Origin of the sequence: Streptococcus sp. HMSC076C09, assembly GCF_001837905.1 — a bacterium.
GTDB classification, from domain to species: domain Bacteria; phylum Bacillota; class Bacilli; order Lactobacillales; family Streptococcaceae; genus Streptococcus; species Streptococcus parasanguinis_I.
The window spans coordinates 1-57,671 of record NZ_KV834647.1 but is presented as its reverse complement, the minus strand read 5'-3'; the positions used below and the strand labels follow the sequence as shown (position 1 = coordinate 57,671).

The 57,671-nt window shown below is 37.3% G+C and carries 54 protein-coding genes, 4 tRNA genes and 1 riboswitch (1 of these 59 running past the window's edge); of the genes, 27 read left to right on the top strand and 31 right to left on the bottom strand.

Annotated features, from left to right (window positions below; genetic code table 11):
* A protein-coding gene (locus HMPREF2704_RS07220) for a carbohydrate-binding domain-containing protein (RefSeq protein ID WP_070846093.1) crosses the window boundary here: on the top strand, nucleotides 1-1,140 show its 3' portion. 108 nt of this gene lie to the left of the window's left edge; the window shows 1,140 of its 1,248 coding nt (coding positions 109-1,248); the start codon falls outside the window, past its left edge; it ends in the stop codon at nucleotides 1,138-1,140.
* Between the two features lie 89 nt (nucleotides 1,141-1,229).
* Nucleotides 1,230-1,913: a DUF4947 domain-containing protein gene (locus tag HMPREF2704_RS07215; protein ID WP_083324087.1), complete on the top strand. Its 684-nt coding sequence runs from the start codon at nucleotides 1,230-1,232 to the stop codon at nucleotides 1,911-1,913.
* 86 nt (nucleotides 1,914-1,999) lie between these two features.
* On the opposite strand, the gene HMPREF2704_RS07210 is transcribed toward HMPREF2704_RS07215, so the two are convergent.
* A complete protein-coding gene (locus HMPREF2704_RS07210; protein ID WP_024055447.1) occupies nucleotides 2,000-4,795 on the bottom strand; it encodes a YhgE/Pip domain-containing protein in 2,796 nt (931 codons plus the stop codon).
* Between the two features lie 134 nt (nucleotides 4,796-4,929).
* Between HMPREF2704_RS07210 and HMPREF2704_RS07205 the strand changes: the two genes are divergently transcribed.
* Entirely contained in the window at nucleotides 4,930-5,463 is a 534-nt protein-coding gene (locus tag HMPREF2704_RS07205) for a TetR/AcrR family transcriptional regulator (protein WP_003001962.1), read from the top strand.
* A gap of 151 nt (nucleotides 5,464-5,614) precedes the next feature.
* On the opposite strand, the gene rpsD is transcribed toward HMPREF2704_RS07205, so the two are convergent.
* The 13 genes from rpsD to HMPREF2704_RS07140 all read right to left on the bottom strand — a co-directional run bounded on the left by rpsD (nucleotide 5,615) and on the right by HMPREF2704_RS07140 (nucleotide 18,294).
* Entirely contained in the window at nucleotides 5,615-6,226 is a 612-nt protein-coding gene (gene rpsD, locus HMPREF2704_RS07200; RefSeq protein WP_003002210.1) for a 30S ribosomal protein S4, read from the bottom strand.
* 205 nt (nucleotides 6,227-6,431) lie between these two features.
* Nucleotides 6,432-7,163, bottom strand: a complete 732-nt coding sequence (locus HMPREF2704_RS07195; protein WP_024056481.1) for an ABC transporter ATP-binding protein — start codon at nucleotides 7,161-7,163, stop codon at nucleotides 6,432-6,434.
* Nucleotides 7,156-8,151 carry an ABC transporter substrate-binding protein gene (locus HMPREF2704_RS07190; protein WP_049475071.1) on the bottom strand — a complete coding sequence of 332 codons (996 nt, stop codon included), beginning with the start codon at nucleotides 8,149-8,151 and terminating at the stop codon, nucleotides 7,156-7,158. Before HMPREF2704_RS07190 ends, HMPREF2704_RS07195 begins: the two co-directional genes overlap by 8 nt.
* A 57-nt stretch (nucleotides 8,152-8,208) precedes the next feature.
* Nucleotides 8,209-8,967, bottom strand: coding sequence for an ABC transporter permease (locus HMPREF2704_RS07185; protein ID WP_021154138.1), 759 nt, complete (start codon nucleotides 8,965-8,967; stop codon nucleotides 8,209-8,211).
* A gap of 74 nt (nucleotides 8,968-9,041) precedes the next feature.
* Nucleotides 9,042-9,143, bottom strand: a riboswitch (TPP riboswitch).
* Nucleotides 9,144-9,177: 34 nt separating this feature from the next.
* Nucleotides 9,178-9,450 carry a Veg family protein gene (locus HMPREF2704_RS07180; protein WP_003009183.1) on the bottom strand — a complete coding sequence of 91 codons (273 nt, stop codon included), beginning with the start codon at nucleotides 9,448-9,450 and terminating at the stop codon, nucleotides 9,178-9,180.
* Between the two features lies 1 nt (nucleotide 9,451).
* Nucleotides 9,452-10,810 (bottom strand): replicative DNA helicase, encoded by a 1,359-nt coding sequence (dnaB, locus tag HMPREF2704_RS07175; protein WP_014714093.1) that lies wholly within the window; start codon nucleotides 10,808-10,810, stop codon nucleotides 9,452-9,454.
* A gap of 25 nt (nucleotides 10,811-10,835) precedes the next feature.
* The gene (rplI, locus tag HMPREF2704_RS07170; protein ID WP_024056479.1) at nucleotides 10,836-11,288 is read right to left on the bottom strand and encodes a 50S ribosomal protein L9; all 453 of its coding nucleotides are present in this window, start codon (nucleotides 11,286-11,288) and stop codon (nucleotides 10,836-10,838) included.
* On the bottom strand, nucleotides 11,285-13,264 hold the full coding sequence (locus tag HMPREF2704_RS07165; RefSeq protein WP_042760252.1) for a DHH family phosphoesterase: 1,980 nt from the start codon (nucleotides 13,262-13,264) through the stop codon (nucleotides 11,285-11,287). Before HMPREF2704_RS07165 ends, rplI begins: the two co-directional genes overlap by 4 nt.
* A gap of 194 nt (nucleotides 13,265-13,458) precedes the next feature.
* Nucleotides 13,459-15,369: a tRNA uridine-5-carboxymethylaminomethyl(34) synthesis enzyme MnmG gene (gene mnmG / locus HMPREF2704_RS07160; RefSeq protein ID WP_024056477.1), complete on the bottom strand. Its 1,911-nt coding sequence runs from the start codon at nucleotides 15,367-15,369 to the stop codon at nucleotides 13,459-13,461.
* A 10-nt stretch (nucleotides 15,370-15,379) separates the two neighbouring features.
* Nucleotides 15,380-15,835, bottom strand: coding sequence for an NUDIX hydrolase (locus HMPREF2704_RS07155; RefSeq protein WP_024056476.1), 456 nt, complete (start codon nucleotides 15,833-15,835; stop codon nucleotides 15,380-15,382).
* A gap of 146 nt (nucleotides 15,836-15,981) precedes the next feature.
* Nucleotides 15,982-16,404 carry an SseB family protein gene (locus tag HMPREF2704_RS07150; RefSeq protein WP_024056474.1) on the bottom strand — a complete coding sequence of 141 codons (423 nt, stop codon included), beginning with the start codon at nucleotides 16,402-16,404 and terminating at the stop codon, nucleotides 15,982-15,984.
* A gap of 21 nt (nucleotides 16,405-16,425) precedes the next feature.
* A complete protein-coding gene (gene mnmA, locus HMPREF2704_RS07145) occupies nucleotides 16,426-17,547 on the bottom strand; it encodes a tRNA 2-thiouridine(34) synthase MnmA (RefSeq protein WP_024056473.1) in 1,122 nt (373 codons plus the stop codon).
* Nucleotides 17,548-17,751: 204 nt separating this feature from the next.
* Nucleotides 17,752-18,294: an aggregation-promoting factor gene (locus tag HMPREF2704_RS07140; protein WP_003009194.1), complete on the bottom strand. Its 543-nt coding sequence runs from the start codon at nucleotides 18,292-18,294 to the stop codon at nucleotides 17,752-17,754.
* Between the two features lie 228 nt (nucleotides 18,295-18,522).
* Here HMPREF2704_RS07140 and sdaAB point away from each other — a divergent pair, with 228 nt between their 5' ends.
* Genes sdaAB through HMPREF2704_RS07125 form a run of 3 tightly spaced genes read left to right on the top strand, consistent with a single transcriptional unit; the run spans nucleotide 18,523 to nucleotide 20,707 of the window.
* Nucleotides 18,523-19,194: an L-serine ammonia-lyase, iron-sulfur-dependent subunit beta gene (gene sdaAB / locus HMPREF2704_RS07135; protein ID WP_003002135.1), complete on the top strand. Its 672-nt coding sequence runs from the start codon at nucleotides 18,523-18,525 to the stop codon at nucleotides 19,192-19,194.
* A gap of 9 nt (nucleotides 19,195-19,203) precedes the next feature.
* Complete coding sequence (gene sdaAA, locus HMPREF2704_RS07130) at nucleotides 19,204-20,076, top strand: L-serine ammonia-lyase, iron-sulfur-dependent, subunit alpha (RefSeq protein ID WP_003002222.1); 873 nt, start codon at nucleotides 19,204-19,206, stop codon at nucleotides 20,074-20,076.
* Nucleotide 20,077: 1 nt separating this feature from the next.
* The gene (locus tag HMPREF2704_RS07125; RefSeq protein WP_049522615.1) at nucleotides 20,078-20,707 is read left to right on the top strand and encodes an HAD hydrolase-like protein; all 630 of its coding nucleotides are present in this window, start codon (nucleotides 20,078-20,080) and stop codon (nucleotides 20,705-20,707) included.
* 25 nt (nucleotides 20,708-20,732) lie between these two features.
* Here the strand turns inward: HMPREF2704_RS07125 and HMPREF2704_RS07120 are convergent, their stop codons facing one another.
* The 8 genes from HMPREF2704_RS07120 to yfmF form a co-directional block, all read right to left on the bottom strand.
* Nucleotides 20,733-21,377 carry a LysM peptidoglycan-binding domain-containing protein gene (locus HMPREF2704_RS07120; protein ID WP_021154150.1) on the bottom strand — a complete coding sequence of 215 codons (645 nt, stop codon included), beginning with the start codon at nucleotides 21,375-21,377 and terminating at the stop codon, nucleotides 20,733-20,735.
* 157 nt (nucleotides 21,378-21,534) lie between these two features.
* On the bottom strand, nucleotides 21,535-22,332 hold the full coding sequence (locus tag HMPREF2704_RS07115; protein ID WP_024054768.1) for an energy-coupling factor transporter transmembrane component T family protein: 798 nt from the start codon (nucleotides 22,330-22,332) through the stop codon (nucleotides 21,535-21,537).
* On the bottom strand, nucleotides 22,325-23,167 hold the full coding sequence (locus tag HMPREF2704_RS07110) for an energy-coupling factor transporter ATPase (protein WP_021154152.1): 843 nt from the start codon (nucleotides 23,165-23,167) through the stop codon (nucleotides 22,325-22,327). Before HMPREF2704_RS07110 ends, HMPREF2704_RS07115 begins: the two co-directional genes overlap by 8 nt.
* Entirely contained in the window at nucleotides 23,152-23,976 is an 825-nt protein-coding gene (locus tag HMPREF2704_RS07105; protein WP_021154153.1) for an energy-coupling factor ABC transporter ATP-binding protein, read from the bottom strand. Before HMPREF2704_RS07105 ends, HMPREF2704_RS07110 begins: the two co-directional genes overlap by 16 nt.
* Nucleotides 23,977-24,516, bottom strand: a complete 540-nt coding sequence (gene pgsA / locus HMPREF2704_RS07100) for a CDP-diacylglycerol--glycerol-3-phosphate 3-phosphatidyltransferase (protein WP_003009208.1) — start codon at nucleotides 24,514-24,516, stop codon at nucleotides 23,977-23,979.
* Between the two features lie 31 nt (nucleotides 24,517-24,547).
* On the bottom strand, nucleotides 24,548-24,955 hold the full coding sequence (locus HMPREF2704_RS07095) for a helix-turn-helix domain-containing protein (RefSeq protein WP_023919990.1): 408 nt from the start codon (nucleotides 24,953-24,955) through the stop codon (nucleotides 24,548-24,550).
* A gap of 26 nt (nucleotides 24,956-24,981) precedes the next feature.
* Nucleotides 24,982-26,256, bottom strand: coding sequence for an EF-P 5-aminopentanol modification-associated protein YfmH (gene yfmH, locus HMPREF2704_RS07090; RefSeq protein WP_024054767.1), 1,275 nt, complete (start codon nucleotides 26,254-26,256; stop codon nucleotides 24,982-24,984).
* An 8-nt stretch (nucleotides 26,257-26,264) separates the two neighbouring features.
* The gene (yfmF, locus tag HMPREF2704_RS07085) at nucleotides 26,265-27,512 is read right to left on the bottom strand and encodes an EF-P 5-aminopentanol modification-associated protein YfmF (RefSeq protein WP_049522633.1); all 1,248 of its coding nucleotides are present in this window, start codon (nucleotides 27,510-27,512) and stop codon (nucleotides 26,265-26,267) included.
* 155 nt (nucleotides 27,513-27,667) lie between these two features.
* Between yfmF and yaaA the strand changes: the two genes are divergently transcribed.
* Both yaaA and recF read left to right on the top strand, forming a co-directional pair.
* Nucleotides 27,668-28,030 carry a S4 domain-containing protein YaaA gene (gene yaaA, locus HMPREF2704_RS07080; RefSeq protein ID WP_024054765.1) on the top strand — a complete coding sequence of 121 codons (363 nt, stop codon included), beginning with the start codon at nucleotides 27,668-27,670 and terminating at the stop codon, nucleotides 28,028-28,030.
* Nucleotides 28,030-29,124, top strand: a complete 1,095-nt coding sequence (recF, locus tag HMPREF2704_RS07075) for a DNA replication/repair protein RecF (protein WP_024054764.1) — start codon at nucleotides 28,030-28,032, stop codon at nucleotides 29,122-29,124. The genes yaaA and recF overlap by 1 nt, the downstream gene beginning before the upstream one ends.
* A 45-nt stretch (nucleotides 29,125-29,169) precedes the next feature.
* On the opposite strand, the gene guaB is transcribed toward recF, so the two are convergent.
* Both guaB and trpS read right to left on the bottom strand, forming a co-directional pair.
* Nucleotides 29,170-30,651: an IMP dehydrogenase gene (guaB, locus tag HMPREF2704_RS07070; RefSeq protein ID WP_003009220.1), complete on the bottom strand. Its 1,482-nt coding sequence runs from the start codon at nucleotides 30,649-30,651 to the stop codon at nucleotides 29,170-29,172.
* A gap of 141 nt (nucleotides 30,652-30,792) precedes the next feature.
* Entirely contained in the window at nucleotides 30,793-31,821 is a 1,029-nt protein-coding gene (gene trpS / locus HMPREF2704_RS07065) for a tryptophan--tRNA ligase (RefSeq protein ID WP_021154159.1), read from the bottom strand.
* A gap of 205 nt (nucleotides 31,822-32,026) precedes the next feature.
* Here trpS and HMPREF2704_RS07060 point away from each other — a divergent pair, with 205 nt between their 5' ends.
* Entirely contained in the window at nucleotides 32,027-33,652 is a 1,626-nt protein-coding gene (locus tag HMPREF2704_RS07060) for an ATP-binding cassette domain-containing protein (protein WP_049486042.1), read from the top strand.
* 49 nt (nucleotides 33,653-33,701) lie between these two features.
* On the top strand, nucleotides 33,702-36,269 hold the full coding sequence (locus HMPREF2704_RS07055) for a YfhO family protein (RefSeq protein ID WP_070449637.1): 2,568 nt from the start codon (nucleotides 33,702-33,704) through the stop codon (nucleotides 36,267-36,269).
* Nucleotides 36,270-36,367: 98 nt separating this feature from the next.
* Here the strand turns inward: HMPREF2704_RS07055 and HMPREF2704_RS07050 are convergent.
* The 6 genes from HMPREF2704_RS07050 to rlmH all read right to left on the bottom strand — a co-directional run bounded on the left by HMPREF2704_RS07050 (nucleotide 36,368) and on the right by rlmH (nucleotide 39,612).
* Nucleotides 36,368-36,441 (bottom strand) — tRNA-Asn (locus tag HMPREF2704_RS07050).
* A gap of 8 nt (nucleotides 36,442-36,449) precedes the next feature.
* A tRNA-Glu gene (locus HMPREF2704_RS07045) sits at nucleotides 36,450-36,521 on the bottom strand.
* Between the two features lie 50 nt (nucleotides 36,522-36,571).
* The gene (locus tag HMPREF2704_RS07040; RefSeq protein WP_070449643.1) at nucleotides 36,572-37,330 is read right to left on the bottom strand and encodes a LytR/AlgR family response regulator transcription factor; all 759 of its coding nucleotides are present in this window, start codon (nucleotides 37,328-37,330) and stop codon (nucleotides 36,572-36,574) included.
* Nucleotides 37,327-38,667 carry a sensor histidine kinase gene (locus tag HMPREF2704_RS07035; protein ID WP_021154164.1) on the bottom strand — a complete coding sequence of 447 codons (1,341 nt, stop codon included), beginning with the start codon at nucleotides 38,665-38,667 and terminating at the stop codon, nucleotides 37,327-37,329. The genes HMPREF2704_RS07040 and HMPREF2704_RS07035 overlap by 4 nt, the downstream gene beginning before the upstream one ends.
* Nucleotides 38,668-39,016: 349 nt before the next feature.
* A tRNA-Arg gene (locus HMPREF2704_RS07030) sits at nucleotides 39,017-39,090 on the bottom strand.
* A gap of 42 nt (nucleotides 39,091-39,132) precedes the next feature.
* Nucleotides 39,133-39,612, bottom strand: coding sequence for a 23S rRNA (pseudouridine(1915)-N(3))-methyltransferase RlmH (gene rlmH / locus HMPREF2704_RS07025; protein WP_070846089.1), 480 nt, complete (start codon nucleotides 39,610-39,612; stop codon nucleotides 39,133-39,135).
* A 204-nt stretch (nucleotides 39,613-39,816) separates the two neighbouring features.
* Here rlmH and HMPREF2704_RS07020 point away from each other — a divergent pair, with 204 nt between their 5' ends.
* The 5 genes from HMPREF2704_RS07020 to HMPREF2704_RS07000 all read left to right on the top strand — a co-directional run bounded on the left by HMPREF2704_RS07020 (nucleotide 39,817) and on the right by HMPREF2704_RS07000 (nucleotide 44,957).
* Complete coding sequence (locus tag HMPREF2704_RS07020) at nucleotides 39,817-40,998, top strand: serine protease HtrA (protein ID WP_070846087.1); 1,182 nt, start codon at nucleotides 39,817-39,819, stop codon at nucleotides 40,996-40,998.
* Between the two features lie 71 nt (nucleotides 40,999-41,069).
* On the top strand, nucleotides 41,070-41,831 hold the full coding sequence (locus HMPREF2704_RS07015; protein ID WP_049495811.1) for a ParB/RepB/Spo0J family partition protein: 762 nt from the start codon (nucleotides 41,070-41,072) through the stop codon (nucleotides 41,829-41,831).
* Between the two features lie 267 nt (nucleotides 41,832-42,098).
* Nucleotides 42,099-43,457 (top strand): chromosomal replication initiator protein DnaA, encoded by a 1,359-nt coding sequence (dnaA, locus tag HMPREF2704_RS07010; RefSeq protein ID WP_070449645.1) that lies wholly within the window; start codon nucleotides 42,099-42,101, stop codon nucleotides 43,455-43,457.
* A 159-nt stretch (nucleotides 43,458-43,616) separates the two neighbouring features.
* Complete coding sequence (gene dnaN / locus HMPREF2704_RS07005; RefSeq protein WP_021154169.1) at nucleotides 43,617-44,753, top strand: DNA polymerase III subunit beta; 1,137 nt, start codon at nucleotides 43,617-43,619, stop codon at nucleotides 44,751-44,753.
* 12 nt (nucleotides 44,754-44,765) lie between these two features.
* Complete coding sequence (locus HMPREF2704_RS07000; RefSeq protein ID WP_003002008.1) at nucleotides 44,766-44,957, top strand: DUF951 domain-containing protein; 192 nt, start codon at nucleotides 44,766-44,768, stop codon at nucleotides 44,955-44,957.
* Between the two features lie 35 nt (nucleotides 44,958-44,992).
* Here HMPREF2704_RS07000 and HMPREF2704_RS06995 read toward each other — a convergent pair whose 3' ends face one another.
* On the bottom strand, nucleotides 44,993-45,490 hold the full coding sequence (locus HMPREF2704_RS06995) for a DUF1307 domain-containing protein (RefSeq protein WP_049507418.1): 498 nt from the start codon (nucleotides 45,488-45,490) through the stop codon (nucleotides 44,993-44,995).
* Between the two features lie 178 nt (nucleotides 45,491-45,668).
* Between HMPREF2704_RS06995 and ychF the strand changes: the two genes are divergently transcribed.
* The 12 genes from ychF (at nucleotide 45,669) to HMPREF2704_RS06940 (ending at nucleotide 57,610) form a co-directional block, all read left to right on the top strand.
* Entirely contained in the window at nucleotides 45,669-46,784 is a 1,116-nt protein-coding gene (gene ychF / locus HMPREF2704_RS06990; RefSeq protein ID WP_049523091.1) for a redox-regulated ATPase YchF, read from the top strand.
* Nucleotides 46,785-46,852: 68 nt separating this feature from the next.
* Nucleotides 46,853-47,422 (top strand): aminoacyl-tRNA hydrolase, encoded by a 570-nt coding sequence (gene pth, locus HMPREF2704_RS06985; protein WP_021154173.1) that lies wholly within the window; start codon nucleotides 46,853-46,855, stop codon nucleotides 47,420-47,422.
* A gap of 4 nt (nucleotides 47,423-47,426) precedes the next feature.
* A complete protein-coding gene (mfd, locus tag HMPREF2704_RS06980; protein ID WP_061590651.1) occupies nucleotides 47,427-50,921 on the top strand; it encodes a transcription-repair coupling factor in 3,495 nt (1,164 codons plus the stop codon).
* Between the two features lie 68 nt (nucleotides 50,922-50,989).
* Nucleotides 50,990-51,256, top strand: a complete 267-nt coding sequence (locus HMPREF2704_RS06975; RefSeq protein ID WP_003002258.1) for an RNA-binding S4 domain-containing protein — start codon at nucleotides 50,990-50,992, stop codon at nucleotides 51,254-51,256.
* On the top strand, nucleotides 51,249-51,617 hold the full coding sequence (locus HMPREF2704_RS06970) for an FtsB family cell division protein (RefSeq protein ID WP_003009251.1): 369 nt from the start codon (nucleotides 51,249-51,251) through the stop codon (nucleotides 51,615-51,617). The genes HMPREF2704_RS06975 and HMPREF2704_RS06970 overlap by 8 nt, the downstream gene beginning before the upstream one ends.
* Nucleotides 51,618-51,620: 3 nt before the next feature.
* Entirely contained in the window at nucleotides 51,621-51,749 is a 129-nt protein-coding gene (locus HMPREF2704_RS11555) for an SP_0009 family protein (protein WP_003009253.1), read from the top strand.
* On the top strand, nucleotides 51,742-53,007 hold the full coding sequence (locus tag HMPREF2704_RS06965) for a serine hydrolase (protein ID WP_231065220.1): 1,266 nt from the start codon (nucleotides 51,742-51,744) through the stop codon (nucleotides 53,005-53,007). The genes HMPREF2704_RS11555 and HMPREF2704_RS06965 overlap by 8 nt, the downstream gene beginning before the upstream one ends.
* The gene (gene tilS, locus HMPREF2704_RS06960; RefSeq protein WP_023920007.1) at nucleotides 53,007-54,281 is read left to right on the top strand and encodes a tRNA lysidine(34) synthetase TilS; all 1,275 of its coding nucleotides are present in this window, start codon (nucleotides 53,007-53,009) and stop codon (nucleotides 54,279-54,281) included. The genes HMPREF2704_RS06965 and tilS overlap by 1 nt, the downstream gene beginning before the upstream one ends.
* A gap of 4 nt (nucleotides 54,282-54,285) precedes the next feature.
* Nucleotides 54,286-54,828 carry a hypoxanthine phosphoribosyltransferase gene (gene hpt / locus HMPREF2704_RS06955; protein ID WP_021154179.1) on the top strand — a complete coding sequence of 181 codons (543 nt, stop codon included), beginning with the start codon at nucleotides 54,286-54,288 and terminating at the stop codon, nucleotides 54,826-54,828.
* Nucleotides 54,829-54,838: 10 nt separating this feature from the next.
* Nucleotides 54,839-56,812 (top strand): ATP-dependent zinc metalloprotease FtsH, encoded by a 1,974-nt coding sequence (ftsH, locus tag HMPREF2704_RS06950; protein WP_049485696.1) that lies wholly within the window; start codon nucleotides 54,839-54,841, stop codon nucleotides 56,810-56,812.
* A gap of 92 nt (nucleotides 56,813-56,904) precedes the next feature.
* A tRNA-Glu gene (locus tag HMPREF2704_RS06945) sits at nucleotides 56,905-56,976 on the top strand.
* 154 nt (nucleotides 56,977-57,130) lie between these two features.
* The gene (locus tag HMPREF2704_RS06940) at nucleotides 57,131-57,610 is read left to right on the top strand and encodes a sigma-70 family RNA polymerase sigma factor (RefSeq protein ID WP_003009261.1); all 480 of its coding nucleotides are present in this window, start codon (nucleotides 57,131-57,133) and stop codon (nucleotides 57,608-57,610) included.
* Nucleotides 57,611-57,671 lie beyond the last annotated feature (61 nt).

Below are 57,671 nucleotides of genomic sequence, written 5' to 3'. Positions count from 1 at the left end.
CAAACAACCACTACTTCTACTTCAAAAAATAAAACAAACAATTCCAACTATTTTACAGATAAGGACAAGGACAGCTCTTATGATGAAAGCAAAGCCTCTACTGTAAAACTGTCTGGATCTTCTGCAAGTGTATCAGGTGACGGCGTTGCTGTATCTGGATCAACTGTGACCATCTCAAAGGCCGGAACCTATGTCATCTCTGGTGAATCCGATGGAGTTCAAATCAAGGTCGAAGCAGGTGACTCAGATGATGTTCACATCGTCTTGAAAGGCGTTACCATGACCAACACCAACGCGCCAATTTCTGCTACGAAAGCAGGTCATGTCTACCTGACTCTAGCAGATGGCACGACCAATACCTTGTCTGATTCAAGTTCAAACAATGATGAAGATGCCGATGCGGTGATCTTCTCTAAAGGCGACCTCACCATCAATGGTTCAGGTACGCTCAACATTGACGCTAAGAAGAACAACGGTATCAAAGCCAATGACACTCTCCATATCACAGGTGGAACCTATAAGATAACGGCTGTAGGAGATGCCTTCAACGTCAATGACGAACTCAATATCACTGGTACGACCATGACCATCGATGCAGATGAAGATGCCGTCAAGGTGGATAATGATGAAGATACTTCGGTCGGAACCATGTACCTTTCAGATAACAAAATGACCATCACTGCAGGAGACGATGGCATCCATGCTTCTGGAGATCTGATCATCGATAGCGGAACCTATGAGGTGACAGAGTCTGTCGAAGGTCTCGAAGGAAAATCGATCACCATCAACGGTGGTGATATCACCATCTATGCAACCGATGATGGTGTCAATGCAGCCAATGCTAATGCCAACCAAGATGAAATTTTCTTCACTATGAATGGTGGAACCCTCAACGTTGAAGTTGGCCAAGGCGATACCGATCCAATTGATTCGAATGGAAATATCACTGTTACCGGAGGAACCATTAAATTAACGGGTCAATCTGGATTCGACTTTGATGGAACAGCTACCTACACTGGCGGAGACATCTATATCAACGGTGAAAAACAAACGGAAATTGTCAACTCCATGCCTGGAGGCGGTGGTGCTCCCGGAGGTGGCGGACCTCAAGGCGGTGGACCTGGAGGCGGGCATCAATAATAACAAACAAAGGCAGGATTTCTTCCTGACCTTTTTTTGTTGCCTTTTTTATGATAGAATAGAAATTCAATCAGCTTATCGAAAGGAACATGATGAAAAAACAGACACTCCCTCTTTTCTTCACACTCTTGCTGTCTCTTCTTTTTCTATCAGCCTGTGTGCCGGACCTTAAGATCAACTTTAAAAAAGTACCCACTGCTACCAGCTCAAAAAAGAAAACCTTTAAAAAAAGTAGCTCGAGTCGTTCTAGCCTCCCGAGTCGCTCAACCAGTTCAAATAGCTCAAGCAACTCCTCTAGCTCTCCCTCAACTACTACGGAAACCTCTTCTGACATCGTCACGACCGAAGGACTCCCTAAAAATGCTCAAGAAGCTCCAAAAGATAAGATTTATGCGACAGGAAACCTAAAAGTAGCCTACTCTAGAAATGACGATAAAATTTTTGCACAGACGCCGGATTATGAAGGATATACCACCGCTCTTGTCCAAACAATTCTTGGAAATCCAGAGAAACAAATAACAGACCCTGCTTATATTGCCGAATCTTTTGAAAATACCGAATTAGAAAATATTAAAGGGCTCTACCACGAGGGAAAAATCACAGGGGAACAAGCTCACGCCTTTTTGATGGGAGCTGTTGATCTCAAACAAGCTTCTAAATTCGGAGTAAACTACACCATTTACACCTATAAAAACAACACTATCCAACTGGTCTTTGAAAACGACCAACTTCTCTATATTACTCCAAATCCTGATGTCGTCTTCTTTAAATAATTTACATTCTCGCTTAGACAAGCGAGAATTTTTGTTTCACATGAAACAAAAAACTCCCAACACATTCTGTTGGGAGTTCCCGAAGATTAGTCCTCTTCATATTGTTTTGGATTATAGAACCACATTCCTAGCCCTGCAAAAAGAGCAATAGTCATCAGAAGGAAGGCCACTTGATTTCCAATTTCTCCTGTCATCGAAATCGTTTGACGAAGACCAGAAACGGTATAGCTCATTGGCAAGAATGGATGAATGGCTTGGAAAAAGCCATTTGTCAAAGCAAGAGGATAGGTTCCTGCACTAGAAGCCAATTGCAAGAGCAAGAGGATCAAGGAAAGGAAAGCACCGATCTTTCTTTGCCATGTTGTCAAAGCAGTCACGATAGACATGAAGGCCACACTACCAATCACACAAAGGAAGAGAGTAGCCATCTCATGATTAGCTGATAAACCAATCAAGTGAACGGCACCATAGACCAAGACTCCTGCAATCACCGCAATCGTTCCGTTGACCTCAAAGCGAGATTTAAACCATGCCCAGCGACTTTCAGGATGACGACCGGATGGCAATTTTGCAAAGATCATATTGGTTGACAAGGCACAAACAAAGAGTGCTACAGAGATCATATAAGGAGCCATTCCGACACCATTCACCGGGACATTGTCACGGTCTGTTTTAGACAAAGTGACAGGATCTGCTAAGGTTTTAGCGTTTTCTTTTTCAGTTGTAGCCACATTCAATTGTCCCTTAGCATCGTTTAATCCTTGACTCAAGGTTTGGCTTCCTGTTGCTAATTCACCTAAACCATTTGTCAATGTTTGGCCACCTGCTGCTAATTTGCTGGACCCATCTGAGATTTGATTTGCACCGTCGGCTAGTTTATCAGCACCAGTCACCAATTGACCTGATTTTTCTGTCAACTGATTGACACCAGTGACAAGTTTGTTGACACCACCTGCCAACTCTGGAGTTTTGCTGTTCAATTGTCCTACACCGTCAGCTAATTTTCCAGCACCGGCAACCAATTCACCCGACTTACCTGTTAATTGAGTCGCTCCTGAAGCCAGTTGATTCATGCCTGATGTCAAGGCAGGCATCTTCCCATTTAACTCACCTAGACCAGAAGCTAATTGATTGCTTCCTGCAAGTAATTCTGATGATTTACTATCTAGTTGGCCAACACCTGCTGCTAACTGACTAGCACCATCCGTTAAAGTGCTACTATTGGTCTGAAGTTGGGTTGCTCCATTAGCGATTTTATCGACACCTGCTGTATAAGCGTCGATCCCCTGACTGATGGTTTGACTAGCTGGTAACAATTGTCCACTAACTGCGGATTGGATCTTAGACAAACCACTTGACAAGTCTGTCAAGGTAGAAGAAGCTGTCGGTAAAACTTGATTGGCTGCCGTTTGCAGTTGTGTCAAGCTATTTCCTGTATTCAAACTACCTTGGATCGTTTGAATCGTAGTCAAGATCCCTTGAGCCGCCGTTTCACTCGAGCTTGGGCTCGATGAGATCGCCGCATTGATTTCCGCTTGTTGGTCAGCTGTCATTGCTTGATAGGCTGCTGTCCCTTGTACACTTGCAAGGGCATTTGCACGATCCGCTTGGGCTGAAGCAAGGATTGATTGAGCTGAATTCGCAATACTCGTCAATCCAGACGAAAGTTGACTGGTATCTACTGAAGCATTTTGAATCGCTGCATTTAATTGGTTTAAACCAGCTGCCAATTGATCAATCTGAGCAGATTGACTTGTAGAAGCTTGTAGCTGGCTTGATAATGTTTGAATACCTGATTCTAATTGTGAAACCCCATTTCGAAGGGTAGCAGATTGACTACTTAATTGACCCGCTCCTTCTGATAAAGTAGCGACTCCATTTGTATAGGTTGCTAAACCATTTGAAAAGTTAGATAGGCCTGAATTCAATTGACGCACGCCATTGGTATAATTCCCAAGACCATCATTGAGGGTCCCCATACCACTGGTTAATTGACCAACTCCTGAAGCTAACTGAGGGGTTTGACTCGCCATTTGATTGAGACCATTTCCTAATCGATCCACTCCGGTAGCGTAAGCCATCAAGCCTGTATTAAAAGTACCAAACCCATTATTTAATTGATTGACGCCAGATACCAAGTTTGGAAGTTGACCAGCCATTTGATTGAGACCATTTCCTAATTGACCAACACCATCTGTATAGGCTGCTAGACCCGTACGAAGAGTAGTCGCACCATCTGAAAATGCTAAGCTTGAACGAGCCAATGTATTCAAATTAGTAGACAGTGTTTGACCACCATCTTCCAATTTACTTGCACCATCTGCTAATTTAGCACTTCCATCTGCCGCTGTCCCCATACCAGATTTAAGCGATCCCATTTTGGAAAATAAAGCTGTTGTATACGTATTGGTCACTTTTTCGGCCACTGACTGCTTCATCTTTGTCATCGCAGTGTCGCTCATTTTTCCTGCGATAAAACTATGACCACTGGACGTTTGGTAATCAATGGTCATCTGTTCTGGATGATTGGTTAAGATAGAGCTAGCTTTCTTTGAAAGATCCTCAGGCAGGGTTACAATCATATAATAATCGCCATTTTTAAGACCATCTTTCGCAGCTTTCTCATCTACAAAATGAAAATCAAGTGAGTCATTGTCCTTCAAATTGGACACCATGTCTTTTCCGATTTCCATCTTTTGTCCATTATATGTAGCAGATTGATCCTTATTGACAACCGCTACAGGAAGATCCGAAACTTGGCCATATGGATCCCACATGGAAGATAGAAAAATAATATTATAAAGAGCTGGAATCAAAGCAACCCCAATCATGACAATGATAAATGTTGGCTTTTTAAGAATAGCCTTCCATTCTTTCATCATATTTTTTGTCTCCTTTTTATACACATTGTCTAAATTTCTGATATAATAGATTATACAGTTTCTAGAAATTTTCACAAGTAGGAAATCTTTATTTTTAGACACTGTGTATAATTTTGTGCAAAAAGGATTAACAGATGACTGAGAGCAATAAACGATTAAAAACAAAACGAAATATCGAGGAGGCGATGGTTCGACTACTAGAAAAGGAATCATTCGACCAAATCACAACGGTTGAGTTAGCACAAGAATCCGGCATTAGTCGCTCTAGCTTTTATACCCACTATCGAGACAAGTACGATATGATCGAGCGCTACCAACAAGCACTCTTTCACAAGCTTGAATATATCTTTGACAAACACCAAGACGACAAGCGCCAAGCGATTACAGAAGTGTTCGAATTCCTAACCAAGGAGCCACTCTTTGCAGTTCTTCTGACAGAGAATGGAACCAAAGAGATCCAAACCTTCTTACGACATAAATTACAGATTCTTCTGGTTGATAGTTTGCAAGAGCGCTATAGTCATAAATCATTAACAGATATTGAAAGAGTCTACAGTTCTGTCTATCTGACCAATGCCTTCTTCGGAGTCTGTCAGATGTGGGTTTCGCGCGGAAAAAAAGAAAGTCCTCAACAAATGGCTGAATTTTTAATGAAAATGTTACGGTAACAGTCTCTCCTGATCGATCTAGATCAGGAGTTTTTTTATTAGCAGGTTTAGGTTTTAAGAAAACAAAAAGGGGAGCAAAGCCAGAAATCAACCCTTTAAGACAAAACAAAAAGCCCACTGTAGTAGGCTTTCTGCAAAGTATATCTTAAAATTAAAGCATTTTGTTGTAGAATTCAACGACAAGTGCTTCGTTGATTTCTGGGTTGATTTCATCGCGTTCTGGAAGGCGAGTCAATGAACCTTCAAGTTTGTCAGCATCGAATGATACGAATGCTGGACGTCCAACTGTAGCTTCAACAGCTTCAAGGATAGCTGGAACCTTAGCTGATTTTTCGCGAACTGAGATCACTTGACCTGGAGTTACGCGGTATGAAGGGATATCAACGCGTTTTCCGTCAACAAGGATGTGACCGTGGTTAACGAATTGACGAGCTTGACGACGAGTAGTCGCAAGTCCAAGACGGTAAACAACGTTATCCAAACGACGTTCCAAAAGAAGCATGAAGTTGAAACCGACAGTTCCTTCTTTAACTTTAGTAGCTTGTACGAACAAGTTACGGAATTGTTTTTCACCAAGTCCGTAAGAGAAACGAAGTTTTTGTTTTTCAGCTAATTGCAAACCGTATTCTGACAATTTTGAACGGTTGTTTGGTCCGTGTTGACCTGGTACGTAGTTACGACGTGCCAATTCTTTACCTGTACCTGTAAGTGACAAGCCAAGACGGCGAGATTGTTTCCAAGATGGTCCTGTATAACGTGACATTTGAAATGTCCTCCTATAAAAATAATTTTTGTAGGAAATAACGTTTTAGACAAACCTGATTCGTTCAGAAAGCCTTCGCCCAAACAGCAAAGGTTACTTTTCTAGCTGACTTCCTGTTGACGAGCTTCATTTTGTCCTGCTGTCATTTCGCACAAACTCTATTCTATCACGGAATAGAAACTTTGTAAAGTCCTTCAAAACAATTTCAATGAAATTCAGACAATAATTCTATGATTCGTTTTTTATATTGCAATTGTTGCCAGTCTCTATCCGTTGCTGGATCCCATTTTAAAGGAAGATCTGCAATAATTTCACCGGGATTATGATTCAAGATATAGATCCGGTCACTCAATGTCAAAGCTTCTTCGATACTATGAGTGATCACTAGAGTGGTGAGACCAAGACGTTCCTTGCTTTCTAGATACCAGTGATAAAGATCCTGCCTTGTCAATTCATCTAAGGCACTAAAAGCTTCATCTAATAGGAAGACAGAATGACCCAATAGATAAGTCCTTAATAGCGCCACCCGTTGCCGCATCCCCCCACTCAGCGCATTAGGATAAAGGTTGGCGATACTTCCCAATTTAAATTCATCTAACAATTTTAGAGCTGTAGATGTTGCCTCTTCCTTAGGAATCTTTTTTAATTGAAGGGGAAGAATAATATTTCCCAATACTGTCTTATGTTCTAACAAAAGATCCTTTTGTAGCATATAGCTGACTTTTCCAAAGGAGATCGGGGCATCATCTACTTCTATAGCGCCCTTTTGTAAGGGAAGGATCCCAGCAATTAAATTAAACAAGGTTGATTTCCCTACCCCACTTGGACCTAGAATAGAGACGATTTCTCCTTTTTGCACTTCTAGTGATACATTGTTTAAAACTGCTTTATCTCCAAAAGAGAAACTTACATCTTTTACGGTTAAAATATCAGTCACCTACCAATTCATTTGTGAAACCTTTGTCTTCTAAGTCATTTGAAACCAATCCTTGCTCTTTTGCCCAAGCATAAAAAGCATTCCAACGTTTGGAGTCAAACTGTCCCCATTTATCCTTGTCTGAAGCATATTGACTGGAAAGATATTTTTGAGAAGCTAGTACAAAATCACGCTGGTTAGCCAAAGCAGGGGCCTGTTTAATCAAGATATCTGCTGCTTCTTCTGGATGCTCTATAGCATATTGGTAGCCTTTTTTCACCGCTTGAATGAATTTTTTTGCTTCCTCTTTATGAGATTTCAAATAGTCATTGTTAGCAATAATAACAGGCGAATAGTAGTCAAATGCAGGAACAAAATCTTTCATATAGAAGAAATTGGTTTTCATTCCCTTTTGCTCAGCCAAAATTCCATCCCAACCGTGATAAATCCAAGCAGCATCAAAGACCTTATTTTCAATCGGAGTAATGGAATTTGAATCACTATTTGGAACCAATTTTACTTGATTAAAATCAGCCCCTTCTTTTTTCATCATCGATTTGATCATTTCCAACTCAATCGGATCATTCCAGGTACCATACTTCTTACCAACCAAATCTTTTGGACTTGTGATCGCTGCATCTTTTCTTGAAATAATCCCTGACGTATTGTGTTCGACAATAGCTGCAATAGCGGTAATACCCGCACCTTTATCCAATTTCTTGGCCATAGAATCTTGGAAATAAATACCAAATGGAGCTTTCCCATTGATAATCAAATCAGAACTACTGTCTTCCGGAGGAAGTTTTATATCTACATCCAGTCCTGCATCTTTAAAGTACCCTTTTTCCTTTGCTACATAGAGACCCGTGTGATTGGTATTCGGGGTCCAATCTAGAATAAAATCAATCTTTTTCAAACCACTTGACGATTGCTTGACAGAATTTTGACAAGCACTCAAGAAAACAAATCCCAATATTATTGAGAAAAATAAACCTATTGACTTTTTCATTAGCTATACCTCTTTTACATTTTTGTCAATTTAATTTTTACACCATTTACAAGTTTGTCAATCCTTTTTCCATTTTAGAATGGTTCGTTCTAATTGATCAACGAGAAACATACCGAGTAAACTAATAGCAGAAATCAATACAATGATCGCAAACATCGTATCATACTGAAATAACTTCTTCGATTGGATCATATAGACCCCCAATCCATCAAAACCTCCTAACCATTCTGAAACTACCGTACTGATAAAAGCATAGGAAACGCTCACACGTAAACCTGCAAAAAAATAAGGAAGCGCTGCAGGAATTTTATAATGAGCTAAGGTCTGAAAGCGATTGGCTTGCATAATCTGAAACAATCTCAGAATATCTTGATCGCAATGCCGAAAACCATCTAACAGACTGACTACGATGGGAAATACCACCGTAATAATGATCAAAACCAGTTTTGGAAGCATACCATAACCAAACCAAAGAACCAGGATAGGGGCCAAGGCAATCGTCGGAATGGTTTGAATAACAACCATAAAAGGATAGACCAGATCATTCACCCATTGAAAACTATCCATGAGAATCGCAAAGCCGGCAGCAAGAAGAACCCCTATAACAAGTCCGATCAAGGCCACTTGAAGGGTAGACAAACTGTGATGAATCAGGAGAGCTCGATCTCGTACAAAGGCATTTCCAATTTCAAGTGGCGTTGGTAATACAAATTTGGGGAGAATATTTAAAAAACCTGCTAACTGCCATAAGACAAGAAGGCTGCTAAAACCTGCAAATCCTATCAACTGTTTTGAATATCTTTTTACAAGAGACATCGTAACCCCCTTTCTCACAAATAAAAAACGCCTCCAAAATAGGAGACGGATTGCACAAGGTCACTCATAACGAAAAATACATTTCATTTGTTTCCTACGCTGGCATTACCCAGATCAGGTGCGGTCGAAGCTTACACTTCCTCTCAGACTGTACACAGACTCCCATATGTATTTATTATAATAACTGATTTAGACGATAAAAGCAAGAAATTAATCCAAATAACGAATTAAATTCTTCTCTGTTAAAATATCTGAATAGGTGTAAGACTCCACGTATGTATTAGCTGGTTCACCTGGTAAGCTATTGTCGTTCGTATACTCGATAATAAATAAAGAAGGATAGACCTCAATCAAGCGTCCAAATTTATTTTTTTGACGTTTCCGTCCATTTTCAAGCGTCATTTCAACCACTTGTCCTTCATGGGCCTTGATCTCTTCTTTAATTTTTTTCATTTTTGCAACATCTGTAAATGCATCACTCATCTTATTGATCCTCTCTCTTTGAAATACTTGAGAATTTATTGTATTCCTTTTGGAATATTAATTCGACTGTCCCACGCGCACCTGAACGGTTTTTCTCGATAATCACTTCAACCGTATTATTGGGCATTCCATCTTCTTCCTCTTCACCAGCTCGATCATAATAATCATCACGGTACAAGAAAGCAACAATATCCGCATCCTGCTCAATCGATCCAGATTCACGAATATCAGAAAGAACAGGACGTTTGTCTTGGCGCTGTTCCACACCACGTGATAGCTGACTCAAAGCAATGACGGGAACTTTTAGTTCCTTCGCCAAAATTTTTAACTGACGAGAAATTTCTGAAACTTCCTGTTGACGGTTTTCTCTTCCAGTCCCTGTAATCAGTTGCAGATAGTCAATCAGGATAAGACCGAGATTCCCTGTTTCCTGCGCCAATTTTCTTGCTCTCGAACGAATCTCAGTGATCCGAATTCCTGGGGTATCATCGATGTAAATACTCGCATTGGCCAAATTTCCTTGAGCAATGGCATATTTCCGCCACTCTTCATCCGTCAATTGACCTGTACGAATCGAATGGGATTCAATCAAGCCTTCAGCAGCTAGCATCCGGTCTACCAAACTTTCAGCACCCATTTCTAATGAGAAAATAGCCACTGTCTTATCCAACTTTGTCCCGATATTTTGAGCAATATTTAGAGCAAAGGCTGTTTTCCCTACCGCAGGACGAGCCGCTAAAATAATCAATTCTTCCTCATGTAGCCCCGTCGTCATATGGTCCAAATCGCGATAGCCTGTCGCAATACCCGTGATATCAGAGGTTTGAAGCGAACGGGCTTCTAAGCTACCAAAATTTATATTCAAGATGTCTCGAATATTTTTAAATCCACTACGATTTGCGTTTTCACTAACATCAATCAGAGCTTTTTCAGCACCCGCAATGATTTCATCTGAAGGACTTGCACCATCATAAGCTTGATTAATACTTTCCGTTAATCGAGAGATCAATCGACGTAAGACAGCTTTTTCGGCAACAATCTTCGCGTAATACTCCGCGTTAGCTGAAGTTGGTACCGAATTAATGACTTCTACCAAATAGGAGAGACCGCCAATATTTTGGAGATCCCCCTGACTATCTAAAATATTTCGAACAGTCGTCGCATCAATCGCATCCCCGCGGTCAGCTAGATCGATCATGGCTTTAAAAATCAAACGGTGCGAGTACTTAAAGAAATCGCCAGGCTCGATATATTCACGAACAAAGACCAATTTCCCCTCATCAATAAAGATGGCTCCCAACACTGATTGCTCCGCTTGGATATCCTGAGGTTGTGTTCGTAATTCCTCTATCTCAGCCATAAAAAAACCTTTCTATCGATCGTGTTTACCCTTCATTTACACGAATATTAATCACACCTGTAACATCTTGATAAATTTTTACAGGGATGTCAATCAAACCTGTTGAACGAATTGGAGAGGAAACTTGGATATGACGTTTATCAATTTTAATGCCAAATTGTTTCTCAAGCTCTTCTGCAATCTTTTTATTAGTAATAGAGCCGAAAGTACGGCCATCTGGCCCAATTTTTTCAGTGAATTGAACAACAGTTGCTTCTTCTTCTAATTTTGCTTTAATCTTTTGCGCTTCCGCTAACAATTCAGCATGCGCTTTTTCTTCTGACTTTTGTTTTCCACGAAGCTCACCGATTGCTTGGGCATTGGCTTCTTTCGCAAGATTTTTTTTGATCAAAAAGTTTTGTGCATAACCAGTAGGCACTTCTTTAATTTCGCCCTTTTTACCTTTACCTTTTACATCCGCTAAGAAAATAACTTTCATTCTACATTCTCCTTTTCAATAGTTACTTCGTTTTCAATAGTCTCAATCAGTTGTTGACGAATACTCATTAAATCTTGACCCTCAATTTGAGAAGCCGCCGAGTTGAAATGACCTCCTCCGCCAAGCTGTTCCATGATACGCTGTACATTGACTTTGCTTCGACTTCGTGCAGAAATCGAGACAGTTCCACTTTGATTACAAGCAATGACAAAGGTTGCTTCCACCTCAGACATGGCTAGCATACTATCAGCTGCTTTACTAATAGTTACTGAATCATAGGCTTTAGTCGTATTGGCACAAGCTACGATGATATGCGGCAAAATCTTTTCACCAGTCAAGATCAGTTCGTTCACTTCGCGGTACTCATCAAACTGAATCGCAGAGATCTCCTGGATGGTTACACTATCACTACCTCTTGAACGAAGGTAACTCGCCACATCAAAGGTCCGACTCGTAACACGTGCGGAGAAGTTCTTAGTATCCAGCATAATTCCAGCCATCAAGACACTAGCTTGAATCTTCGTTAACCGATTTTTCTTCGACTTCTGGAACTGAATAAGTTCACTAACCAATTCGCTCGCACTACTTGCTCCACTTTCAATATAGGTGATCAGAACATTTTCAGGGAAATCATCATCCCGACGATGATGGTCAATGACAATAATCTGTTGGAATTCCTGATAAAATTCTTTAGAAAGGGTCAAGGCTGTCTTAGAATGGTCAACCATAATTAACAAAGAGCGATCCGTCACCATTTGCATGGCTTCCTCTAGGGGAAGGATTTTCGTTACCTGCTCTTCTTCTAGTTTCGCAATTGCTCTTGAAATATCACTAGCCATTGCATGCGGGTCATAGACCACATAAGAGGAAGCCAAAATATTGCTAGAGAAAAACTGCATTCCCACAGACGCTCCTAAAGCGTCCATATCCAAGTTTCTATGCCCAACAATGAAAACTTGATCAACGGATTTAATCTTATCCGAAATAGCTGTCATCATAGCGCGTGTTCGAGTCCGCGTCCGCTTCACAGCAGAAGCTGTTCCACCACCAAAGAAAATAGGGTTTTTCTGTTCATCGTTTTCTTTGACTACTGCTTGATCCCCACCACGAACTTCCGCAAGGTTTAGGTTCAAGAGAGCCACTTTACCAATCTCATCATGCTCCCCGTCACCATACGAGAATCCCATACTTAAGGTAATAGGTAGCTCACGATTTTTAGCTTCTTCACGGAATTGATCGATGACAGAAAATTTTGATTCCATCAACTGTTCTAAGACCGTGTAGTCTGTAAACAAATAGAAACGATCCATCCCCACACGTCTGTAAAACATATGGTAATGAGCTGTAAACTCTTCTACAAAGTTGGCAATAAAACTATTGATATTGCTAATATCAGAGTCTGAAATGACATCTTCTAGATCATCATAGTTATCAACAGAAATAATACCGATAACGGGACGAGTTGTCACCAATCCCACAGTTGCTTCATACTCACTTGAAACATCAAAAAAGTAAACAACACTAGACGTCTGATCAAAGTAAACAGAATATTTCTTATCGGCTACAGTGACATAATGACCTTTATCCTCAAACAGAGTATTGAGTAACTTTTTCAAGGATTCAACATCAAAGTCTCCATCATCTGTTGAAAAAATCAATTCAGCATAAGGGTTGAACCACTCTACTTCATTTGATTCTTCATTAATCTTGATAACTCCAACAGGCATTTTATCAAGGAGGGATGCTAATCCGCTTTCTGCCTGATGGTTAACATATTGTATTTGTTCTAATTCATCTAACTCTGAAATTTGTAACTGGTATTCAAATAAAGCAATCAATCCAGCTAAGACTAAAAAAATTGCAATGAGAGTTACATAGCCTTTGCCAAAGATTCTTAAAAAAATTGCTAAAATTGCAAATGAAATAAAACCAATTAACACATAATGGATGAACGATAAACGAAATTTTTTCATCATAAACCTCTTCTCGGAATTATACCATAAATAGAGGTAAAAAGCGAGGTTTCTCTCTATATTACAGAGAAGATCGACCTGTAAAAGCTCTTCCTCGGCTTCACTACTTTGTAAACAAGGTTTACAACTGTGTAAATAGTAACAACAGATTTCAATCCATAAAATTGAGGCTGAAACATCATCTCAGCCCCATTTGATTAGTGGTTTGCTTTGTTTTTGGAGATACTCCGAGATTTACCTTCCAAGTAAACCATTAAAATAGAGATATCCGCTGGATTGACACCTGAGATACGACTTGCTTGACCAATCGTTTCTGGATTAATTAATTTAAATTTTTGACGCGCTTCGGTTGCAATAGAGTCAATATCATCCCAGTCAATATTCGCAGGAATTCGTTTTTCTTCCATACGCTTCATTTTTTCGACTTGGTCCATTGCTTTTGAGATATAGCCTTCGTATTTAATTTCAGTTTCAATCAATTCAATGATTTTATCATCCAGTTCTTCAGCTGCAGGACCGATAAATTCTACCACATCTTGGTAAGAGACTTCTGGTCGTCGCAAGAATTCTTTAGCAGTGACAGCATCTGTCAATGGTTTAAAGCCCATTGCAGCAATCTTTTCATTGGTTTCCTTTACAGGCTTTAACTTAATACTATCTAAACGCTTCATCTCGTTTTCAAACTGATACTTCTTGGTTTCGAAACGTTGCCAACGTTCATCATCTACCAATCCAATTGCTCGTCCCATTTCTGTCAAGCGCATATCGGCATTATCATGACGCAAAATCAGACGGTATTCTGCACGGCTTGTTAACAAACGATACGGTTCGATCGTTCCCTTTGTTACCAAATCATCGATCATGACCCCAATATAACCATCACTGCGTTTCAAAATGAGTTCTGGTTTTCCTTGGATTTTTAGAGCCGCATTGATCCCTGCAATAATTCCTTGACCAGCAGCTTCCTCATAGCCAGACGTTCCATTGGTTTGGCCAGCTGTAAAGAGACCTGAAATTTTCTTGGTTTCTAAAGTTGCGCGCAATTGATGAGGCAAAACCATATCATACTCAATCGCATAACCCGTTCGCATCATTTCTGCCTTCTCAAGCCCCTTAATAGAATGGACGAGATCCCGTTGAACATCCTCTGGTAAACTCGTTGACAGCCCTTGAACATAGACTTCTTCTGTATTTCGTCCCTCAGGTTCTAAGAATAGTTGATGACGCTCTTTGTCAGCAAAACGGACAATTTTATCCTCAATGGATGGACAATAGCGAGGACCTACTCCCTTTACAACCCCTGTAAACATAGGTGCCCGGTGTAAATTATTCTGGATAATTTCATGGCTATGCCCATTCGTATAAGTCAACCAACAAGGAACCTGATCCTTTACATAATCTTCATCACGCGATGTATAAGAAAAATGATTTGGAGCTTCATCTCCAGGTTGAATTTCCGTTTCGTCATAATTAATTGACGATGCCTTTACACGAGGTGGTGTCCCTGTTTTGAAACGTCCAATTTCTAATCCTAGTTGTTTGAGATTATCGGCCAAATTGATAGAAGCTAGACTATGATTAGGTCCTGACGAATACTTGAGATCTCCAATGATAATTTCTCCGCGCAAAGCTGTCCCAGTAGTGACAATAACAGCCTTTGCCCCATACTCTTGGTGAGTGGCAGTCCTTACACCAACAACCTTACCATTCTCCACCAAAATCTCATCAATCATAGTTTGGCGAAGAGTTAAATTTTCTTGGTTTTCAACCGTTTTCCGCATTTCTTTTGAGTAAAGTTCTTTATCTGCTTGAGCCCGAAGTGCACGAACCGCAGGACCTTTACCAGTATTGAGCATTTTCATTTGGATGTAGGTCTTGTCGATATTCTTCGCCATTTCTCCACCGAGGGCATCGACTTCACGCACGACAATCCCCTTAGCAGAACCACCAATAGAGGGATTACAAGGCATAAAAGCCAGCATTTCAATGTTAATAGTCGCAAGTAAGACCTTACAACCCATACGACTAGCAGCTAGAGAGGCTTCTACTCCCGCATGCCCCGCACCGATTACAATGATATCGTATTCTTCTATAAAGTTATTATTCATTCTATTTCTCCTATTTCTCAAGATGGATGTGTCGTAATTTTCCGTCCCAGTCTGGTAGGGCTGATTTTAAAAAAGCCGGTTTCAGGTCAACAGTATGTAATTCATCTAAAGCAATCCAACGGCAAGGTAATTGCTTTGTATCTTCCTGCATGACCAAAGGTGCATCTTCCAGCAAGTCCACAAAATAATGAAATTCAATGTTATGGTAGTGGATTCCAGCTTGTTCAAAGTGATTTTCAACCACGAAAGCTAGTGGACCTGCTTTAGATGTAACACCAAGTTCCTCTTTTACTTCCCGAACTACAGCATCTTCTGTAGTTTCATTGACTTGAATAGCACCTCCGATTGTATAACAGCCGTCCTCATCTTCTATGACGAACAAGCGATTATCTTTTACAATCAAAGCAGTCGCTCTCACACCAAAAACAGTAGAACCTATTTTCGTCCGAAAATCCTGTTGCCTCATTTTACTTCCTTTCGAAATCACACAAAAATAGTCAAAACTCTGAGAAGTGCAGGACAAAAAAGCCTACAACATCCATGAGCTTTGACCATCATTTCTATTGCTTTTATCATTGTAGCAAATTGAGAAAATTTGTCAATTTAAATATACTAAGACTGACGGATTGCTTCAAAAACTCCTTTGTCAATCTCAACTGGATCAGAGAATGCATCTAGAACAATCCCTCTCACTGGAAACTTTCCTATCCTTTCTGCAGTAAATAAACAGTCCGTAAAAGGTAATTGCAGCCAAGAAAAACGATCGTAATAATCTTTAGGAATATCCTGTTCCGTCAAGAAACAAGGATAAAAGTAGTCGTCTCCCTTTCGTAGAATATCCGGTTTTAGACGAATACCTTCTTGTTCGTCACTCCCATCCATTAAAGAAGCATTAAAGGGAACCCAAACTTTAGATTTCTTCAATTCCTTGAACAAAGCTTCAATTGACTCCGTCGTTTTTTCCCTCAAATATTGTTTCTTATAATCAGAGATAGTCTTTGTGTTCTCTATTTTTTTCTTAAAGAACTGAAACACTTTCGTTCCTCCTAGAAAATTCTAAATATACTGACAAACTTTTCCATCCCGATAAGCATTGTCAATCAAGCCACCGCCTAGACACTCTTCACCGTCGTAAAAAACAACAGCTTGTCCTGGTGTAATGGCTCGTTGAGGTTCTGCAAAAACCACTTCTGCCTTGTCACCTTTAACGTGTACAGTTACCTTAGAATCTGGTTGACGATAGCGGAACTTAGCTGTACACTCTAATGTAAACTCTTCTGGCATATCTCGTGTAAAGTGAACTTGACTAGCCTGTAAACTTGTTGACATCAATGCTTCATGGTAGAAGCCTTGACCGACATAAAGAATATTTTGACTGAGGTCTTTCCCAACTACAAACCATGGAGCATTGTCTCCACCTTGTTGGCCACCAATTCCAAGTCCACCCCGTTGACCGATTGTGTAATACATCAAACCAGCATGTTCACCCATATCTCGTCCATCGATGGTCATCATTCGACCTGGTTGGGCAGGAAGGTAGTTCCCTAGAAATTCTTTGAAATTCTTTTCTCCGATAAAGCAAATTCCAGTTGAGTCTTTCTTTTTAGCTGTTGCCAATCCAGCTTCTTCAGCTAGACGGCGAACCTCAGGCTTTTCCAAATGTCCCAATGGGAACATGGTTTTTTGAAGTTGTTCTTGTGACAGTTGGCTTAAGAAATAAGTTTGATCCTTCCCGTTGTCAACGCCACGTAACATATGGACAATGCCATCCTCATCACGCGCCACACGCGCATAGTGCCCTGTCGCTACATAATCTGCACCGAGTGTCATAGCATAATCTAAAAAGGCCTTAAATTTGATTTCCTTATTACACATGACATCCGGATTTGGTGTTCGACCAGCTCGGTATTCGGCAAGGAAATATTCAAAGACACGATCCCAGTATTCTTTCTCAAAGTTGACAGAATAGTAAGGAATGCCAATTTGGTCTGCAACCGCTGCTACATCTTTGTAATCTTCTGTAGCTGTACAGATGCCATTTTCGTCTGTGTCGTCCCAGTTTTTCATGAAGATACCGATGACATCGTAACCCTGTTGCTTTAATAATAAAGCTGTTACAGATGAATCCACACCACCACTCATACCAACAACAACACGTGTTTTCGAGTTATCACTCATAGATTTCTCCCATCTTTTCGTTTCTCACGATTGAAGGTCGTGGTTTGCTTCAACGATTGAAGGTCGTTTTGAGCAGTTACCATTTTAACACGCTTTATATTAGAAAACAAGCATCTTACTATTCTTTTTGTTGATCAGGATCGATGGGTTTACAAGTCTGTAAATTTAAAAAGAGTCCTATTCAAGAACTCTTTTTAAACGAATTTAATACCAGCCATTTGCCAACCAGAAATTTTTAGCTGCTGACCATGATCCATAACGGTTGACAACATATTGATTGGCTACTTTTTCTTGGTTTGCAGGTGATAAATCACCATTCAAATAAGTGATAGTCAATTGGTAACGGCCATAATATTGGCCATTTTGTGCTGTATAGCTACCACTTGACTCTTTTTGGGCAATCCATTCCTTAGCAGCTGCATCTTCCGCACTCAAGCCATCTGAAGCAGAGACAGTAGTTGTTGCTTGTGTAGTATCAGTTTTACTAGCAGGAGCTTGCTCCGTGGTTTTCTGCGTTGTATTTGCATCTTCAATCTCAAGAACTTGACCAACTGAGATGAGATTCACGTTACTAATCTTATTTTTCTTAGCAATCGCATCAACCGTTGTGTTCTTCTCTTTAGCAATAGCTGATAAAGTATCACCTGATTTTACAGTATAAGAATCTGCATTCGCTACAATTGGAAGGAAAAGTCCTGCAAGTAAACTAAGTCCAATAATTCGTTTCATCATTTGTTTTTTATTCATTATTATGTACTCCTTTATTGGTATACCTCTATACTACACAAGAAATATTTCATATTTATTGAAATAATGTGTCAAATATTTCAGTCAGATGTTAGAAATACTAAAAATCCAGGATAATATAAATGCTTTAAGCCCCCTTTAAGATTTCTCAGATATTTCGGGAAAAATAGAAGAAATCATCAGCCATATCTGATATAATGAAGTAAAGTGATCACAAAGGAGCAGAGCATGAACTCTTTAAAATTCCAATCAGTTTTTGATATTATTGGACCTGTGATGATCGGCCCATCCAGTAGTCACACTGCAGGTGCTGTTCGAATTGGTAAAATTGTTTCTTCTATCTTTGGAGAGGAACCAAAAGAAGTTGAGTTCCAATTATTTAATTCCTTCGCCAAAACCTATCGTGGTCATGGAACAGATTTAGCCTTAGTAGCGGGCATCTTAGGAATGGACACAGATGATCCTAGAATCCCAGATAGTCTAAAAATTGCACATGAACGAGGCATTCGGATTGTTTGGTCTATTCAAAAAGAAAGCAATGCTCCTCACCCAAATACAACGACTATTACTGTTAAAAATGATCATAAAACGATTTCTGTCACTGGAATCTCAATTGGTGGTGGGAACATACAGGTTACTGAGTTAAATGGCTTTGCCATCTCGCTAAATATGAATACTCCAACCATTATCATTGTTCACCAGGACGTCCCTGGAATGATCGCTCATGTGACAGAAGCTCTTTCTCGCTATGATATTAACATTGCACAAATGAATGTAACACGGGAAAAAGCTGGAGAAAAAGCGATTATGATTATAGAAGTTGACTCAAGAAGTTGTGAAGCAGCGATCGAAGATATCCGTAAAATTCCTCATCTTCATAATGTCAACTTTTTCAAATAAGGAGTTCATATGTTTTATTCAATTGTAGACCTCGTAGAACAAGCAAGCACACAATACGAAGGAAACGTCGCAGAGTTAATGATTGCAACTGAATTTGAACTAACCGGTCGTGAACGAGAAGAAGTCCTACGATTAATGACCCGTAATTTAGAAGTGATGATTGATTCTGTAAAGTTAGGGTTAAATGAAAACCACTCTCGTAGTGGGTTAACCGGTGGGGATGCCGCAAAATTAGATCGCTATATCAAATCAGGAAAAACGTTATCTGACTTGACCGTCCTAACCGCAGCGAAGAATGCTATTGCTGTCAACGAACACAATGCTAAGATGGGACTGGTCTGCGCAACACCCACTGCAGGATCTGCTGGCTGCCTCCCCGCAGTTCTCACTGCAGCAACTCAAAAATTAGGGTTAAACCGTCAGCAACAATTAGATTTTCTACTGACAGCTGGAGCTTTTGGTTTAGTGATCGCAAATAATGCTTCTATTTCAGGTGCAGAAGGTGGTTGTCAAGCAGAAGTTGGTTCTGCTTCAGCTATGAGTGCAGCAGCATTGACACTAGCTGCTGGGGGAACTCCTTATCAAGCGAGTCAAGCAGTCTGTTTTGTCATCAAAAACATGCTTGGGCTCATTTGTGATCCAGTAGCAGGACTCGTGGAAGTTCCATGTGTTAAACGGAACGCAATGGGAGCTAGCTATGCCTTCATTGCTGCTGATATGGCCTTAGCAGGTATTGAATCAAAAATACCTGTTGATGAAGTGATTGACGCCATGTACCAAGTTGGATCTAGTCTTCCGACTGCCTTTAGAGAAACAGCTGAAGGAGGATTGGCAGCAACACCAACCGGACGTAGATTACAAAAAGAGATATTTGGAGAATAACATGCAAGCCTTATTTTTTGATTTAGATGGAACATTAGTTGACAGTTCCAAGGGAATTACAGAGAGCTTTCAACATACATTCGATACTTTGAAGGTTCCTCAACCCGATCTCAAAACTATCCGTAGTTTTATGGGACCACCTTTGATTTCTAGTTTTGAAGCTACCCTTCCTGAAACTTTGGTAGATCAAGCAGTGATGATCTATCGCCAGTATTATCATGAAAAAGGTCAATACAAATCAACTCTGTTTCCTCAGATAGTAGAAGCTTTGAAAGCATTACAAGACGAAAACATTCCTCTTTATGTAACTACTTCAAAACATGAACCAGTTGCTTTACAGATGTGTCAAGATTTAGGTATCGATAAATACTTTAAAGGAATTTATGGATCAAATTCAGATCGTATCCACAAAGCCGATGTCATTCGATACGCCTTGTCAAGCAATGACCTTCCAAAAGAGGAGACAGTGATTATTGGAGACACAAAATTTGACCTCATTGGAGGTCAAACAGTTGGCATAAAAACCATGGCCGTCACTTGGGGATTTGGAGATCTTGAAGAGCTACTTCTTTACTCACCAGATTTTATTTGTCACTCTCCACTTGACATTCTTGAGACATTAAAAAAATAGGTTTACAAGTTGTAAACCTATTTTTTTAATAACCCCAAGCTGATAAACCTTGTGAGCTATATGCATTGTATGCAGCCTGGATTTGATCATCAACTGTTGCAGTTGAACCCCAACCTGGCATTGTTTGGAACAAACCACTGGCACCAGAAGCATTTGCTGCATTTACTTGACCATTTGATTCACGGGCAATAATTGCTTCCCAAGTAGAAGCAGGTACACCAGTCATTTCAGCCATACGAGCAGCTGCATAAGATCCTTGTTCTCCAGCAGTATTCCCATTTGATAGAACAATTCCACCATTTGTTGATTGTGCAGAAGTCACTGCAGCATTTGCTGCATAAGTTGTTTGTTTTTGAGCAGTTTGTGCAGTTGCTGTAGTTGCACTTTCAGCAGGTTTTGCTTGCTCTTGTGGAGCAACTTTATCAATCATAGATTTTGAACGCTCACCTAACTCAATAATTTGTCCTGCATAGATCAAATCTTCATTGGTCAGATTGTTAGATGCAATAATATTTTCTACTGAAGTGTTATTTTCTAGTGCAATTTTTGATAGAGTATCTCCAGACTTCACTTCGTAAGTTTCAGCATTCACTGTAGCAATACCAGAAATGAAAAGTGATGCTGCTGAAAGTAGGGAAGTGACTGTCCATTGGAACTTTTTACTGTTCATGAATTCTATTCTCCTTTCGAACATAATTCTATCATACACACAAAATGTTACAGTTTATTGTAGAATATATTACAAATGTTACAAGAATATGTGAATTTAATGTAAAAAGCGCTTTGTATAGCGCTTTTTCCTTATTTTTGAACCAATACAACTAGCTCTATCCATTTTTTAGATAAAAAACTATCAACATGAGGCACAGAATAACGAGCAATGCCAGGGTATCTTTTACTCCCCACTGCAGAGTCCGATAGCGTGTTCGTCCTTCACCGCCTTTGTACCCTCTCGCTTCCATCGCAATTGCTAATGCATCTGCGCGTTTAAAACTTGAGGCAAACAAAGGAATGAGAATCGGAATGAAGGAACGGATCCTTTTTAATAGATTTCCTTCACCAAAATCAACACCACGCGCCCTTTGCGCATTCATGATTCGATTCGTATCATCCACTAAAGTTGGAACAAAGCGCAAACTCATAGATAGCATTAACCCAATCTCATGTGCTGGAACTTTAATAATTTTTAGTGGTGTGAGGATCTTTTCAACAGCATCTGCTAAACTCAATGGTGTCGTCGTCACGGTTAAAATCGTCGAATAAAAAATGATTAAAATAAATCTACAAAATATGATGGCGGCTTGCATCAATCCTTGGTCGGTTAATTTAAAAAACCACCATTGATACAAAATAGTTCCTTGAGAGGTCGCAAATAATTGAAAAATGGTTGTAAAAGCAATGATAAAAATCATTGATTTTAAACCTTTAATATAAAAACTAACCGAAATCCTCGTTAGATACATTAAAACAAAAATAAAACCAAAGAGAAGAACATTTGTCTGGATATTATTTGCCCAAAACAGAAGAAATATGAATAAAAACATTGAGAGCAACTTCCCACGAGGATCTAGTTGGTGGATAATGGAGTTTCCAGGAATATACCTTCCCAAAATCATATTATTCATGAAGTAACAGCTCCTTTAGTTCCTCAATTTTGATTGGTAGTCTGTCCAGAGGAAGTCCTCTTCGTTTCAATTGAAGAGCAAAATTCGTAATTTGTGGGACTCCTAATTGAAGTTTTTGTAAATACTCAACCTGTTGAAACACTTCCCTTGGGGATCCGTTTAGGACAAGTTTTCCCGCTTCTAAAGCAAATACAGTATCAGCAAAATTTGCTACATCATCCATCGTATGAGTTACCAGAACTAGGGTCATCCCATTTTTATGTAATGTCTCAAACAGCGCCATCAATTCCTTTCTTCCAGCAGGATCTAGACCTGCTGTTGGCTCGTCCAATACTAAAATCTCTGGTTCGATAGCTAAAATACCTGCGATCGCAACCCGTCTCATCTGTCCACCAGATAGTTCAAATGGACTTTTATCATAGATAGACTCTTCTAAACCAACGATCGCTAATTTTTCTTTGGCTATTTCCTCCGCTTTGTCCTTAGGTACCCCAAAATTCTGTGGTCCAAAGGCTACATCAGCTAGAACGGTTTCTGCAAACAGCTGACTTTCTGGAAATTGAAAAACCAAACCAACCTTTTTTCTCAGGTACTTCATTTCTTTTGGCTCAGAATGATTATCTAAAACAAAATCTTCAAATTGAATCGTTCCTTTAGTCGGACGCAGTAAACCATTTAGTAATTGCAACAAAGTAGACTTGCCACTACCAGTATGTCCGATAATGGCTGTATAAGATCCATCTTTTATTTCCAAACTAATATCAGAAAGCGCCTGCCCTTCAAAAGGACTTCCCTCTTGATAAGTATAATAGACATTCTTTAAAGAGATTCCCATAATTGGTCTAATAACTCACTTTCTGTTAGATAATCCTGTTTTAGCGGAAAATGCGAGCTGAGAGATTCTTGAACCTGCTTACTAAAAGGCTTATCTAGTCCAATCTCATTGAGGTCATTTCTTGAAAACAATTCCCGCGGCGTCATAGAAGACTCTAGTTTTCCTTTTTGAAACACGAGTGTTCGATCACTTAAGGCAATTTCGGTTAAATCATGGGTAATGGAGATAATTGTTAATTGAAATTTTTTCTGAAGTTCTCTCATTACCGCCATTAGATCCTCTCTACCTTCTGGATCTAACATACTAGTTGCTTCATCAAGGATAATAATCGTTGGTCTCAAGGCGATAATACCTGCTATGGCCACCCGTTGCTTTTGACCACCTGACAAACGAGATGGTTCGCGATCTTTAAACTCCAGCATACCAACTTGCTCAATAGCCTTCTCCACACGTTGAAACATTTCTTCCCGTGGAATTCCTTGATTTTCTAAACCAAAGGCAACATCATCTTCTACTGTCGCACCAACAAATTGGTTATCAGGATTCTGAAATACAATCCCAATTTTACTACGGATTTCCCATATGGTTTCACGAGTCAGTTGTTTTCCATCAATGTAAATCTCACCAGACTCAGCTTCCAAAAGACCATCAATCAGGCGTACAACTGTAGATTTCCCACTACCATTGTGTCCAACAATCGAAAGCCACTCTCCTTGTTTCACGTGAAACGAAACCGTGTCAATTTGATACTCTTCTACTGTTTTATCGTATCGAAAGGATACATTTTTTAGCTCAATCATCTGTTTCATTTATTTAAATGTGTCTTTAAAGAGATAGCTACTTCCCTTAAAGTAGTCGTAACCAGAATAAATTGTGAAAATCAATGCAATATAAAGCAACACTTGCCCTGGAAGAGTCCAATGGCAAAGCAAAAAGATAATGGCAAACATTTGGCTAAAGGTTTTAATTTTTCCAGGCATGGCTGCAGCAAGAACTGTACCACCTGTCTCAACAAGTAGAAGACGCAAACCAGTAACAGCTAACTCACGACAAATGATAACGGCTGCAATCCAAGCAGGAACCATTTTTAATTCAATCATCATGATAAAGGCTGACATGACCAATAATTTATCTGCCATTGGATCGGCAAATTTACCAAAATTACTCACTACATTCCATTTTCGTGCAAGAAAGCCATCTAAATAATCTGTAATACTAGCAATTGCAAAAATAACTGCCGCTACAATATGTCCTAAGTAAGAGTGACTTAAACTTAAAATGGCAATAAAAATAGGAATCATCACAACCCGAATTAATGTCAATGCATTAGGAATATTTTCTTTTTTCATACTTCCTCCAAAAAATAAACTATCTTTACATCTATTTTACAGATGCTGTAAACTCATAAAAATATACGATATAAATCACAAAACCAAGAATGACAAAACTAACTAGTAGATAATACAGGATTGGTAACCAGCTCGCTTTCTGTCTTAATTTTCTTGAATGAAGCTCTTCGTCATCTACAAGTATCTCTTCATCAAATAACAATTCTTTTCCTTCACGAAAAGCTGTCAATAGGATGGACTCATCTAATCCCAAAGCCCATGCTAATTTTTTAAGATAGATCTGAGCGTAAAAGGGACTCGGTAATAGATCAAACTCATCGTTTTCCAACGCTTCTATATAAGGAATTTCAATAGCTGTCTTATTTGACACATCCTGTAAACTTAAGTGTAAATTTACTCTTGACAGTCTTAACACTTGACCAATCGTTCTCTTCTTCATGTTTCCCCTTCTTGATACATTGTTTACTACTTTTGAAAAATCATATAGTCAACCATCTCAGCCCGTTCGATGAACTGACGCCCTAATTTGATGATATCTTGTAAACTAATACCTTGTAAAATCTTTGGAAGATCATAAGAAGTGCTACCGTCTGAAAAATATTCAAACTGAGTGGCACTATACTCAAGCGAATTTAAACCTTGTAAGAAATCACCAAACATTTCGCTTTTAATCGTATCCAAATGTTCCTGATTGACATCTGGATCCTTCTCAAATTGTTTGATTGCTGACCTAAATTGATGAGATAAGGACACCGGTTCTTGAGTATCCATTGTCAAAATAACGAAATGAAATAATTCCTCAACCTCGACTTCAAGTGTCAATGAGTTGTCAATCTTCCCAGCTTCATATAAACTTTGAAACCGTTGCGAAGTCCAACCAAACATCATCGAAAATAGTAATTTCAACATCAATTTATAACGAAATTTTTCCTCTTTCTTAATGATATCATTTCCTCGAATTCCAATTGCCAACTTCGGAGTAGCAACTTCCATTCTACAAGATTGATTCAATCTTACTTCATTTTTTTCTACAGGAAAACGTTCTAACTCCACAGATGGATGAGGAGGAACTAGATCATATTTCTTTACTACTTGCAATACTTCATCAACATCAAAGTTTCCGATCACTAATAAGTGCATTTGAGAGGGATGATAGAATAGATCAAAGTTTTCACGGAGATTATCTATTGTAATGTTGGAAATAGACTCCCTAGTCCCAGCAATATCATCTGCTAACGGTGTTCCAGGATATAAATTTTCTAAAGCACCAAAAAATAATCGATAGTCTGGACTATCTTGATACATTCCAATTTCTTGTTGAATGATTTCTCTTTCCTTAGATACAGATTTTTCTGTAAAGGAAGCCTTTGAAACCATCTCCAATAACAATTGAATATTCTCAGGGACTTTTGAAGTTGTTGAGAAAAGATAACTTGTCTTTGTAAAGCTTGTAAAGGCATTACTTTCCGATCCTAAATGAACGAATTTTTTTAAATAATCTTGACCATTTTCATCTTCAAATACTTTGTGTTCTAGGAAATGAGCAATTCCTGCAGGATATTGCCTTTCATCACCATTCACTAGAATTCGTGTATCCACTGAGCCAAACTTAGTTGTGATTATTCCATAGGTTTCATAATAATCTTCTTTGGGAATTAAATGAATAGTCAACCCATTTGACAAGCGTGTAAAGTAAACTTGCTCACCAACTGATTCATAATATTTTTCTTTAATTTTCAATCTTTACACTACTTTCCTTCCATAAAATAAACAGACTGTAAATTAATTGTTTTTGCCACTTCAATAATTTCTTCTCTACTAACCTTATCGATGGACTCTAACCACTCTTCTAAAGAAAGGACTTTCTTTCCTAGGATCGTTTTCAGATATTCCCTTTCAATCAAGGTATTTTGCCGATCCTGTGCTAATAAGGTCGTATTCACCAACATTTCTTTTGTCAATTGAAGCTCTGACTCTGTAAACTTGCCTCGTTTTAAATCATTCAACTGTCGCATAATCAAGGTCATTACTTTCGTACGAGATTCCTTATCAATACCTGCAAAAACTCTCATGAAGCCTGTAAAAATATCAAAATGGCTTGAGATAGTATAAGCAAGGCCTTCTTTCTCACGTATTATTTGAAAAAGTCTCGAATGCGAGAAAGCTCCCAGCATCCCATTTAATACAACTAGAGGGATATGGAGAGATTCTCCATACTGGGTAGAAAAATGATAACCTAATTCTAAAATAGATTGTTGGTTTTGTTTTTGCTCTAACTTTTCTCTTACAACATTTGTAAAAGGTTGTTGATAGGTGACAGACAAATTGTTATCACGTGGCTTGAATTCAAACTGGTTCACTCGATCCACAATAGCGACCTCATTAAAGTCACCTATGAAAAAGAAGTCAATGTTATCTAATTGGAGCATCTGATGAAACTGTTCAAGAGAACTTTGAGCTGTTTCTTGTCTCACTAAATCAACTTTCCCCAATCTTGACATCCCGATTGTTTCGTCTTCAAAAAATAGTTGATTCAATTGCCCATGTGCATAATAATAAGGCTCTTCAATTTCTGACTCCAAATCGGAAATCGTATTTTTCTTTTCAACGTCAAATGTATCACTGTCAAAGTGATCTTCTACTACCAAAGGTGAAAAGAAGATAGTTTCTATAATGTCCAAAACCTCATCCGTAAGAACATTTTTCTTGCTCAAAAAGTCATCGCGCACAAAGGAAATATTCAAATCAACATAATGAACACGCCCCCTCTTAGAGACTGAGGTTGACAATTCTACCCCATATAGACTCGCTAATTTTTCACGGAATAATTGTGAAGTTGGATATTTTTGATTTGCAGTTTCCATCATACAGGCTACTAAAACACGCGCAGCCACGGTATTTTCATCTAATGGTGATGAAAAACGGACCTTAATTTTATTGGTTTTAAATTTTTTTGATTGAAGAAAGTGAAGATTCACGCCCTTTACTAATTCCATTTTCATCCTCGTTCTACTCAATAGTAACTTTCATTATAACACGAAATCACACTAAAATCCTAATTCAAACTGTGAAAAAGCTCCTCAAATCACTCAACATTCTCTACCCTAGAAAAACTAAAAATATGGTATAATAACACGCAAAGAGGTGAACTATGAATTACAAATTATTTGATGACTTTATTACATTACAAGCAATCTTAAAAGAACTCGGCATTATACAGAGTGGTGGTGCAATCAAAGCCTTTCTTCAAGAAAAAGAAGTCTTTGTGAATGGTGAATTAGAACAACGGAGAGGCCGTAAACTTCGTGTCAATGATCAGATTGACATTCCTGAACTGAGCATGACTATCACCATTCTTGAACCTTCTCAAGAAGAAATAGAAGAACATCTTAAAGAGAAGGAAGAAAAGGAACGTGTTGCTAAACTTGTCAAGCAACTCAATCAACAACAAAAGAAACAACCGACAAAGACTAACAAAAAAGAAAAAGCAATTCGCTTTCCTGGTATCTCCTAATGTGGTTAAAACACTTATCCATTCAACATTTTCGTAATTATCAAGAACTAGAAGTCGAGTTTCATCCTGGATTAAATATTTTCCTAGGTCAAAATGCTCAAGGAAAGACCAATATTCTCGAATCAATTTATTTTCTAGCTTTAACCAGAAGTCATCGAACACGAAATGATAGAGATCTCATCTATTTTGAATCCACCGATTTTAAAGTTTCTGGTCAATTGCAAAGAGAAACTGGTCCCCTTCCATTAGAAATTTCCTTGACACCAAAAGGTCGGATAACTAAGGTAAATCATTTGAAACAAGCCAAATTATCAAACTATATTGGCCATATGAATGTTGTCCTTTTCGCACCCGAAGATTTGCAACTGATCAAAGGATCACCTGCAGGGCGTCGAAAGTTTATTGACATTGAATTAGGTCAGATGAAACCTCTCTATTTATCCGACTTATCTCAATACAACCATGTACTGAAACAAAGAAACAGTTATCTAAAAAATTCGGAAAAAATTGATGCTACATTTTTGGAGGTCTTAGATTCACAACTAGCTAATTTTGGAAGTCGCGTCATCCATCATCGGCTTGAGTTTATTAAAAAATTAGAAGCTAAAGCAGAAGAAAAACACACTCGACTTTCTGACAACAAAGAAGACCTATCGATTCAATATCAGTCAACTGTTTTTTCTGAAGAAGGAAATGATATAGAAGAGCAGTTTCTCTCTATGTTGGAAAAAAACCGTCAGAAGGATATTTTTAGGAAAACAACAAGTATTGGGCCTCACAGGGATGATTTGGCATTTTTTATCAATAATATGAATGCTACCTTTGGTAGTCAGGGCCAGCATCGAAGTGTTGTTCTCTCTCTAAAATTAGCAGAAATTGAATTGATGGAAGAAATCACAAGAGAAAAGCCTATTTTATTACTTGACGATGTCATGAGCGAACTTGACAATTATCGTCAACTTCAACTACTTGAAACCATCTCTAATAATATTCAAACATTTATTACAACGACCACTCTCGATCATTTAAAAGACCTGCCTGAAGAGTTGAAAATTTTCACTGTTCAAGCCGGTCATATCAAAACAGCATCTTGACAGAATTGTCAAGATGCTGTTATTTTTGTTTACAAATGTGTAAATTTATTGTGCTGAGTAGTTAGGAGCCTCGTTTGTGATTTGCACATCATGAGGATGGCTTTCTTTCAATCCTGCACCACTCATTTCAACAAATTGTGCATGATCATGTAAATCTTGAATGGTTGCTGCACCAACATAACCCATACCTGAACGAATACCACCGATCATTTGGAATACCATATCTGCTACAGAACCTTTATAAGCAACACGTCCCTCAATTCCTTCAGGAACCAATTTATTGGCTTCATTGACAGATCCTTGGAAGTAACGGTCGCTAGAACCTTTCTTCATTGCTGCAATAGATCCCATACCACGGTATGTTTTAAATTTACGACCTTGGAAGATTTCTGTTTCACCTGGTGCTTCATCTGTACCTGCAAGCATTGAGCCAAGCATAACCGCGTTTCCACCAGCTGCTAGTGCTTTGACAATATCTCCTGAATACTTGATACCACCATCAGCAATGATCGTTTTTCCATATTCACGAGCTACAGCGGCTGCATCATAAATGGCAGTCACTTGAGGAACACCAACCCCTGCAACAACACGAGTTGTACATATTGATCCTGGACCAATTCCGACCTTAACTACGTCTACCCCTGCATCAAATAATGCACGAGCACCTTCAGCGGTTGCAATATTTCCTGCAATCAAGGTACGATCTGGGAAGTGAGCACGAATTTCTGCAATCTTACGAAGAACACCCGCAGAATGTCCATGAGCAGTATCGATGACAATAGCATCTGCACCAGCTTCAAAAAGAGCTTCTGCACGTTCAAAAGTATCTGAAGTAACCCCTACGGCACCAGCCACAAGCAAACGACCAAATTCATCCTTAGCCGCATTTGGAAACTCAATAACTTTTTCAATATCTTTGATTGTAATCAAGCCAGAAAGACGACCATTTTCATCTACCAATGGTAATTTTTCAATACGGTGCTCTTGTAGAATGCGTTCAGCTGTTTCCAAATCGGTTCCAACCGGTGCAGTTACCAAGTTTTCACTTGTCATATGATTTGAAATGGGTTGATTGTAATCAGAAATAAAACGCAAATCCCGGTTTGTAAGGATACCAACTAATTTACGATTTTCAAGTGTTTCAACAACAGGAACACCACTGATTCGGTATCGTCCCATCAACTCATCTGCTTCTGCAATTGTATGAGACGGAGTCAAATAGAACGGATCAATGATAACCCCATTTTCAGAACGTTTTACTTTGCGTACTTCATCTGCCTGTTGCTCAATTGACATGTTTTTATGGATCACACCAAGTCCACCAGCACGTGCCATAGCAATTGCCATTTGACTTTCAGTCACCGTATCCATAGCAGCAGTAATGATTGGGATATTCAAGCGTAAATTACTTGCTAATTGTGTACTTAAATCTGCATCATTAGGCAATACGTGACTTTCTGCTGGAATCAAAAGCACGTCATCGAATGTAAACCCTTTTTTCAAAAACTTTGTGTCCCAATTAGACATTAGCTGGATCCTCTTTTCTTTTTATTTGAGCAAGGCTCGAATTTTTATTGTTAATATCATACCATTCTATGGCAATTTGTCAATCATTTATTGGTAACTATCAATGAACGGTATAAAATGTTCGCTATTAATGAAGTCGTTTTATTTTTTAAAATAGGTAATTCCCATCGCAGATTTGACTTCATCCAATGTTTGAGCTGCTACATTTCGAGCACGTTCACTTCCTTTTTCAAGAATAGAGTAGACTTCACCCATATCCTTTGCAAATTCAAGGCGTCTTTCACGAATTGGTCTTAATTCACGATCTAAAATTTCTAAAAGATATCGTTTGGTCTTTACATCACCAAGTCCACCACGTTGATAATGTTCTTTCATTTCTGCAATTTCAGCTGAATCTTCTGGACGGCCAAATACATCCAGGTAATGAAACACCATATTGCCTTCGATTTTTCCTGGATCCTCTACTTTAATATGATCCGGATCGGTATACATACTCATCACTTTTTTCTTTAAAGTATCCGCATCATCAGCTAGGTAAATTCCATTATTCAATGATTTAGACATTTTAGCATTTCCATCTAAACCAGGTAAGCGCCCCGCTGCTTCATTTTCAGGATAAATTCCTTCCGGTTCCACCAAAGTATCTGTGTTGTATGCATGATTAAAGGAACGAACAATCTCACGAGTTTGCTCAATCATAGGCTTTTGATCATTTCCTACTGGAACAAAATTCGCTTTAAATGCTGTGATATCGGCTGCTTGTGAAATAGGGTATACCAAAAATCCTGTTGGAATACTCTCACCAAAACCTTTTTGAGAAATCTCGGTTTTTACAGTTGGATTCCTTTCAAGTCGCGCCAAAGATACTAGATTCATGTAATACATGGTCAATTCCGCTAATTCAGGAATCTGACTTTGAATGAAAATCGTAACTTTTTCAGGATCTAGTCCAGCTGCCAGATAATCCAAAGCAACATTACCAATAGATTCTACAATCGTTTTTGGATCTTTTGCATGGTCTGTCAAAGCTTGCTGGTCTGCTAGGAAAACAAACATATTATACTCATCTTTATTTTGCAACAAGACGCGATTTTTTAAAGAACCAACATAGTGGCCAATATGGAGTTTTCCTGTCGGTCTATCTCCTGTCAGAATGATGGGTTTTGTCATACTCTTCTCCTTAATCGTTATCCCTATCATTATAGCACTTTCTAGTTGAAAATGTTAGTCTATCCTCTATGTTTGTAAGGAATTAACACTTTACTAAACTGTCAATTTCGTTTACATCATTGTAAAAACAAATTGACAGTAAAAAAGTTGAATTTTCCCCTATTTTCTAGTAAAATGAAGACATTATAGAAAGAGGAGAAAATCATTGCTTACAGTATCAGACGTCTCACTACGTTTTAGTGATCGAAAATTGTTTGACGATGTCAATATCAACTTTACAGAAGGAAATACGTACGGTCTCATCGGTGCCAACGGTGCTGGAAAGTCAACCTTTTTAAAAATTTTAGCTGGAGATATTGAACCAACAACTGGTCATATTTCTCTTGGCCCTGATGAACGTTTGTCTGTTTTGCGTCAAAATCACTTTGACTACGAAGACGAGCGGGTCATCGATGTTGTCATTATGGGAAATGAAAAGCTCTACAACATTATGAAGGAAAAAGATGCTATCTACATGAAAGAAGATTTCTCTGATGAAGATGGTGTCCGTGCAGCTGAACTTGAAGGTGAATTTGCCGAACTTGGTGGATGGGAAGCAGAAAGTGAAGCATCTCAATTGCTTCAAAATCTAAATATTTCAGAAGACCTTCATTATCAAACTATGAGCGAGTTAGCCAATGGGGATAAAGTGAAAGTTCTCTTAGCTAAAGCCCTTTTTGGTAAACCAGATGTCCTTCTTTTGGACGAGCCGACCAATGGATTGGATATTCAATCCATTACCTGGTTAGAAGATTTTCTGATTGATTTTGAAAATACGGTTATCGTTGTATCCCATGACCGCCACTTTTTGAATAAAGTCTGCACCCATATGGCGGATCTCGACTTTGGAAAAATTAAACTTTACGTCGGAAACTATGATTTCTGGAAAGAATCTTCTGAACTTGCAGCAAAATTACAAGCAGATAGAAATGCAAAAGCTGAAGAAAAAATTAAACAATTGCAAGAGTTTGTCGCACGTTTCTCAGCCAACGCTTCAAAATCAAAACAAGCAACTTCGCGTAAAAAAATGCTTGACAAGATTGAACTTGAAGAAATTGTTCCATCTAGTCGGAAGTACCCATTTATCAACTTTAAGGCAGAACGAGAAATTGGTAACGATCTCTTGACAGTTGAAAATCTTTCTGTCAAGATTGATGGTGAAACTATCCTTGACAATATCAGCTTTATCTTACGTCCTGGTGACAAAACCGCCCTTATCGGACAGAACGATATTCAAACAACCGCTTTGATCCGTGCATTGATGGATGATATTGAATATGAAGGAACTGTCAAGTGGGGAGTTACAACTAGTCGATCATATCTACCAAAAGACAACAGTCGTGATTTTGCAGGTGGTGAAAGTATTCTTGATTGGCTTCGTCAATTTGCAAGTAAAGAAGAAGATGACAATACTTTCCTTCGTGGTTTCTTAGGACGGATGCTCTTTTCGGGTGACGAAGTTAACAAGTCTGTCAACGTCTTGTCAGGGGGAGAAAAAGTTCGTGTCATGTTGTCTAAATTGATGCTCCTCAAGTCAAATGTTCTTGTACTGGATGATCCAACCAATCACTTGGATTTGGAGTCTATTTCAAGTTTGAATGATGGATTGAAGAATTTTAAAGAATCGATTATCTTTGCTAGCCATGACCACGAATTCATTCAAACACTCGCCAACCATATTATCGTTCTTTCAAAAAACGGCGTAATCGATCGTATTGATGAAACCTATGATGAGTTTCTTGAAAATGAAGAAGTTCAAGCAAAAGTGAAAGAACTTTGGAGTCAATCATAAAAATAAAGAGCCCTGAAATAATGATTTCAGGCTCTTTCAGTAGAAATATATGAATAAAACAAAGCTAAAAACATCCCTTTTTATAGTATCTTCTTTCCTGATTCCAGCTATCATGATGTTCTTTATTTACCTCTCACAAGGAATCTACTGGAACAGTGATACATCCCCATTATTAGGAGATGGTTATCATCAGTATGTCATTTTTGATACCACACTTCGAAATATTTTACATGGGACGGATAGCCTATTTTACAGTTTTCAAAGTGGATTAGGTATTAATTTCTATGCACTCAGTAGCTATTATCTAGGAAGTTTCTTTTCTCCTCTCGTCTACTTCTTTAATGCACAATCCATGCCGGATGCTGTTTACCTCATCACTCTTCTTAAATTTGGAGCTATTGGGTTAAGCACTTATATTAGTTTACATGGAATGTTTTCTAAAATTCCTAGATCCCTGGTTCTTACCCTTTCAACATCATTTGCTCTTATGAGCTTTGCTATCAGCCAAATTGAAATCAAAACTTGGCTAGATGTTTTTATCCTAGCACCATTAATTCTTTATGGATTCAAAAAACTCATTTACAATGAGGGAGAGATTCTCTACTTTATCAGCTTAACCAGCTTGTTTATCCAAAATTATTATTTTGGGTTTATGATGTCTATTTTTCTTATTTTATGGTACTTGACACAACTGTCATGGGACATCAAAGTAATTGGAAAACGCTTCTTTCATTTTGTAATTGTATCTCTTTTATCAGTTATAACAAGCCTTGTGATGTTATATCCAACCTTCTTAGATTTACGCACTCATGGAGAAAGTTTTTCAAAGGTTGACAGTATCTTTACAGAAAAAAGTTGGTATCTTGACGTATTTGCAAAAAATTTCATTGGAAGTTTTGACACTACTAAATATGGATCAATTCCAATGATCTACGTGGGATTATTTCCACTTCTTTTAGCGATTACCTTTTTCTTTGTAAAGTCGATCAAGTTTCACGTGAAACTTTCTTACTTTATACTCTTGACCATTCTTATTTTGAGTTTTCGTTTTCAATTATTAGATCTCCTTTGGCAAGGTATGCACGCGCCGAATATGTTTCTTCATCGATACTCTTGGATCTTTTCTTTGACGATTATTCTGATGGCAGGAGAAGTACTAAATCGAATAGAGGAGATCACTTGGATTCGTTTTAGTCTTGCTAATTTTCTCCTTATTCTAGGATTTGGAGCAACTGTCCTTTACAGCAGTCACTATAAATTTTTAGATGCAGTCAATTTCATTGTTACTTTTGAGTTTTTAATTGCTTTCTATTTGGTCTGTTTAGGATTTATCCTAAAAAAGATACTGCCTAGACTTTTCTATCTTTCGATCCTGTTTTTCTCCATCTTTGAATTATCGGTGAATAGTTATTATCAAATGGAAGGTATTGCGAATGAATGGGTCTTTGCTTCTCGATCATCCTACGAACGAGACTTAAAAGCCATCCAATCCTTAGTAAGAGAGAAGACAGACTCTAATTATCGGACTGAGATTCTACAGCCACAAACGGGCAATGATAGCATGAAGTATGGTTATAATGGAATTTCTCAATTTTCATCTGTACGAAATACGGATGCTAGTTCGACATTAGACAAACTTGGATTTAAATCTGAAGGAACCAACCTCAATCTTAGATACCAAAACAATTCTATTTTAATGGATAGTCTATTTGGTGTTCGCTATAATTTAAGCCAACAACCTGTTCAAAAATTTGGATTTAAAGAGATTGCAACCAAAAATGGAGTCTCACTTTCAGAAAACGAATATGCCTTACCAATCGCCTTTCTGTCAGCAAAACCTTATAAAAATACTTCCTTTACGAATTTGACACTGGATAATCAGACACGATTCATCCATCAAATCACAGATGAAAAATATAAATTTTATAAGAAATTAAATATTCTCTCGCCTACTTCACAAAATACTACATCTTCGTTGCAAACTGCAAAAATTGAAGAAGATAGTCATCTATCCTACGCAAGTATTCAATATGAAGTAACGGTTCCTGCCCATAGCCAACTATATGTCAATGTTCCAAATTTACAATTTTCAAACGATGATCGGAAAGATATTGAAATCAGCTACAATGGACAGACCCAACGCTATACCATTGATAATGCCTTTCCATTCTTTTCGATTGGCCATTTTGACACAGAGGAAACAGTTACTATTCGTTTGAGTTTTCCAGAAAATTCGACAGTCTCCTTTGATACACCAGAATTTTTTGCTCTGGATCTTGACCAATACACACAAGCTATCGCTAGTATTCGTCAGCAAGAAGTTGCTATTCACAAAAAGAAAAACAAATTGGTAGCAGCCTATAACGCAAATAGAGACACTACCCTTATTTTTACACTCCCTTATGATAAAGGCTGGTCAGCTAAACAAAATGGAAAACCTATCCAAATTCATCGCATCCAGAAAGGATTATTGGGAGTTCGTGTTTCAAAAGGATCCGGAACAGTCACCTTAACATTTGTTCCCCAAGGCTTCATTGAAGGACTCATTGCCTTTTTCGTTGGAATCATTCTCTTCTTCCTCTACGAATGGAGACAAATAAAAAGACGAAAAAGCTAAGGAATCTAACCATCGTTCACTTATAAATAAAAGGCTAGGATAGTCATTATCCTAGCCTTTTTCAAAACAAAAAAACACCCAAATGGGTGCTATACTAGCTCCGCCAGTAGGACTCGAACCTACGACATCATGATTAACAGTCATGCGCTACTACCAACTGAGCTATGGCGGAATGAGATATAGTCCGTACGGGATTCGAACCCGTGTTACCGCCGTGAAAAGGCGGTGTCTTAACCCCTTGACCAACGGACCATATATTCATTAACAGAACATATCCCATTATATCAGAATTTAACTAATTGTCAAGCACTAAATTCTAAATTTTGCTCTTCGATTAATTTTTTGACACGTTTGATATTGCTTCTTGAGATTGGACAAGAATACCCTTCTTTCAACAACAACTGTTTCCTTTTCTTATCCATTCCAACGATCATACTTCTATTCACGATATAAGATTGATGGGGACTGAAATATCTCTCCTCCACATCTTTCTCCAAGACATCTGATAAACTTCCTGCAATTTCTTTTTGAAAATTTTTCCCAACTAAGTTTAATTTATAAGCAGAACCAACAGTTTCAATATAAAGAATATCTTTAAATGGAATTTTTATCTTTTTATCCTTAAAGTCATACTCAAAATAATCTGTCAAATCATCATTTCCAATTTGAATAGTTGTTAGGTACTCAATACACTCCTTGATTTTTAATCTAAATAAATCTTCATTCAAATTTTTATCAATAAAATCCAAGGCAGATACTTTATAACGATAGGTAATCGAAGCGAATTCTGATTTTGTAGTAATAAAAACAATAATAGCATAAGGATTTGCTTCTCGTATTTTTTGAGCAATTTCCAACCCACAATACTCATTGTCTTGGATATGAATATCTAGAAAATATAATTGGTGGATATCCGAATGCTGGATATAATTTTCAAATTCCGAAATTTTACCGGTAGAAATCACTTCAAGTTTAATTTCTAATTCCTTAGCAATTTCTGCAATATGTTTTTCTACCCGTATCTGTTGAGAGAGCTCATCTTCTAATAAAAAAATCTTCATTCTTGTTCGTATCCTCCAATCTTCAAAACTTGTAAAAAACGATTTCCTTGCAATTCCGTTTCTAAAAACATCGTTCCATAATTTGCTAAGATTTTTCTCACATTATTTAATCCTAGTCCTCTATTTTCTCCTTTTGTCGAATAGCCTTCTTCATATATTTTTCTAATATCAAAAGTGATTTCATTTGTTGTATTATGAATCACTAAGTAAACAATTTTTGAAATAGAGAAAATAGCAATATGAACTTTCTTTTCTTCTGCTTCTTTTGAAGCTTCCAAAGCGTTTGTCACTAGAATCCCAACGATTCTCACGATATCTAATAAATCAACTGGTAGTTGCTCGATTGGTTCACTCGTTTCAAAGGTCATTTCTACCCCAGCATCTCTTGCATCCAACCAGCCTCGAATCAAAATACTTCGTAAAGCAGAATCTTTGATATTGACCAAGTTGAATCCTGATAATGCTTCTGTATTGATCTCTTTATAACCTTTTTCCAATACTTCTCTATGGATTCTCTGTATTTCTGGAATATTTTCTTCCTCAATGGCTAACGACATAGAAATAACTAAATTTCCCAAATCATGACGAAATCCCCTGACAATAGAATAGAGACTTTGAATTTCAGCCATATACCGACTCATTTGTTGCTCAGAAAATTCTTTATACTCCAGTTCTAAATTTTTACGATACTGATCTCGCTCGATTTTCATATGGAATAAGCTGACTACAAAAGAGAAAAAACAAATCGTTGCCAACATACTCCCAAAATTTTTATATTGCGCTTGTTCACTAATCCATAAAGCAAAATTAATCACTACAAATATAGCAAAATAGACACAGATGAGTCTCTTTAAATATTTTTCAAATTCTTTCTCATAAAAAGGAGTGAAATCAAATTCAAATAGGTCAATTAACTTCAAAATGATTCCTAAAGAAATCAAACGAATGCACATATTGTAGACAATCGAGTAAGCTGCTACAACAGCATCCCCCAATACTGAAGAGACAATTATCGTCAGAAAAGTTGCTGTTCCTTCAACCGCTAAATAAGTAAAAAAAGAATAAAAAATGGCGCACAAGCGATTCGTCCGATTGGCATAATGATAATAAGGATATAAATAAACCGGCCATAAGAGCATATTTAAATCAGAGAGTCGAATATTTGAAAATAAAGTCACATCTAAAAATACTAAGAGACTTTCAAAAAGAAGAACAAAGGTGCTCAGCAGAAAGATAAATGCAAATTGATGTTCCTGATAGATTTTTTCGTCCACTAATGCAAACGTCAGAACAATGATCCCTCCCAAGAGAAAAGACAAGATTAATGACTGAATCACACAAACTCTCCCACTTTGTTTTTTCTATTTTATTATACTCTAGTATTATTATAAAAAAATAAAATTTTATATACAAAAAATTATAATATAAAATAGCCTAAAATTAAAGGGAATAGGTAAAATTGTAATGTTTTTAATGTTTTTGTTACATGAATGAAAACTATTTTACACAATTTATATAATCTACACTTTGCACTATATAGGGATTGTTAGTTCTTTTTTAAAATATTCCTAATAAATCATTTCATCACTATTAATCTATAGCAAAGTATACAAAAATTAATAGATAATGAAAATTTATACATTTTAACATAAAAGAAAAGATGCAGCAAAAGCTGCATCTCTCATTTGATCCCAGCAGGATTCGAACCTGCGACCGTTCGCTTAGAAGGCGAATGCTCTATCCAGCTGAGCTATGAGACCGAACTTACTTCATTTTAGCAGAAAAAGGAAGGAGCGTCAAGGTTATTTATGGTAAGGACTCCCCTGTTGAATCATGAAAGCACGATAGATTTGTTCCACCAACACTAATTTCATCAACTGATGAGGAAGAGTTAATTGACCAAAGCTCATTAATAGATTTCCTCTTTTTTTCACTTCAGGAGACAGACCAAGACTGCCTCCAATAACAAAAGTAAGGTTTGAATAACCAGATGTCATAATCTGGTCAATCGTTTGACTAAATTTATCTGAAGGAAATTGTTTTCCTTCGATGGCTAATACAATCACATATTCCTTATCTGAAATCTTAGAGAGAATTCGTTGTCCCTCTTTTTCAAGGATTTGTTGATTTTCGAGTTGACTGGCACGATCTGGAGTTTTTTCATCAACTAACTCAACCTGTTCTACTTTTACAAATCGACCAAGCCTTTTAATATACTCCGCGATCCCATCTTTTAAGTATTTTTCTTTTAATTTTCCAACGGTTATCAATTTAATTTTCATTCCCCTATTGTAGCATAATTCTTCAATTCCACAAATAATCCACAGCTATAGAAAGGAAATCTATTCTATAAAGTCCTTTTTAAAGCCATTTCTCAACTAAATTCTACAAGTTATCCACAATTTGTGGATAACTTTAGTTATTTAAGATATAATTAAGAAAGTTTTTCTATACTCTAGACAATTTGATATCCTTAGGAGGAAAATATGAAATCTTCATCTAATTTACTGAAAAAAGTTGGAAACATAGCCCTCATTTTTGTTGTAGGTTTTCTAGGTGGTATTCTTGGAACCTTTTTAACCTTACAAACATCTCATTCTTCTACTTCAAATACTGAAAGTAAGCAAGTCCACTCAACCACTGTTAAAACAGCTTATAAAAATACAACCTCAACTAGTGAGGCCGTAGACAAGGTGAAAAATGCTGTAGTTTCTGTGATTACTTATTCTGATTCTTCGAATCAAGGGTTATTTGAAAAAGAAGAAAACTCTGACTCACAAATTTCTAGTGAAGGTTCTGGGATCATTTATAAAAAAGAAGGAAAATATGCCTACCTTGTTACCAACACCCATGTGATCAATGGTGCTAAAAAAGTAGATATTCTTTTAGCAGATGGGAATAAAGTCCCCGGAGAAGTAGTTGGGTCAGATGTCTATTCTGATATTGCAGTCGTTCGTATTAGTGCGGATAAAGCAAAGGCAGTAGCTGAATTCGGAGATTCAAACCAATTAACAGTCGGTGAGACTGCAATTGCAATTGGTAGCCCTCTTGGAACAGATTATGCGAATTCTGTTACCCAAGGAATTATTTCCAGCCAAGGCCGCAATGTGAAATTGAAAGCCGATAATGGACAAAATATCTCTACACGCGCCCTACAAACAGACGCAGCCATCAACCCAGGAAATTCTGGAGGCCCATTAATCAATATTCAAGGACAAGTCATCGGGATTACCTCAAGTAAAATTTCAAATAACGGACAAACGTCAGTAGAAGGAATGGGATTTGCAATTCCTGCAAATGATGTTGTCAATATTATCAAGCAACTAGAAGAAAAAGGAAAAGTAGTTCGACCAGCTCTTGGAATCCAAATGATGGATTTATCCAACCTTTCAACTTCTGATTTAAGCCAATTAAAACTTCCTGAAAAAATCTCTGGAGGAGTACTAGTTCGTTCAACACTTGAAAATATGCCTGCTTCAGATAAATTGCAACGTTATGATGTCATCACAAAGATCGATGATACAGATATCGAGTCAACGGCAGATTTACAATCCGCCCTCTATTCTCACCAAATCAATGATACAATCAAGGTCACATTCTATCGTGATGGAAAACAACAAACAACTTCTATCAAGTTGACAAAATCAACTGAGGATCTGAGCGATTAACTTTCACTTTCTTGACATACTTGTAAACACACCTTTACGAATTTGTAAAGGTGTGTTATTCTATTCATAAGATGGAAAAATTAGAAAAAATAGCGGTAAAGGACATTCGAACCAATCCTTTCCAACCAAGAAAAGTATTTGATCAAGAAAAATTAGAAGAACTGGCTCAGTCAATCAAAGAAAATGGCTTAATTCAACCCATTATTGTCAGAAAATCTCCAATAATTGGTTTTGAATTGCTTGCAGGTGAAAGACGTTTTAGAGCTTCAAAAATTGCTGGATTAGAGCTTGTTCCTGCGATTATTAAAGAGTTAACGGATCAAGAAATGATGCGACAAGCCATTATTGAAAATCTTCAACGAGAAGATCTCAATCCAATTGAAGAAGCCATCTCCTACCAGAAGCTCGTTGATCATGGCTATAAGCACGACCAAATCGCTCAATTTATGGGGAAATCTAGACCCTATATCAGCAATATGCTTCGCTTGTTACATCTAGCTCCCTCTGTTCAAGAAGCAGTCATTCAAAATGATATTTCTTCGGCTCATGCGCGTGTTCTTGTTCCTCTTGATGAAGAAGAGCAGCGCTTTTGGTTGGAGCGAATCAAACAGGATCATTTAAATGTTCGAACATTAGAAAGCAAGATCAGTTCAAAAAGAAAACAGAAAAATAAAAAAGCAAAAGAGAGCTTCCTACTGGAAGAGGAACAGCGATTGAAAAAAATATTAGGAACAGATGTGACGATACACTCCTCTTCTCAAAATAAAGGAACTATCCAAATTTCTTTTTCCAGTCTTGATGAATACCAACGAATTATCAACAGCCTTAAATAAGGCTGTTATTTTTATTTTTTGTATTGACAAGCTTTTCCACCATAAAAATCTTTTGTAAATAGCAGAAAAATAAGGATATTCTCTAGTTATCCCCACTTTGTGGATAACTTTTAAAAACAATGTGAATTTAAATCCACAACTTGTGGAAAAGTTTAAAACTATAATTTAATTTCATGAAATTTAGCCTGTGGAAAACTATTTTTGTTTGTGGTAGAATAGGAGTACGTATGATTTGATACAATTCAAGAAAAGGAGGGAAGTCTGATAGTGTCACAAGAAGAGCAATTTTGGTCTCGTTTTTTAGAATTAGCCCAATTACAACTAAAAGATAGTGCCTATGATTTTTTTGTCGCCGATTCAAAATTAGTCAAAATCGATGGAGAAACGGCTACCATTTATCTTGATGGAAATTATAAAGAATTATTTTGGGAAACAAATCTAAAAAATGCTTTGATCACAGCCAGCTTTGAAGTCTACAATACAGATTTGAAGTTCCATTTCGTTTTTGAAGATACCGAAGAAATTCCTAGTAGTCATAGCAGTGAGAGTAGGAGATTATCTTCAGCTAGCTTAACAACCGAACCGTTGCCTAAAATTGATACAGGTCTGAAATCAAAGTACACCTTTGATAATTTTGTGCAAGGGGATGGAAATATTTGGGCGAAAGCAGCAGCGCTTGCAGTTTCTGAAAATCTTGCAACAACTTACAACCCTCTCTTTATCTATGGTGGACCAGGGCTTGGAAAGACTCACCTATTGAACGCAATTGGAAATCAAATCCTAGAAAATATTCCAAACGCACGGGTTAAGTATGTCCCAGCAGAAACCTTTATTAATGAATTTTTAGAACACCTTCGATTAGGAGAAATGAAGACGTTCAAGAATACCTATCGAAGTCTTGATCTCTTACTGATCGATGATATCCAGTCACTCGGCGGGAAAAAAGTCACGACTCAAGAGGAATTCTTTAATACCTTTAATGCCCTCCATAGCGACAACAAACAGATTGTTCTAACAAGCGATCGAAGTCCGGATCATTTAGACAGTCTTGAAGAGCGGCTGGTTACTCGTTTCAAATGGGGACTAACGCAAAATATAACACCACCTGATTTTGAAACTCGGATTGCCATCTTACGGAATAAAATTGAAGATCTAGACTATATTTTTCCTAATGACACACTAGAATATCTAGCTGGTCAGTTTGATTCAAATGTCCGAGACTTAGAAGGTGCCTTAAATGATATTTCTTTAATGGCGAAGGTGAAGAAACTAAAAGAAATTACGATCGATGTTGCAGCTGAAGCTATTCGAGCTCGTAAAAATGATAATAGCAAGACGCTTGTCATCCCCATTGAAAAAATTCAGGAAGCAGTTGGAGCCTTTTATGGAGTCAGTGTAAAAGAAATCAAAGGTTCTCGAAGAGTTCAGAATATTGTCCTAGCACGACAAGTGGCCATGTATCTTTCAAGAGAGATGACGGACAACTCACTTCCTCGAATCGGAAAAGAATTCGGTGGAAAAGACCACACGACTGTCATTCATGCTTATGAAAAAATTAAAAGTATGGTCGACACAGATGATAATCTACGACTCGAAATTCAAAGTATCAAGAAAAAGTTAAATTAATCTGTGGATAACTTCCTCTAAACTTCTAAGGGTTATGCACAATTTTTAAACAAGTAACTTTTTAAGTCATAGATAGGATTCTGAGAGTTTTCCACAACTTCCACACAATCTACTATTACTATTATCTTACTAATCATAAAATAAATAAAAGGAATGACCATGATAAATTTTTCTATTAACAAAACTTTATTTTTACAAGCACTAAATACTACCAAAAGAGCGATCAGTTCAAAAAATGCTATCCCAATTCTTTCCACGATTAAAATTGATGTCACTCCAGAAGGAGTTGCCTTATCTGGATCGAATGGCCAAATTTCAATTGAAAACTTTATTTCTATCAAAGATGAAAATGCTGGTTTACTAGTGACCTCTCCAGGTTCTATTTTATTGGAAGCAACTTTCTTTATTAATGTGGTTTCAAGTTTACCAGATGTTACTTTAGATTTTAAAGAGATTGAACAAAAACAGGTTCTTTTAACAAGTGGAAAATCAGAAATTACACTTAAAGGAAAAGATGCAGATCAATATCCACGTATTCAAGAAATTGCTGCAAGTAATCCATTAGTTTTGGAAACAAAATTATTAAAACAATTAATTAATGAAACAGCATTTGCAGCAAGTGTACAAGAAAGTCGTCCAATTTTGACAGGTGTTCACTTTGTTTTATCGGATAATAAAGAGCTAAAAACAGTAGCAACAGACTCTCACCGTATGAGTCAAAAAGTGATTACACTGGAGAAAAATGGAGACAACTTTGATGTTGTCATCCCAAGTCGCTCTCTTCGTGAATTCACCTCTGTTTTTTCTGATGATATTGAAACAGTTGAGGTTTTCTTTGCTAACAATCAAATTCTCTTTAGAAGTGAACACATTAGTTTTTATACCCGTTTGCTAGAAGGAAATTATCCTGATACAGACCGTCTCATTCCAACAGAATTCAATACAGAGGCAACCTTCAATGTGGCCAACCTTCGATTTGCAATGGAGCGTGCTCGTCTTCTTTCAAATGCGACTCAAAACGGAACGGTTAAATTAGAGTTCAAAAATGGAGTGGTTTCTTCCCACGTTCATTCACCAGAAGTTGGGCGAGTAAATGAAGAGATCGATACGAGCGCCGTTTCAGGAGAGGATTTGTCTATTAGCTTTAATCCAACTTATTTGATTGAAGCGCTCAAAGCTATTGACAGTGAACAAGTTGTTATTCGTTTTATTTCTTCTGTTAGACCGTTTACATTGGTTCCAGAAGGAAATGAACAAGGGTTCATTCAATTGATTACGCCAGTTCGCACAAATTAACAAAGGTGAATCATGTATACGTTAGGTGATTTTGTAGAAATGAAAAAGCCTCACGCTTGTGTGATTAAAGAAACAGGCAAGAAGGCAAATCGTTGGGAAATTACGCGACTTGGTGCAGACATAAAAATCAAGTGTAGCAATTGTGATCATGTGGTCATGATGAGTCGCCATGATTTTGAACAGAAAATGAAGAAAGTACTATAAAAGGTTCAGTCACTTATGTGACCGAACCTTTTCGATTATTTTAATTCTTCAAATTTTCCATTTTTAACTTCTTTGAAACCACCCTGTTTCATCATATCAAAAGTTGATTTGAAGCTGATATAGTCGACTTTTTTATCTTTTTGTGTCGTTACTAATTTCTTTTCAATTAGCTGATCTAAGTCTGCCTTTTCATAATTTAGTGTTGTTTTTTCAACCAAATAATCATCTTTATATTCAGCAGAATGTGTGAATCCTTTGACATCTTTGTATTCTTCATCATATTTATCGATCATTTCCTTTAATTGATCTTTCGTAACTCCCGCCTCTTTGTAATAAATAGTAGTGGTGGTTTGGTTACTGATCGCTTTATCACCTTTATGTTCTAGTGTAATACGAACATCTGTTTTCTTTTCTTGGTTGATTGCCTGAAGATAGGATTTTTGAACAGATTGTTGTCCACAAGCTCCAAGAAGAAAGAGCGTAAAGATAGCGATTAAAGAAAGAAAAATAGATTTCCATATTTGTTTTTTCATCTGAAAAACTCCTTTGTTCATTGTTAAATATAGTATATCATTTTTATCTTTTTAGAACGTTACAGTTTGATGAAAAAATCTAGTTTCAAAGGTCATGAAATATTTTATTTTTCATTACTTATCTTTTGAATTATGTTATAATAAAAGAGATTGAAATTTGAACGGAGAAAAAAGAAAAATGGTATTAACAGCAGGTATCGTTGGCTTACCAAATGTTGGTAAATCAACCCTATTTAACGCAATTACAAAAGCAGGAGCAGAGGCCGCAAACTATCCCTTTGCAACCATTGATCCAAACGTCGGGATGGTAGAAGTTCCAGATGAACGCCTCCAAAAATTGACGGAAATGATTACTCCTAAGAAGACAGTTCCGACTACTTTTGAATTTACAGATATTGCTGGGATTGTGAAAGGGGCTTCTAAGGGAGAAGGACTTGGTAATAAATTCTTGGCCAATATCCGTGAAGTAGATGCCATTGTCCATGTAGTGCGTGCTTTTGATGATGAAAATGTCATGCGGGAGCAAGGTCGTGAAGATGCCTTTGTTGATCCACTGGCAGATATTGATACCATCAATTTAGAATTAATTTTAGCCGACTTAGAGTCTGTCAATAAACGCTATGCGCGTGTAGAAAAAATCGCTCGTACACAAAAAGATAAGGATTCTGTTGCGGAATTTAATGTTCTACAAAAAATCAAACCAGTTCTTGAAGATGGTAAATCAGCTCGGACCATTGAATTCACGGAGGAAGAACAAAAAGTGGTGAAAGGACTTTTCCTTTTGACTACCAAACCAGTTCTTTATGTAGCCAATGTGGATGAAGATGTTGTTGCAGATCCAGATTCTATCGAGTATGTGAAGCAAATTCGTGACTTTGCGGCAACAGAGAATGCGGAAGTCGTGGTGATTTCTGCGCGTGCTGAGGAAGAAATTTCTGAGCTAGATGATGCAGATAAACAAGAATTTTTAGAGGCAATTGGCCTAACAGAGTCTGGAGTTGATAAACTCACGCGTGCAGCTTACCACTTGTTGGGACTTGGCACTTATTTCACAGCTGGTGAAAAAGAAGTGCGTGCTTGGACCTTCAAACGTGGTATGAAAGCTCCTCAAGCTGCTGGAATCATCCACTCTGATTTTGAAAAAGGATTTATTCGTGCCGTGACCATGTCCTATGATGATTTAGTTAAATACGGTTCTGAAAAGGCTGTAAAAGAAGCAGGACGCTTGCGCGAAGAAGGAAAAGAATATGTTGTCCAAGACGGGGACATCATGGAATTCCGTTTTAATGTATAAGATAGTTAAAAAAATGTAAAGGTTGGAAAAAATATTTCCAACCCTTTTAGTGTTTTGAAAGGAAAGAGATGACGAAATTAATTGTTGGATTGGGAAATCCAGGTGATAAGTATTTTGAAACGAAACACAATGTAGGCTTTATGTTAGTTGATCAAATGGCAAAGTCTTTAAATCTTACTTTCTCCCATGATAAGATTTTTCAAGCTGATATCGCCTCAACATTTTTGAATGGAGAAAAGGTCTATTTTGTAAAGCCGACCACTTTCATGAATGAGAGTGGAAAAGCAGTCCATGCCCTTCTGACTTATTATGGTCTGGATATTGAAGATCTTTTGGTTATTTACGATGATTTAGATATGGAAGTTGGTAAGATTCGTCTTCGAGCTAAAGGATCAGCTGGAGGTCATAACGGAATCAAATCGATTATCAATCATATTGGAACTCAGACTTTTTATCGAATTAAGATTGGAATTGGAAGACCTAAGCAGGGCATGTCAGTTGTTCATCATGTCTTAGGAAAATTTGATAAAGGCGATTACATCACTATTCTACAAACAATCGATCGAGTAGAAGAAGCGGTTAACGATTACTTGGTAGAAGAAAATTTTGAAAGAAGCATGCAGAAATACAACGGGTAAGTAGATGAATGTAATTGATTTAGTGAGTCAAAACTCCAACCTTCTATCCTGGCAACAAGGTTTGCAAAAAAATAATAGGGAATTGATCTTAGGATTATCTGCGACCACAAAGGCTATTGTAATGGCTTCAGCCTTTGATTCTATTGAAAAAGCAGTCCTCATCACTTCCAGTTATAACGAAGCAGAACGATTGGCCAGTGATTTTATTGCCTTACTTGGAGAAGAGAAAGTCCATACATTTTTGGGAGATGATAACCCTTTAGCAGAATTTGTTTTTGCTTCACAAGAAAGGCAATTTGCACGATTAGAGGCTTTGAACTTTTTATGCCAAGAAGATCGTCAAGGCATCCTTGTGACCAATGTGAGTGGTATAAAACTACTATTACCTTCTCCTAAAGTTTTTGCATCTAGCATTTTTCAATTGAAGGTTGGTCAAGAAATAGACTTAACTACTCTGAGTGAAACATTACAGAAAATTGGCTACCAAAAGGTGAGCCAAGTTTTGCAACAGGGAGAGTTTAGTCTACGAGGAGATATTTTAGATATCTTTGAGATCGACCAACTCCAACCCTATCGGATTGAATTTTTCGGAGATGAGATTGATGGAATCCGAATCTTTGACCCAGAAAGTCAGCGTTCTGTTGAAAATGTTGAAGAAGTTCAACTGAAGGCAGTGAGTGATCTATTGTTGCAAGAGGAAGATTTTATCCGTGGTCAGCAGCAAATAGAACAATTGCAAGAACAGAGTGCAAATGAAGAATTTAAATCTTATCTAGCAGAAATTCTGGGAGATATTTCTCAAAGGAAACTCCATCCGGATCTTAGGAAATTTATTAGTTTCTTTTACAAAAAGCAATATACCCTATTCGATTATCTCCCTAAACATACTCCAGTCTTTCTGGATGATTATCAAAAAATAGCAGACCAAATAGCGAGATTTGAACTAGATACAGCTAATCTCTTGACGGAAGATTTACATAAAAATAGAGCTTCTTCTCGCCAAGTGTATTTTGCAGACACCAGTACAACATTACGAAAATATACGCCTGCAACTTATTTTTCAAACTTTCAAAAAGGATTAGGAAATCTGAAGTTTGATCATTTGTATCAATTCAATCAATATCCCATGCAGGAGTTTTTTGGACAATTTGATTTACTAAAAGAGGAAATTGAACGGTATCGAAAATCAAACTATACTGTTATTGTCCAAGCAACTTCTCATCACAATCTTCAACAGCTCCATAAAAATTTAGAAGAGTATGGGATTCGATTAGATTATATTGATGGGGATACGATCATTCCTCAAGCTAGTCAATTAGTCGTTGGAGGATTAGCTCACGGTTTTCAATTTGTTGATGAAAAAATTGTCTACATTACAGAATCAGAGATTTATCAGAAAAAGATCAAACGAAAGATTCGCAGGCAAAATATTTCCAATGCAGAACGCCTAAAAAATTATAATGAATTGGAAAAAGGGGACTATGTTGTTCACCAAGTTCATGGTATTGGTCAATATTTGGGAATTGAAACGATTGAAATTTCGGGTGTCCATCGTGATTATGTTTCAATTCAATATCAAAATGGAGATCGCATCTCGATTCCTGTCGATCAGATTCAGATGTTGTCCAAATACGTTGCAAGTGATGGAAAAACGCCAAAAATTAACAAGTTAAACGATGGGCGTTTCCAAAAAACGAAGCAAAAGGTTCAGACCCAGGTAGAGGACATTGCGGATGATTTGATAAAACTTTATGCGGAGCGTAGTCAATTAGAAGGCTTTGCCTATTCCCAAGATGATGAAAATCAAGAGGCTTTTGAACAAGATTTTCCATATATTGAAACAGATGACCAATTACGTTCCATTGAAGAAATTAAAAAAGATATGGAATCGAATCGTCCGATGGACCGATTGCTGGTTGGAGACGTCGGTTTTGGAAAAACAGAGGTCGCTATGCGAGCAGCCTTTAAGGCAGTAAATGATCATAAACAAGTAGCAGTGCTGGTTCCTACCACTGTTCTTGCCCAACAACATTATGCCAATTTTAAGGAGCGTTTTGAATCTTTTGCAGTAGAGGTTGCTGTTTTAAGTCGTTTCCAGAGTAAGGCAGAGCAGAAAGAAACGCTTGAAAAGTTGAAAAAAGGACGAGTGGATATTATTATTGGAACTCACCGTCTCTTGTCCAAAGATGTTGTTTTTTCAGACTTAGGTTTAATCGTGATCGATGAAGAACAACGTTTTGGAGTGAAGCACAAAGAAACCTTGAAAGAATTGAAAAAAAAGGTGGATGTGCTTACCTTGACAGCTACCCCTATACCTCGAACTCTTCACATGTCTATGCTAGGAATTCGAGATTTGTCTGTCATCGAAACACCTCCGACCAATCGGTATCCTGTGCAAACTTTTGTATTAGAGACCAATCCAACCATTATTCGAGACGCTGTGTTGCGGGAGATGGATCGTGGAGGACAAGCCTATTATCTTTACAACAAGGTAGATACAATTGAACAAAAGGTGTCTGAATTAAAAGAGTTGATTCCAGAGGCTTCGATTGGCTTTGTTCATGGTCAGATGAGTGAGGTTCGCTTAGAAAATACCCTGTTGGATTTCATTAATGGCGAATACGATGTCTTAGTGACGACAACCATTATTGAGACAGGTGTGGATATTCCAAATGCCAATACGCTCTTTATTGAAAATGCGGATCATATGGGACTTTCAACGCTTTATCAACTAAGAGGTCGTGTGGGACGAAGCAATCGAATTGCTTATGCCTATTTGATGTATCGTCCAGACAAATCTCTTACAGAAGTGTCTGAAAAACGTTTAGAAGCGATTAAAGGTTTTACTGAGTTGGGGTCTGGATTTAAAATTGCTATGCGAGATTTATCGATCCGTGGAGCAGGGAATATCCTTGGAGCTTCTCAATCTGGTTTCATCGATTCAGTTGGTTTTGAAATGTATTCTCAATTGTTAGAAGAAGCTATTGCTAAGAAACAAGGCCAAGAGCATCGTCGGCAAAAGAGCAATGCAGAGTTGAACCTTCAAATAGATGCGTATTTACCTAATGAATATATTTCAGATCAACGTCAAAAAATTGAAATTTACAAACAAATTCGTGAAATGAATTCTACAACGGACTATGAATACTTGCAAGATGAATTGATTGATCGTTTTGGAGAATACCCAGATGTTGTGGCCTATCTACTTGAAATTGGTTTAGTGAAAGCTTACTTAGATCAAGTCTTTGTCCGTCTTGTTGAGAGAAAACAACAAAAAGTGACAGTGAAATTTGAACCTATTGCCAAACAACTGTTTTTAACACAGGATTATTTCAAAGCTCTGTCAATGACACAGTTGAAGGCACAGATTGCAGAAGAAAAGGGATTGATTGAAGTGATCTTTGATATTCGAAACAAGAAAGATTTTGAAATTTTAGAAGCTCTGAAGCAATTTGGTCAAACCTTATTGGAAATTAAACAGGAAAAAGAAGAGAACTAGCAGTTCTCAGCTCATTTTTCGCATTTTATGTATAAAAAATGATACAATACTATGTTAGAGGTGACAGTATGAGATTAGATAAATATTTAAAAGTTTCTCGCATTATTAAGCGTCGCCCTGTTGCAAAGGAAGTTGCAGATAAAGGGCGGATCAAAGTTAATGGAGTATTAGCCAAAAGTTCAACGGATTTGAAAGTGAATGATCAAATTGAAGTTCGTTTTGGAAATAAAGTATTGACGGTTAAAGTCTTGGAAATGTTGGATAGTACAAAAAAAGAAGATGCATCCAAAATGTACGAAATAATTAGTGAAACAAGGATAGAAGAAGATGCCTAAAAATATCGTTCAAATGAACAATAAATATATCAAAGACGAAAGTCAGCGAAAACGTTTTTTAGAAGAAGAAAGAAAAAAACGCAATCGTTTTCTGGGGCTCGTTTTGATATTGGTCATGTTATTGTTTATTCTTCCAACTTATAATTTAGCCCAGAGCTATCAATCGCTACAAGATAAAAAAGAACAATACAAACAGTTGGAAAAAGAGTATAAAGAAACAAGTGAACAAAAAGAATACCAACAAGACATCGCTAAAAAATTAAAAGACGATGATTATGCAACAAAATATGCACGCGCTAAGTATTCTTTTTCAAAAGATGGTGAATATGTTTATACCATCCCAGATTTACTCCCCCAATAACCGATGGAAAATATCTTACAAACAGTTAAACAATTCCTTGAATTTTCGGATGAAAAATTAGAGGAATTAAAAAAGAAAAACCAAATGATTAAACTTCAAAAGGATGAAAAGGAAAGGAATACAGGTGTCTAAACGATTTCTGCTCCTATTGTTAGTTCCAATTTTATTTATTGGGTCTCAAGCAGCGAGTATCGAGCAGTCTGAGTCTTCTCAGACAATGGCTCATCCATCAGAACTTTATTTTTCTTCAATTCCAGCGAACCCGAATGTCTATCGCAAAATTTCTGTTTTTTCTGATCCTCAGTTGAAAAAAGCAAAAGGAGAAATTCTTCCCAACACACCGTTTACAATCGAACAACTCTTTGTAAATGATGAAGGGAAAGCTGTATTTAAAATAGTAGATAAAGGATATGTATTAGCAGATTCTTCTGTCATTTTTTCTGATGTTGTACAAGAAACACAAGAAAAAAAACAAGACATGTGGCTAAAACCTGGTTTTAAAGTGTATGACCGACCCTTAATAAATGGTGCAAAAGAAAAAAATACACCTCTTTCTCCTTATACAAAAGTGACAGTCTTACGTACAGCTAAGACTTTACGAGATGAATTTGTGGAGATTGAAGGTCAGGGCTGGGTGAACAAACCATTCGTTACTGAAAAAGATAATCGAATGGAAAAAGTCCAGGACTTGTTAAATAGTAAATACAATTCTCCTTCGTATGGAATCTATGTAAAACAATTAGAGACTGGAAATACTGCTGGAATCAATCCGCAAAAAGAAATGTATTCTGCCAGTGTAACGAAATTACCATACTTGTACTACGTCCAAGAACAGCTCAATAAAAAAGCCATTTCTCCAACTACAACCTACAAATATATTCCAGAAGTCAATGATTTCAAAGGTGGCTATGAACCAGAAGGAAGTGGTAGCCTTTCAAAAACACCAGATGGAAAAGAATATAGTGTTCAAGAGTTGGTAGATAAAATTGCAAAAGAATCAGATAATGTTGGACATAATATCTTGAATTATTATGTCACTCATCAATCAGATCAAGACTTCCAAAAAACTTTGGATAAAATTGCAAAGAAACATTGGGATGTTGAAAAAAGAGAAGCATCCGCTGAAATGGCTGGCAATGTCATGGAGGCTGTCTATCAACAAAATGGCTCTATTATTGATGCACTCTCCTCTACAAAATATGATGATCAACGGATTGCGCGTGACCTTCCAGTAAAAGTTGCTCATAAAATTGGAGATGCCTATGATTTTAGACATGATGTTGCGATTGTATACACAAATTCACCCTATGTACTAGTCGTTTTTACAGATCATTCGAATTATGATACGATTTCCAACATTTCAAAGGATATCTATGAGGTATTGAAATAATGGAAAAGCGATTTTTAGAGTTTTGTGAAAAACAAGATCTATTTACTCCCCATCGCCGTGTTTTAGTTGCCTTATCTGGTGGATTGGATTCAATGAATCTGTATGAACTTTTATATAAGAATAAAGAACGATTGAAAATCCATCTGGTACTCGCTCATATCAATCATGGACAAAGACCAGAATCAGATTTAGAAGAAAGTGAACTTCGAACGCTAGCTGATAGGCGAGAGACACGTATTCATGTGGCTCACTATTCGGGTGATTTTACGGAAGCAAAAGCTCGTACCTTTCGTTATGATTTTTTTAAACAGATTATGGAGAAAGAAGATTGCACTGCTTTAGTAACAGGTCATCATGCAAATGATCAAGCTGAAACAACTTTCATGCGCTTGATACGAGGAACAAAATTACGCCATTTAAGTGGCATTCCTGTACGCCAACCATTTGGCAAGGGTGAGCTAATCCGTCCTTTGTTAATTTTTACCAAAGATGAGTTGATGGAAATCCCTCACTTTGAAGATAGTAGCAATGACTCACAGGACTATTTCCGAAATCGTGTACGCCATCAATACCTTCCTGAATTTGAAAAAGAAAATCCTCAAATGCAAGCAAGTCTTCGTTATTTAGCAGAGGAAGTGACTCATTGGCACCAAGCCCTGAAAGAATTGACTAGCGAGTTAAGTATTCAAGATTTAGCTTCTTTTAGAACGTATTCTGATTCTGTACAATCATTCTTATTAGAAGAGTATTTGGCACAATTTCCAGATTTGCAACTTGGTAGGGTACAGTTTCAAGAATTATTAGATTTACTGCGAAAAAAAAGAAATTGCGTTCATTATTTAAAGTCGAATTATGAACTACATCAAGAATATGATTTCTTTGAAATACAAAAAATCAGTCAAAAGTCGGATGACCAACCCCTCCCATTTTTGTTAGAATTTGGGAATATTTTTGAAATTGCAAATTATAAACTATCTTTTGGACAACCATTAGTAGGGGAAAATGTAGAAATTCTTTCTGTTTCACGCGAAACTCCCATCTTAATTAGAAGGAGAAAGGAAGGAGATCAGCTGCTTGTTAATGGCCACCATCAAAAATTAAGGCGGTGGTTTATCAACCATAAAATTCCAATTTCTCTTCGGCAAAAGGCTCTCATTATAGAACAGAATCATAATATTCTTTCTGTAGTGGGATTGGTAACGAGTGATTTGAGTAAGCCCTCAAAAAGTGGTATAATGAAAGATGATCTTTATATTCAAAAAATAGATAGGTAAAAACATGTTAGAAAAAGATATAAAAAAAGTATTGGTTTCACATGATGAAATTGTAGAAGCAGCAAAGAAATTGGGGGAAACCCTAACAAAAGAGTACCAAGGAAAAAATCCAATTTTTGTTGGAATTTTGAAAGGCTCTGTTCCATTTATGGCAGAGTTGATCAACCACGTGGATACACATATTGAATTGGATTTTATGCTGGTTTCAAGTTATCATGGTGGTACAGCAAGCTCAGGTATTATTAATATTATCAAGGATATCGACCAAGATATTACTGGTAGAGATATTTTATTTGTAGAAGATATTATCGATACAGGTAAAACCCTCAAGAGTCTAAAAGAACTCTTTGAAGAACGAAATGCAGGATCTGTGAAGATTGCTACCTTACTGGATAAACCTGAAGGACGTTTGGTTGAGATTGAAGCAGATTATACCTGCTTTACGATTCCAAATGAGTTTGTTGTAGGATATGGTTTAGACTATGATGAAAATTATCGTAACCTACCCTATGTTGGTGTATTAAAAGAGGAAGTGTACTCAAAATAGAGGAGACTAGATGAATAACAGAAAAAATAACGGTTTTGTTCGAAATCCATTTCTGTATTTGTTGATTATTGTAGCGGCTGTGACAGGGTTCCAGTACTTTTTTGCGGGTAATGGAGTTGGTCAAAGTCAGCAAATCAACTACACAGAATTGGTCAAAGAAATTAAAAATGATAATGTAAAAACGATCAGTTACCAACCAAATGGTAGTGTGATTGAAATTGCAGGGACCTATAATAAAGCTAAAGAATCAAAAGATGATACAGGAATTCAATTTTTTACCCCAAGTGTTCAAAAAGTATCTCGCTTTACTAGTGTCATCCTTCCATCTGACATCACTGTCAATGAATTACAAAAATTAGCAGCTGACCACAAAGCGGAAATCACTATCAAACGTGAAAGCTCAAGTGGCATGTGGATAACCATTCTGACTTCAATTGTTCCATTTGTTATCGTCATGTTCTTCTTCTTCTCAATGATGAACCAAGGCGGTGGCGGAGGTGCCCGCGGTGCCATGAACTTTGGTCGTAATAAAGCCCGCGCTGCTAATAAAGAAGATATTAAAGTTCGTTTTTCAGATGTAGCAGGAGCTGAAGAAGAAAAACAAGAACTTGTTGAAGTTGTTGAATTTTTAAAAGATCCAAAACGCTTTACTAAATTGGGTGCAAGAATCCCAGCAGGTGTGCTTCTTGAAGGCCCTCCCGGAACTGGTAAAACCCTTTTAGCAAAAGCAGTAGCTGGTGAAGCTGGAGTGCCATTCTTCAGTATTTCTGGTTCTGACTTCGTTGAAATGTTTGTCGGAGTCGGCGCTAGCCGGGTTCGTTCACTTTTTGAAGATGCTAAAAAAGCAGCACCAGCCATTATCTTTATCGATGAAATTGATGCTGTTGGGCGCCAACGTGGTGTAGGTCTTGGTGGCGGAAATGATGAACGTGAACAAACCCTTAACCAGCTCTTGATTGAGATGGATGGTTTTGAAGGCAACGAAGGAATCATTGTTATCGCAGCAACTAACCGTTCTGATGTCCTTGACCCTGCCCTTCTTCGTCCTGGCCGTTTTGACCGTAAAGTATTGGTTGGACGTCCAGATGTGAAAGGTCGTGAGGCAATTCTTCGTGTTCATGCTAAGAATAAGCCACTTGCTCAAGATGTGGACTTGAAATTGGTTGCTCAACAAACACCAGGATTTGTCGGTGCTGATCTCGAAAATGTTTTGAACGAAGCAGCCTTGGTTGCAGCTCGTCGAAATAAAAAAGTAATTGATGCTGCTGATATCGATGAAGCAGAAGATCGTGTTATTGCAGGTCCATCTAAGAAAGATCGGACGATTTCACAAAAAGAACGTGAAATGGTTGCTTATCACGAAGCTGGTCATACAATTGTTGGTCTGGTCTTATCAAATGCTCGTGTAGTTCATAAAGTTACGATTGTTCCACGTGGTCGTGCAGGCGGTTACATGATTGCCCTTCCTAAAGAAGATCAAATGTTACTTTCTAAAGAAGATATGAAAGAACAATTAGCTGGGCTCATGGGAGGACGTGTTGCCGAAGAAATTATTTTCAATTCGCAAACAACGGGTGCTTCAAATGACTTTGAACAAGCTACCCAAATGGCGCGTGCAATGGTGACAGAATATGGTATGAGTGAAAAACTTGGACCGGTCCAATATGAAGGAAATCATGCAATGTTTGGTGCTCAAAGTCCACAAAAAATGATTTCAGAACGAACAGCTTACGAAATTGATGAAGAAGTTCGTAGTCTGTTGAATGAAGCCCGTAATAAAGCGGCAGAAATTATTCAAGGAAATAGAGAAACGCATAAATTAATTGCGGAAGCTCTATTAAAATATGAAACCTTGGATAGTGTTCAAATTAAATCATTATATGAAACAGGAAAAATGCCTGAAAATTCAGAGCATGAATTAGAAGAAGAAGCAAAACCTCTATCATATGATGAGATTAAGTCAAAATTAGAAGAAAATAACTAATTCAAAAGAAGGAAAATATTTCCTTCTTTTTTTATTAAAAAAAGTGTTGACAGAGTAAAAATATTCTGTATAATAGAATATGTTGTAAAAATGGTCCGTTGGTCAAGGGGTTAAGACACCGCCTTTTCACGGCGGTAACACGGGTTCGAATCCCGTACGGACTATCGATAAACTGTCACCAAGTGGCAGTTTTTTTGTGTATTTGGACAAAATAGCTAAAAATAATAACCAAATAGTTAAAAAAACGTGCAGAATAGAAAAAAAGTCCAATGGGCTTCTTTATTTTTATAAAATACAGATAAAAGTAAAGGAGAGCTTATGGAATTTAATAAAATGTATCAAAAAGTAAAATATATCGTAAGAAAATGTGAAAAAGAATATTATATTCAATTATGGGAAAAGGATGATTGGGAACAAGAAGGACAGCTAACACTCTTTGAACTTTATCAAAAAAATCCTGAAATTGAAACAAATGAAGAATTACTTTATACATATTTCAAAACAAAATTTAGAAATCATATTAAAGATAAAATAAGACAACAGGAAAGTGATAAAAGAAAAATTAATAGACTTCCATATATTGAAATTGGAGAAATTAGTCACAGAATTTCATCAAGAAAAATATATTTAGATGAGCTGGTTGTTCTGAGAGATGCATTAAAACGTTTTAAAGAAAAATTAACCGTAAAAGAAAAAGAACAATATGAAGCATTACTAGCAAACAGAAGATGTCTAGGAAAAACAAAAATGAAAAAGAAATTAGAGAACTATTTAAAGGACTTTAAAAATTCAATTTAAAAACTGAAAGTTGACAGTGAATAAATGAACTTTCAAAAAAATAAAATTTTTTGGAAAAAAG

Excerpts from the sequence above, each read along its gene's own strand:
- HMPREF2704_RS07215 (WP_083324087.1), top strand. The coding sequence starts at position 1,230 with ATGATGAAAAAACAGACACTCCCTCTTTTCTTCACACTCTTGCTGTCT.
- HMPREF2704_RS07210 (WP_024055447.1), bottom strand. The coding sequence starts at position 4,795 with ATGATGAAAGAATGGAAGGCTATTCTTAAAAAGCCAACATTTATCATT.
- HMPREF2704_RS07205 (WP_003001962.1), top strand. The coding sequence starts at position 4,930 with ATGACTGAGAGCAATAAACGATTAAAAACAAAACGAAATATCGAGGAG.
- rpsD (WP_003002210.1), bottom strand. The coding sequence starts at position 6,226 with ATGTCACGTTATACAGGACCATCTTGGAAACAATCTCGCCGTCTTGGC.
- HMPREF2704_RS07190 (WP_049475071.1), bottom strand. The coding sequence starts at position 8,151 with ATGAAAAAGTCAATAGGTTTATTTTTCTCAATAATATTGGGATTTGTT.
- HMPREF2704_RS07185 (WP_021154138.1), bottom strand. The coding sequence starts at position 8,967 with ATGTCTCTTGTAAAAAGATATTCAAAACAGTTGATAGGATTTGCAGGT.
- HMPREF2704_RS07180 (WP_003009183.1), bottom strand. The coding sequence starts at position 9,450 with ATGAGTGATGCATTTACAGATGTTGCAAAAATGAAAAAAATTAAAGAA.
- dnaB (WP_014714093.1), bottom strand. The coding sequence starts at position 10,810 with ATGGCTGAGATAGAGGAATTACGAACACAACCTCAGGATATCCAAGCG.
- rplI (WP_024056479.1), bottom strand. The coding sequence starts at position 11,288 with ATGAAAGTTATTTTCTTAGCGGATGTAAAAGGTAAAGGTAAAAAGGGC.
- HMPREF2704_RS07165 (WP_042760252.1), bottom strand. The coding sequence starts at position 13,264 with ATGATGAAAAAATTTCGTTTATCGTTCATCCATTATGTGTTAATTGGT.
- mnmG (WP_024056477.1), bottom strand. The coding sequence starts at position 15,369 with ATGAATAATAACTTTATAGAAGAATACGATATCATTGTAATCGGTGCG.
- HMPREF2704_RS07155 (WP_024056476.1), bottom strand. The coding sequence starts at position 15,835 with ATGAGGCAACAGGATTTTCGGACGAAAATAGGTTCTACTGTTTTTGGT.
- mnmA (WP_024056473.1), bottom strand. The coding sequence starts at position 17,547 with ATGAGTGATAACTCGAAAACACGTGTTGTTGTTGGTATGAGTGGTGGT.
- HMPREF2704_RS07140 (WP_003009194.1), bottom strand. The coding sequence starts at position 18,294 with ATGAATAAAAAACAAATGATGAAACGAATTATTGGACTTAGTTTACTT.
- sdaAB (WP_003002135.1), top strand. The coding sequence starts at position 18,523 with ATGAACTCTTTAAAATTCCAATCAGTTTTTGATATTATTGGACCTGTG.
- sdaAA (WP_003002222.1), top strand. The coding sequence starts at position 19,204 with ATGTTTTATTCAATTGTAGACCTCGTAGAACAAGCAAGCACACAATAC.
- HMPREF2704_RS07125 (WP_049522615.1), top strand. The coding sequence starts at position 20,078 with ATGCAAGCCTTATTTTTTGATTTAGATGGAACATTAGTTGACAGTTCC.
- HMPREF2704_RS07120 (WP_021154150.1), bottom strand. The coding sequence starts at position 21,377 with ATGAACAGTAAAAAGTTCCAATGGACAGTCACTTCCCTACTTTCAGCA.
- HMPREF2704_RS07115 (WP_024054768.1), bottom strand. The coding sequence starts at position 22,332 with ATGAATAATATGATTTTGGGAAGGTATATTCCTGGAAACTCCATTATC.
- HMPREF2704_RS07110 (WP_021154152.1), bottom strand. The coding sequence starts at position 23,167 with ATGGGAATCTCTTTAAAGAATGTCTATTATACTTATCAAGAGGGAAGT.
- HMPREF2704_RS07105 (WP_021154153.1), bottom strand. The coding sequence starts at position 23,976 with ATGAAACAGATGATTGAGCTAAAAAATGTATCCTTTCGATACGATAAA.
- pgsA (WP_003009208.1), bottom strand. The coding sequence starts at position 24,516 with ATGAAAAAAGAAAATATTCCTAATGCATTGACATTAATTCGGGTTGTG.
- HMPREF2704_RS07095 (WP_023919990.1), bottom strand. The coding sequence starts at position 24,955 with ATGAAGAAGAGAACGATTGGTCAAGTGTTAAGACTGTCAAGAGTAAAT.
- yfmF (WP_049522633.1), bottom strand. The coding sequence starts at position 27,512 with ATGGAATTAGTAAAGGGCGTGAATCTTCACTTTCTTCAATCAAAAAAA.
- yaaA (WP_024054765.1), top strand. The coding sequence starts at position 27,668 with ATGAATTACAAATTATTTGATGACTTTATTACATTACAAGCAATCTTA.
- recF (WP_024054764.1), top strand. The coding sequence starts at position 28,030 with ATGTGGTTAAAACACTTATCCATTCAACATTTTCGTAATTATCAAGAA.
- guaB (WP_003009220.1), bottom strand. The coding sequence starts at position 30,651 with ATGTCTAATTGGGACACAAAGTTTTTGAAAAAAGGGTTTACATTCGAT.
- trpS (WP_021154159.1), bottom strand. The coding sequence starts at position 31,821 with ATGACAAAACCCATCATTCTGACAGGAGATAGACCGACAGGAAAACTC.
- HMPREF2704_RS07055 (WP_070449637.1), top strand. The coding sequence starts at position 33,702 with ATGAATAAAACAAAGCTAAAAACATCCCTTTTTATAGTATCTTCTTTC.
- HMPREF2704_RS07040 (WP_070449643.1), bottom strand. The coding sequence starts at position 37,330 with ATGAAGATTTTTTTATTAGAAGATGAGCTCTCTCAACAGATACGGGTA.
- rlmH (WP_070846089.1), bottom strand. The coding sequence starts at position 39,612 with ATGAAAATTAAATTGATAACCGTTGGAAAATTAAAAGAAAAATACTTA.
- HMPREF2704_RS07020 (WP_070846087.1), top strand. The coding sequence starts at position 39,817 with ATGAAATCTTCATCTAATTTACTGAAAAAAGTTGGAAACATAGCCCTC.
- HMPREF2704_RS07015 (WP_049495811.1), top strand. The coding sequence starts at position 41,070 with ATGGAAAAATTAGAAAAAATAGCGGTAAAGGACATTCGAACCAATCCT.
- dnaN (WP_021154169.1), top strand. The coding sequence starts at position 43,617 with ATGATAAATTTTTCTATTAACAAAACTTTATTTTTACAAGCACTAAAT.
- HMPREF2704_RS07000 (WP_003002008.1), top strand. The coding sequence starts at position 44,766 with ATGTATACGTTAGGTGATTTTGTAGAAATGAAAAAGCCTCACGCTTGT.
- HMPREF2704_RS06995 (WP_049507418.1), bottom strand. The coding sequence starts at position 45,490 with ATGAAAAAACAAATATGGAAATCTATTTTTCTTTCTTTAATCGCTATC.
- ychF (WP_049523091.1), top strand. The coding sequence starts at position 45,669 with ATGGTATTAACAGCAGGTATCGTTGGCTTACCAAATGTTGGTAAATCA.
- pth (WP_021154173.1), top strand. The coding sequence starts at position 46,853 with ATGACGAAATTAATTGTTGGATTGGGAAATCCAGGTGATAAGTATTTT.
- mfd (WP_061590651.1), top strand. The coding sequence starts at position 47,427 with ATGAATGTAATTGATTTAGTGAGTCAAAACTCCAACCTTCTATCCTGG.
- HMPREF2704_RS06975 (WP_003002258.1), top strand. The coding sequence starts at position 50,990 with ATGAGATTAGATAAATATTTAAAAGTTTCTCGCATTATTAAGCGTCGC.
- HMPREF2704_RS06970 (WP_003009251.1), top strand. The coding sequence starts at position 51,249 with ATGCCTAAAAATATCGTTCAAATGAACAATAAATATATCAAAGACGAA.
- HMPREF2704_RS11555 (WP_003009253.1), top strand. The coding sequence starts at position 51,621 with ATGGAAAATATCTTACAAACAGTTAAACAATTCCTTGAATTTTCGGAT.
- tilS (WP_023920007.1), top strand. The coding sequence starts at position 53,007 with ATGGAAAAGCGATTTTTAGAGTTTTGTGAAAAACAAGATCTATTTACT.
- hpt (WP_021154179.1), top strand. The coding sequence starts at position 54,286 with ATGTTAGAAAAAGATATAAAAAAAGTATTGGTTTCACATGATGAAATT.
- ftsH (WP_049485696.1), top strand. The coding sequence starts at position 54,839 with ATGAATAACAGAAAAAATAACGGTTTTGTTCGAAATCCATTTCTGTAT.
- HMPREF2704_RS06940 (WP_003009261.1), top strand. The coding sequence starts at position 57,131 with ATGGAATTTAATAAAATGTATCAAAAAGTAAAATATATCGTAAGAAAA.